This is a genomic window from Amycolatopsis sp. 505, from assembly GCF_031625235.1.
In the GTDB taxonomy this organism is placed as follows: domain Bacteria; phylum Actinomycetota; class Actinomycetes; order Mycobacteriales; family Pseudonocardiaceae; genus Amycolatopsis.
Map to the genome: position 1 here is coordinate 509,196 of NZ_JACKQP010000008.1, position 41,328 is coordinate 550,523.

The 41,328-nt window shown below is 70.1% G+C and carries 24 protein-coding genes and 1 pseudogene; 17 read left to right on the forward strand and 8 right to left on the reverse strand.

Features of this window, described 5'->3' with window-relative positions; translation table 11 throughout:
• The first annotated feature begins 152 nt into the window (after positions 1-152).
• The 10 genes and pseudogenes from H5965_RS30300 to H5965_RS30345 all read left to right on the forward strand — a co-directional run bounded on the left by H5965_RS30300 (position 153) and on the right by H5965_RS30345 (position 25,437).
• Entirely contained in the window at positions 153-479 is a 327-nt protein-coding gene (locus H5965_RS30300; RefSeq protein WP_310973986.1) for a 4-hydroxyphenylacetate 3-hydroxylase C-terminal domain-containing protein, read from the forward strand.
• Between the two features lie 141 nt (positions 480-620).
• Entirely contained in the window at positions 621-6,446 is a 5,826-nt protein-coding gene (locus H5965_RS30305; RefSeq protein WP_310973988.1) for an SDR family NAD(P)-dependent oxidoreductase, read from the forward strand.
• Between the two features lie 2 nt (positions 6,447-6,448).
• Positions 6,449-6,683, forward strand: a pseudogene (locus tag H5965_RS30310) (hypothetical protein).
• 100 nt (positions 6,684-6,783) lie between these two features.
• Positions 6,784-7,269, forward strand: a complete 486-nt coding sequence (locus H5965_RS30315; RefSeq protein ID WP_310973990.1) for a flavin reductase family protein — start codon at positions 6,784-6,786, stop codon at positions 7,267-7,269.
• 328 nt (positions 7,270-7,597) lie between these two features.
• Positions 7,598-9,415 (forward strand): amino acid adenylation domain-containing protein, encoded by a 1,818-nt coding sequence (locus H5965_RS30320; protein ID WP_310973992.1) that lies wholly within the window; start codon positions 7,598-7,600, stop codon positions 9,413-9,415.
• A complete protein-coding gene (locus H5965_RS30325) occupies positions 9,412-16,878 on the forward strand; it encodes a non-ribosomal peptide synthetase (protein WP_310973993.1) in 7,467 nt (2,488 codons plus the stop codon). The genes H5965_RS30320 and H5965_RS30325 overlap by 4 nt, the downstream gene beginning before the upstream one ends.
• On the forward strand, positions 16,862-18,118 hold the full coding sequence (locus H5965_RS30330; protein ID WP_310973995.1) for an MFS transporter: 1,257 nt from the start codon (positions 16,862-16,864) through the stop codon (positions 18,116-18,118). The genes H5965_RS30325 and H5965_RS30330 overlap by 17 nt, the downstream gene beginning before the upstream one ends.
• Positions 18,115-19,071: a pyridoxal-phosphate dependent enzyme gene (locus tag H5965_RS30335; protein ID WP_310973996.1), complete on the forward strand. Its 957-nt coding sequence runs from the start codon at positions 18,115-18,117 to the stop codon at positions 19,069-19,071. Before H5965_RS30330 ends, H5965_RS30335 begins: the two co-directional genes overlap by 4 nt.
• A gap of 1 nt (position 19,072) precedes the next feature.
• Entirely contained in the window at positions 19,073-25,213 is a 6,141-nt protein-coding gene (locus H5965_RS30340; RefSeq protein WP_310973998.1) for a non-ribosomal peptide synthetase, read from the forward strand.
• On the forward strand, positions 25,210-25,437 hold the full coding sequence (locus tag H5965_RS30345; protein ID WP_310974000.1) for an MbtH family NRPS accessory protein: 228 nt from the start codon (positions 25,210-25,212) through the stop codon (positions 25,435-25,437). Before H5965_RS30340 ends, H5965_RS30345 begins: the two co-directional genes overlap by 4 nt.
• A gap of 454 nt (positions 25,438-25,891) precedes the next feature.
• Here the strand turns inward: H5965_RS30345 and H5965_RS30350 are convergent, their stop codons facing one another.
• The 8 genes from H5965_RS30350 to H5965_RS30385 all read right to left on the reverse strand — a co-directional run bounded on the left by H5965_RS30350 (position 25,892) and on the right by H5965_RS30385 (position 35,598).
• Complete coding sequence (locus H5965_RS30350; protein WP_310974001.1) at positions 25,892-27,265, reverse strand: condensation domain-containing protein; 1,374 nt, start codon at positions 27,263-27,265, stop codon at positions 25,892-25,894.
• A 201-nt stretch (positions 27,266-27,466) separates the two neighbouring features.
• Complete coding sequence (gene hppD / locus H5965_RS30355) at positions 27,467-28,522, reverse strand: 4-hydroxyphenylpyruvate dioxygenase (protein WP_310974003.1); 1,056 nt, start codon at positions 28,520-28,522, stop codon at positions 27,467-27,469.
• Positions 28,522-28,734 (reverse strand): MbtH family protein, encoded by a 213-nt coding sequence (locus H5965_RS30360; protein WP_310974005.1) that lies wholly within the window; start codon positions 28,732-28,734, stop codon positions 28,522-28,524. Before H5965_RS30360 ends, hppD begins: the two co-directional genes overlap by 1 nt.
• A 17-nt stretch (positions 28,735-28,751) precedes the next feature.
• On the reverse strand, positions 28,752-30,506 hold the full coding sequence (locus H5965_RS30365; protein WP_310974007.1) for a non-ribosomal peptide synthetase: 1,755 nt from the start codon (positions 30,504-30,506) through the stop codon (positions 28,752-28,754).
• 478 nt (positions 30,507-30,984) lie between these two features.
• A complete protein-coding gene (locus tag H5965_RS30370) occupies positions 30,985-32,349 on the reverse strand; it encodes a nucleotide disphospho-sugar-binding domain-containing protein (protein ID WP_310974009.1) in 1,365 nt (454 codons plus the stop codon).
• Between the two features lie 11 nt (positions 32,350-32,360).
• On the reverse strand, positions 32,361-33,203 hold the full coding sequence (locus H5965_RS30375) for an alpha/beta fold hydrolase (protein ID WP_310974011.1): 843 nt from the start codon (positions 33,201-33,203) through the stop codon (positions 32,361-32,363).
• On the reverse strand, positions 33,200-33,946 hold the full coding sequence (locus H5965_RS30380) for a class I SAM-dependent methyltransferase (protein WP_310974013.1): 747 nt from the start codon (positions 33,944-33,946) through the stop codon (positions 33,200-33,202). Before H5965_RS30380 ends, H5965_RS30375 begins: the two co-directional genes overlap by 4 nt.
• Complete coding sequence (locus H5965_RS30385; protein WP_310974015.1) at positions 33,943-35,598, reverse strand: MFS transporter; 1,656 nt, start codon at positions 35,596-35,598, stop codon at positions 33,943-33,945. The genes H5965_RS30380 and H5965_RS30385 overlap by 4 nt, the downstream gene beginning before the upstream one ends.
• Positions 35,599-35,879: 281 nt before the next feature.
• Here H5965_RS30385 and H5965_RS30390 point away from each other — a divergent pair, with 281 nt between their 5' ends.
• From H5965_RS30390 to H5965_RS30420, 7 genes are all read left to right on the forward strand, one after another.
• On the forward strand, positions 35,880-37,028 hold the full coding sequence (locus H5965_RS30390; protein WP_310974017.1) for a DegT/DnrJ/EryC1/StrS family aminotransferase: 1,149 nt from the start codon (positions 35,880-35,882) through the stop codon (positions 37,026-37,028).
• A 36-nt stretch (positions 37,029-37,064) separates the two neighbouring features.
• Positions 37,065-38,174, forward strand: coding sequence for a DegT/DnrJ/EryC1/StrS family aminotransferase (locus H5965_RS30395; RefSeq protein WP_310974018.1), 1,110 nt, complete (start codon positions 37,065-37,067; stop codon positions 38,172-38,174).
• A gap of 27 nt (positions 38,175-38,201) precedes the next feature.
• Positions 38,202-38,834, forward strand: coding sequence for a dTDP-4-dehydrorhamnose 3,5-epimerase family protein (locus tag H5965_RS30400; RefSeq protein ID WP_310974020.1), 633 nt, complete (start codon positions 38,202-38,204; stop codon positions 38,832-38,834).
• A gap of 373 nt (positions 38,835-39,207) precedes the next feature.
• Positions 39,208-39,669, forward strand: a complete 462-nt coding sequence (locus tag H5965_RS30405; protein WP_310974022.1) for a hypothetical protein — start codon at positions 39,208-39,210, stop codon at positions 39,667-39,669.
• Positions 39,670-39,775: 106 nt separating this feature from the next.
• Complete coding sequence (locus H5965_RS30410; protein ID WP_310974024.1) at positions 39,776-40,369, forward strand: PadR family transcriptional regulator; 594 nt, start codon at positions 39,776-39,778, stop codon at positions 40,367-40,369.
• Between the two features lie 97 nt (positions 40,370-40,466).
• Positions 40,467-40,886, forward strand: coding sequence for a DoxX family protein (locus tag H5965_RS30415; protein ID WP_310974026.1), 420 nt, complete (start codon positions 40,467-40,469; stop codon positions 40,884-40,886).
• Between the two features lie 89 nt (positions 40,887-40,975).
• The coding region (locus H5965_RS30420) for a PadR family transcriptional regulator (RefSeq protein WP_310974028.1) at positions 40,976-41,328 on the forward strand (353 nt) is incomplete at its 3' end.

The window sequence follows — 41,328 nt, forward strand, 5'->3', positions numbered from 1 at the left end:
ACCACATGAATGGGCCACTGACCGGCGACGAGTACGGCCCGGCGCGAGTGTTCGTCCACGTGGACAAGGAACCGACGCGGGGCTGGTGGTGAGCGGCGCCGAGGTGGTCGCGACCGGCTCGGCGCTGACCCACTACAACTTCATCGCCCACTATGGACCGACACCATCCTGGTGCCGGACAAGCCTGGCGAAGGGCGCTGGATATCACCGGTGTCAGCGACTTCCGTGGGGTGCAGGTACGGCTCGGTGAGGTCCTGGCGTGGCGCAAACTGCTCCAGGGCCTTTCCGATTCCGCCGCGCGTACCCCGGTGCCGTGGGTCGACGGCGCGGAGGACTTCGCCAACTACTGTACGGCCGCCTCTTCTCGATTGCTGCCCGCGACAACAGCGATTCTCGCACGATTCCCGCGCGCCACGGCCGGGGCACTATCAGAGAAGACGTTTCTTACGGTTACTGGGCATGCTGTCAACAGCGAGTGATCACAAAGCGTCGCGCTCGAGGTTTCAGCTGCCACGAATCGTGCGTCGCCGACAGGCCGTGCGTTTCGAACGATGTGGAAGGCAGTCCATGAGCAGCTTTGACGTTTCGCGCATTCTTGCGGCGGGAATGTGGTGGTCCTGATGGGTGTCGAGCGGGTCGCGATCGTCGGTGTCGGTCTGTGCTACCCGGACGCCGATTCGCCAGGTGAGCTGTGGGAGAACGTGCTGGCGGGGCGCCGGGCTTTCCGGCGGTTGCCGGACGAACGGATGAACAGCCAGGACTACTGGTCACCCGATCCCGAAGCCCCGGACCGGTTCTACTCGCAGCAGGCGGCCGTGCTGCGCGACTTCGAGTTCGACCGGGTGCGGTACAAGGTCGCGGGGAGCACGTACCGCTCCACCGACCTGACCCACTGGCTGGCGCTCGAGGTGGCGTCGAGGGCGCTGGCCGACGCCGGGCTGCCCGGCGGCGAAGGACTGCCGAGGGAGTCGACCGGTGTCGTGCTGGGCAACAGCCTCACCGGCGAGTTCTCCAGGGCCAACCTCATGCGGCTGCGCTGGCCCTACGTCCGGCGGACCGTGGCCGCCGAGCTGGTCGAGAAGGGCTGGGGTGAGGACGAGACGGCGACGTTCCTCGGCAAGCTGGAGCAGCGGTACAAGGCGCCGTTCCCCGGGATCGACGAGGACACGCTCGCCGGTGGGCTCGCCAACACGATCGCGGGCCGGATCTGCAACCACTTCGACTTCAAGGGCGGCGGGTTCACCGTCGACGGCGCGTGCTCGTCGTCGCTGCTGTCCGTCGCGACGGCGGCGAACGCGCTGGCCGACGGTGAGCTGGACGTGGCGCTCGCCGGTGGCGTCGACCTTTCGATCGACCCGTTCGAGGTGATCGGCTTCGCCAAGACCGGCGCGCTGGCCACCGGCGAGATGAAGGTCTACGACCGGGGCTCGAACGGCTTCTGGCCTGGCGAGGGTTCCGGGATCCTGGTGCTGATGCGGGAGAGCGACGCGCTCGCCAGGGGCGCGCGGATCTACGCCTCGATCACCGGCTGGGGAATCTCCTCGGACGGCAAGGGCGGCATCACCCGGCCGGAGGTCGGCGGCCACCGGCTCGCGCTGGCGCGGGCCTACGGCCGCGCGGGCTACGGCGTGGAAACGGTGTCCTATTTCGAGGGGCACGGCACCGGGACCGCGGTCGGCGACGCCACCGAGATCGAGGCGCTCTCGTCGGCCCGCCGGGACGCGGACGCGAGCGCCGAACCGGCCGCGCTCAGCACCATCAAGGGAAACTTCGGGCACACCAAGGCAGCGGCGGGGGTCGCCGGGTTGATCAAGGCGGCCCTCGCCGTCTACCACCAGGTGATCCCACCGGCCACCGGCCACGTCGACCCGCACCCGCAGCTGCTGGCGGAGTCGGCGGCGATGTACGTGCCGCACGAGGCGGGGCTGTGGCCCGCCGAGCGGCCGGTCCGGGCCGGGGTCTCCGCGATGGGCTTCGGCGGGATCAACTCGCACATCGCCGTCGAGCAGGCCCCCGGCGTGCCGCGGCGCGTGGAACTGGACGACACCACGAGGAACCTGGTCACCGGAAGGCAGGACGCGGAGCTGCTCCTGCTCGACGCGGGCGACCTCGCCGAGCTGCGCGAGCGGATCGAAAAGGTGGCGGGGTTCGTCGGCAAGCTGGCGATGGCCGAGCTGACCGACCTGGCCGGGGCGCTGGCGGGCACGCTGACCGGCGGGGCCGCGCGGGCCGCGGTCGTGGCGAGCACGCCGGACGAGGCCGAGCGCAAGCTGACCCGCTTGCTCAGCACGCTCGAAGGAGGGGCGACCAGTGTGTTCGCCGCCGGTGAGGGCGTCTTCGCCGCAACCAGGACGAGTGCCCCGCGCATCGCGTACCTGTTCCCCGGGCAGGGCTCTGGCCGGGGTGCCGCCGGCGCGCTGCGGCGCCGGTTCGTCTCGGCCGACGACATCTTCCGGATCGCGAACCTGCCCGAGGGCGGCGACCAGGTGGCGACCGAGGTGGCCCAGCCCCGCATCGTCACCGGCTCGCTCGCGGCGTTGCGGGTGCTCGGCGAGCTCGGTATCGAGGCGGCCATCGCGGCCGGGCACAGCCTCGGCGAGCTGAGTGCGCTGCACTGGGGCGGGGCGATGGACGAGGCGCAGGTGCTCCGGCTCGCCGCGATCCGCGGCAAGGTGATGGCCGGCGCCGGCCACGGCGACGGGGCGATGGCCGGGCTGGCCACCGACCCGAACGGCGTGGAGCATTTCGCCGACGGCGAAGACGTGGTGATCGCCGGGTACAACGCGCCGAGGCAGACCGTGATCTCCGGCCCCGCCGAGGCGGTGGAAAGGGTGTGCGCGAAGGCGCGGGCCGCCGGCGTGACCGCGACGAGGATCAACGTCTCGCACGCGTTCCACTCGCCCGCCGTCGAACCGGCCGCCGAGGCGCTGACCGAGCATCTGGCCGGGTTCGGGTTCGACCGGCTCAGCGGGGCGGTGGTGTCCACCGTGACCGGTGAGGTCCTGCACGGCGCCGAGGACCTCGGCGAGCTGCTGCGCGACCAGGTCGTGCTGCCGGTGCGGTTCCGCGAGGCCGCGGCGAAGGCGGCCGAGGGCTGCGACCTCGTGCTCGAGGTCGGTCCTGGCCGGGTACTCGCCGGGCTGCTCGAGTCGATCGCGCCGGGCACCCCGGTGCTGTCGGTGGACACCGACAGCGGCTCGTTGTCGTCGTTGCTTTCCGTCGCGGGCGCGGCGTTCAGCCTCGGCGCGCCCGTGCGGACCGAGGCCCTGTTCGAGGGCAGGGTTGTGCGGCCGATTTCGCTCGAAGGCGATATGACCTTCCTGGCCAGCCCATGTGAGTCGGCTCCGGCGATCGACGCCGAGCTGGTGTCCGCCGAACCCGCCGAGCGGCCGAGGCAGGCAGCGGCCGAACCGGCCGGTGGCGGCGGCAGCACGCTGGATCTGCTGCGCAAGCTGGCCGCGGAGCGCGTCGAGCTGCCGCTGGAGACCGTCACCGCGGACAGCCACCCGCTGGACGACCTGCACCTGAGTTCCATCACGGTCGGCCAGCTGGTCAACGAGGTGACCAGGGCGCTCGGCCGCCCGCCGCTGGAAGGCATGCCCAACTTCGCCACCGCGTGCCTCGGTGAGCTGGCCGAGATGATCGACGAGCTGGCCGAGACCGAGCAGGCCAAGGACGAGACGTCCGGGGCCGGCGAGGTGCCGGGCGTCGAGCCGTGGGTGCGCTCGTTCGCCGTGGACTACGTCGAGCGGCCGCGCCCGGGCGCCGATCTCGGCCCGGCGGGGGGCGCGACGCACGAGTGGACCGTGTTCGCCCCGGACGGCCACCCGCTGGCCGAACCGCTGCGAGCCGCGCTGGCCGGGGCGGGGGTCGGCGACGGCGTGCTGCTGTGCCTGCCCGCCGACTGCGGTGCCGGCCACCTCGGCTTGTTCCTCGACGCGGGCAGGGCGGCGCTGGCCGCACCGACCGGTACCCGGTTCGTCGTGGTGCAGCGCGGGCTCGGGGCCGCCGGGCTGGCCAGGACGCTGCGGCTGGAGGACCCTTCGACGCGAACCACGATCGTTGACCTCGACGACATCGTGCCCTCGGGCGACGCGCTCGCCGACGCGGTGTCCACCGTGGTCGCCGAGGTGGCGGCCACGACGGACTTCGCCGAGGTGCGGTACACCGCCGACGGCAGGCGGACCGTGCCGATGCTGGAGGCGAGGCAGGCGAGGGCGGTCGAACCCGGCACGTCGCCGCTCGGCGAGGGCGACGTACTGCTGGTCACCGGAGGCGGCAAGGGCATCACGGCCGAGTGCGCGCTGGCGATCGCGAAGGATTCGGGCGCGAAACTGGCCCTGCTCGGCAGGGCCGACCCGGCCGAGGACACCGAGCTGGCGGCCAACCTGTCCAGATTGGACGCGGCGGGTGTGCGGTACCGCTACGTGCGGGCCGACGTGACGTCGGCCGGGCAGGTGGGCGAGGCGGTCGAGCAGGTGCAGGCCAGCCTCGGCCAGGTCACCGCGGTGCTGCACGGGGCGGGGCGGAACGAACCCGCGGCCGTGTTCTCCCTTACCGAGCAGGGATTCCGTTCGACGGTGGCGCCCAAGGTGGACGGCCTGAAAGCGGTGCTGTCCGCTGTGGACGCCGACCGGATCAAGCTGCTGGTGACCTTCGGCAGCATCATCGGCAGGGCGGGCCTGCGCGGAGAGGCGCACTACGCCACCGCCAACGACTGGATGTCCGAGCTGACCTTGCGGTTCGGCCAGGAACACCCAGGGGCCCGGGTGCTGGCGATGGAGTGGTCGGTGTGGTCCGGCGCCGGGATGGGCGAGAAGCTGGGCGTGGTCGAGGCGTTGCAGCGCGACGGCATCACCCCGATCTCCACCGAGAAGGGCATCGACGTGCTGCGCCAGGTGCTCGCCGACCCAGGGGCGCCGCCGGTGCTCGTCGTCGGTGGCCGCACGGGCGGGCTGGCCACGCTGCCCATCGAGCGGCCCGAGCTGCCGCTGACCAGGTTCGTGGACCGGGCCGTCGTGCACTACCCCGGGATCGAGCTGATCACCGAGGCCGACCTCGCCGACGGCAGCGATCCCTATCTCGGCGACCATCTGCTCGACGGCGACCTGCTCTTCCCCGCGGTGCTGGGCATGGAGGCGATGACCCAGGTGGCCGCGGCGGTGAGCGGGCGGACGGGCTCGCCGCGGCTGGACGGCGTCGAGTTCCTCCGGCCGATCGTGGTGCCCCGCACGGGCTCGACCACGATCAGGGTGGCCGCACTGGTCCGCGACCAGGACACGGTCGACGTCGTGATCCGCAGCGGGGAGACCGGGTTCGGCGCGGACCACTTCCGGGCCAGGCTGCGGTACTCCGGCCCCGAGCCGGAACGGGGCGAGGTCACCGGGGCGCACGAGCTGCCGGCGGTTCCGGTGGACCCGGTGACCGAGCTCTACGGCAGCGTGCTGTTCCAGGGCAAGCGGTTCCAGCGGCTGCTGGCCTACCGCAGGGCGAGCGCGCGGCAGGCGGTGGCCGAGATCTCCACCAGGTCCGAGGCCGCGTGGTTCGCGCCGTTCCTTCCGCAGGAACGGATCCTGGCCGACCCGGGTACGCGGGACGCGATGATGCACGCGATCCAGTGCTGCGTCCCGGACGCGACGCTGCTGCCGCAGGGCATCGAGCGGCTGTACCTCGCCGACCGCGAGCGGCAGCAGGCCCTGGAGTACGTGGTGCTGGACGCGGTGGAGCGTTCGCAGGACGGCGACACCTACGTCTACGACCTCGACGTGCGGGCCCAGGACGGCGAGCTGGTGGAGCGCTGGGAGGGGCTGACCCTGCGGGCGGTCCGCAAGCGGGACGGCGCCGGACCGTGGGTTCCGGCCGTGCTCGGATCCTCTGTGGAGCGTGCGCTGGAGCGGGTGCTCGGTGGCCACCGGGCGGTGGTGGTCGAGCCCGACCCCGCCGACGGCGACGTCGGCACGACCGCGCAGCGCAGGGCACAGACCGAACTGGCCGCGAGCAGGGCGGCGGGCAGGCTGGTGCGGCTGCGCTACCGCCCGGACGGCAAGCCGGAGGCGGACGGGTTCGAGGTCTCGGCCTCGCACACCGCGGGCCTGACGTTCGTGGTGGCCGGTTCCGGCAAGCTCACCTGCGATGCCGAGGCCGCCACCGAGCGCGGCGAACAGGACTGGGCCGGCCTGCTCGGCGCCGAGCTGCTCGCGGTGAGCGACCTGCTCGCCGCCGAGTCGGGCGAGCCGGCGACGGTGTCGCGCACGAGGGTGTGGACCGCGCTGGAGTGCGTCCGCAAGACCGGTGAGCTGACCCAGTCGCTGGCCGTGCACCGGGTGCACCAGGACGGCTGGGCCGTGCTGTCCGCCGGCGGGGCGAAGATCGCGACCTGGGCGACGACGGTGCACGACCGGCCCGCCCCGGTGGTGTTCGCGGTACTCGCGGGAGAGGAAGCCTGAGCATGACGGACTACCACGAGCTCCGGCACACCGTCGGGTTCGAGGAGACCAACCTGGTCGGCAACGAAGGTCGAGTGTGAGTTCTTCGCCGAGATCCTGGTCGCCCGCGGCAGGCAGCGGATCGCGTGCATGCGCGGCCCGAACACGAACACCATCCCGGCCAGGGTTCCCGAGCAGCTGCGTGCCGCGCTCGCTCCGTACTCGGCGAACACGGCCATGCTGACCGCGGGAGGATGACTTGGCCGACAACGGTTCCGCGGGTGGCCATCGGCCGATAGCCAGGTTGCCGCGCCGGCCAAAGCAACGGTTGTCGAGGCAGGCATCGCAGCGCGAGGTGATGGCGCAGTTCGCCACCGGGGTCACCGTGCTCACCGCGGGCGGCCGGGACGGCCACGGGATGACGGCGAACGCGTTCACGTCGGTGTCGCTGGAGCCGCCGCTCGTGCTGTGCTGCGTGGCCAAGGCGGCGCGGATGCACGAGGTGATCACGTCCGCGCGGTCGTTCGCGGTTTCCGTGCTCGCCGGGGACCAGCAGGAGGTGGCGCGGCACTTCGCCGACTCGCGGCGGCCGCGCGGCCGGGCCCAGTTCGACGCCATCGAGTGGGTGCGCGGCCCGCGTACCGGTACCCCGCTGGTCGCCGGTGCCCTTGCCTGGCTGGAATGCGAGCTGGTCAAGGTGTACGACGGGGGCGACCACTCGATCTTCGTCGGCGAGGTGCTCGAAGCCACTCGCGGCGTGGGTGATTCGGCGCTGCTCTTTCACGGCAGCCGGTTCGGGCACACCAGCACCGGGCCGGCCCACGGCAAAAAGGCCATCTCGTGACTACCGACCAGGCCGCGGTGCCCGTCCCGATCGAGCCGAGAACCCCCGAACCGGATTGCCGGCTCGGCCGGGGCATCGAGTTCCGACCCGGCCGAGCGAAATTCGGCATACCACTTCCATTCTATCGACAATCCAGCGACACACCATGTTGGGCGCGTATATTCCGATCGGCGGAACCGGTAAACCGATAATGCCGAAGGTGGGGGCGTTTGTCTTGACACGGAAACCTTTGGGACAGTTGGCCAATTTTTCGCTGTTGCCGGCGGACGACAACGACCTGATTGCAGAATCGAACGATACGGCCACGGAATTCGCCGATTCCGAACGGTTGCTGCACGAATTGTTCCACCGCGCCGCGTTGCGGCACTCCGAAGAGCCGGCGGTCATCCACCCGGGCGGGCAGCTGACCTACCGGCAGCTCGGCGACCGGGTGAACAGGCTCGCCGCCCGGCTGCTCGCGACGGGTCTGCGGCCCGGTGACGCCGTCGCGATCGTCATGGACAAGGGGTGGGAGCAGGTCGTCGCCTCGCTCGCGGTGCCCGCGGCGGGCGGGTTCTTCGTTCCGGTGGATCCGCGGGTGCCGCGGGATCGGTTGCACCACCTGCTCGACCACGCGGGCGCCGCCGTCGTGGTGACCCAGCCCTGTCTGGTCGAAGGGGTGGACTGGCCGGACGGCGCCGTCGTGCTGGACGTCCCGGACGCCGACCCGGGCACGCGGGAGCCGGTGAGCACGCCGGACCGGGGCCCGGACGACCTCGCCTACGTGATCTACACCTCCGGTTCGACCGGTGCCCCCAAGGGCGTGATGATCAACCACCGCGGTGCGGTGAACACCTGCCTGGACATCAACGAGCGGTTCGGGATCACCGCCGGGGACCGCGTGCTCGCCTTGTCGGCGCTGACGTTCGACCTCGCCGTGTACGACGTGTTCGGCGTGCTGGCCGCGGGCGCGACGATCGTCGTCCCGGCGCCCTCCCCGGCACCGGATCCGGACTACTGGGCGGAGTTGACCCACCGGACCGGGGTGACCGTGTGGAACTCCGTGCCCGCGCTGATGGAACTCGCGGTCGCCGCGGCGCGGCCAGGGGCATTGGCGAGCCTTCGCCTCGTCATGCTGAGCGGGGACTGGATCCGCGTCGGGCTCCCGGCCGACATCGCACGCGCCTGCCCGGACGCCAAGGTCATCAGCCTCGGTGGTGCCACGGAGGCGTCGATCTGGTCGATCCTCCACGAGATCGGCGACGTCGACCCCGCATGGACGAGCATTCCTTACGGGCGGCCGATGGCGAACCAGACCTTCCACGTCCTCGACAAGGCGATGTCCCCCTGTCCGATCGGTGTGCCCGGTGATCTCCACATCGGCGGCGTCGGCGTGGCGATGGGCTACTGGAATGCCCCGGAGCTGACCGCGGCGAGCTTTGTCGACCACCCGGAGACCGGCGCTCGGATCTACCGCACCGGTGACCTCGGGCGGTACTTGCCGGACGGGACGATCGAGTTCCTCGGCCGGGACGACTTCCAGGTGAAGATCCAGGGTTTCCGAATCGAGCTCGGCGAGGTCGAGGCCGCGCTGCGGCAGTCCACGGGTGTGGCGGACGCGGTCGCGGCGGCCGAGGTCGGCGACGGTGGTGCGCGGCTGGTGGCCTTCGTCCGGGGCGCCGACGGGCTGGATCCCGAGCAGCTGCGTGCGGATATGGGGCGGACGCTGCCCGCGTACATGGTCCCGTCGAGTGTGGCCGTCGTCGGCAGCTGGCCGCTGACGGGGAACGGGAAGGTGGACCGGGCCGCCCTGGTGCGCGGGCACCTCCCGGTCGCGGAGGGCGGTGGGGAGCCGCGGGACGCACTCGACGAGCTGCTGGCCGAGCTGTGGGCCGACACGCTCGACCGGGACGCGGTCGGCACCCGCGACAGCTTCTTCACGCTCGGTGGCCAGTCACTGCTCGCCGCCCGGCTCGTGCTGGCCATCAACGCGGTTCTCGACCTCGAGGTGCCGGTCCGGGCGCTGTTCGAGGCGCCCACGGTCGTCGCCTTCCGGGACTGGCTCGAGGTCAAGCCGGAGGTCGACGCAGACGCGCTGCTCGGCACCGCGGAGGCGTTGCTCGCCGACGGGTACGAGATGGACGAAGACGAGAGCACGGTTCGATGACCGCCTCGCCCAGGAGGCGTCCCGCCGCCGTGCGCGCGGCCTTGCGCAAGGCCGCCGCCGGGACCGGCGCCTACCCCGACGAGCAGCGTCTCGTGCCGTCCGCCGGCCAGGAGCGGCTGTGGTTCCTCGACCAGCTCTCCCCTGGCAGTCCGGCCTACAACGTGCCGCTCGCGTTCCGGCTGAGCGGCCCGCTCGACGTCGCCGCACTGGGCCAGGCCCTCGCCGCGGTCGTCACGCGGCACGACTCACTCCGCTCGAACATCGTCGCCGCGGATGGCACACCGGTGCTCACGATCACCCCGGACCACCGGGTCATCATCGCCGTCGACGACATCGGCAGCGACGCCGCCGGCGAGCAAGCCTGGCTCGGCAGGCACATCCGGGCGCCCTTCGACCTGGGCCACGACCCGCTCGTGCGTGCCCGGCTCGCCAGGTTCGGCGCGGATCACCACCTGCTGCTGGTGGTGATCCACCACGCCGTGTGCGACGGATGGTCCCAGGACGTCCTGGTTCGCGAACTGTCCACTGCGTACGATCAACTCGTCCGAACTGGACAGACGAACCTGCCGCCGGTGCCGGCACAGTACCCGGACTTCGCCGCGTGGCAGCGGGAGCGGCTCGCCGAGCGCAGCGCGGCCGAGCTGGCTCACTGGCGCGAGCACCTCGCGGGTGCGCCGGAGTCGCTCGAGCTGCCGACCGACTTCCCGCGCCCGTCCGCCGCCACCCTGCGCGGAGACGACCTGCCGGTCACCGTGTCTCCGGAGACCTCGCACGGGCTGCGAGCCCTCGCCCGGGCCGAGGGCACGACGATGTTCCCGGTGCTGCTCGCCGCGTTCCAGACGCTGCTCGCCCGCTACACCGGCAGCCGCGACGTGGTCGCGGGCACGCCCATGGCGGGCCGGGTCCGAGGTGGCACCGAGGATGTGATCGGGTTCTTCGTCAACACGGTGCCCTTGCGGGTCGACGTCGGCGACGCGTCGGTACGCGAGCTGGTGACCCGCTGCCGGGAAGCGACGCTCACCGCCTACGAACACCAGGAACTGCCACTCGAACTGCTCGCCGGCCGCGTGCGCGGCACCGGGCACGACACCCTCGTCCGCGCGCTCGTCCAGCTCGACGACGCACCACGCGTGCTCGCGGCGGGTGGCGCGGAGTGGACGCCGGTGGCGGTCACCAACGGCGCCGCCCGCTTCGACCTCGACTTCATGGCGGTCGACGGCGGGGAGCTGACCGGGCGGCTGCGCTACGCCCGTGACCTGTTCACCCGGGCGACCGCGGAGCGCATGGCGGGTCACCTCGGTCTGGTGCTCGCGGCGTTCGCCGAGGACCCCGACCAGCAGGCGCTGGATATTCCGCTGTGGACGGACGAGGAGCGGGCGCTGGTCCGCGCCGCCAACGACACCTCGGTGCCGGAATCCGGCGCGTGCCTGCACGAGCTGGTCTCCGCGCAGGTGGCGAAAACTCCGGACCTGATCGCCGTCGCCGACGAGCACACCGGGCTGACCTTCCGCGAGCTCGATCGGCGGGCCAACCGGCTCGCTCACCGGTTGCGCGAGCTCGGTGCCGGACCGGACATCCTGGTCGGGGTCTGCCTCCCGCGATCGACAGAGCTCGTCGTGGCCCTGCTCGCGGTCCTCAAGGCAGGTGCGGGCTACCTGCCGCTCGAACCCGACCTCCCCCCGGTACGGCTCGGACGCATGGTCGCCGATGCGCGCCCGGTCGCGGTCGTGACCGAGGCCGAGGCGACCCGCGCACTGCGGAGCACCGACCTGCCCCCGGTCGTCCTCCTCGACCGCGACGACCTCACGAGCTTCCCGGACGGAGCACCCGGCACCGGCGTGACACCGGATGCCACCGCATACGTGATCTACACCTCCGGCTCGACCGGGTCGCCGAAGGGAGTCGCGATCCCGCACCGGGCCGTGGTCAACCACCACCTCTGGCTCGCCGGCGAGCTGGGCCTCGACCGCGCCGACGTCGTCCTGCAGAAGACACCGTTCGGGTTCGACGTCTCCGTCTGGGAGCTGTTCCTGCCGCTGATGACGGGAGCGCGCATGGTGCTGGCCCGTCCCGGAGGCCACCGCGACCCGCGCTACCTCGCCGAGCTGATCGACCAAGCGGGCGTGACCGCGGCACACTTCGTGCCGTCGATGCTGCGGACCTTCGTCGACGCCACCGGAGTCCCCGCCGGCACGAGCCTGCGCGTGATCATCTGCAGCGGTGAGGCGCTACCCGGCGACCTGCGCGACCGGGTGCTCGCCGAGTTCGACGGCTCCCTGCTCAACCTGTACGGCCCGACCGAGACCACGATCCACAGTACCGGCGCCTGGGCGTCCACAACGGACCACGGCGCGGTCGCGTCGATCGGCCGTCCGATGTGGAACACCACGGCGCACGTGCTCGATCCCGACGGCCGGGAGGCGGGGTTCGGGCTGCCGGGCGAGCTGTACCACGGCGGGACCGCGGTCGGCCGGGGGTACCTGAACAAGCCGGGGCTGACCGCGGAGCGATTCGTGCCCGATCCCACCGTGCTCGGAGGCCGGCGCTACGCGACCGGCGACGTGGTCCGCTGGCGGCCGGACGGCACGCTCGAGTTCCTCGGCCGCACCGACCACCAGGTCAAGGTCAACGGGCAGCGGATCGAACCGGCCGAGATCGCGGCCGCCCTCGCCGCGCACCCGGCGGTGGGCGAGGTCGCGGTGCGCCCGGTCGCCGACCGGGCGGGCACCACCACACTCGCCGCGTACCTCACCGTCGCCGGTCCGGCGCCCGGACCGGCGGAGCTGCGTGCCCACCTCCGGGAACACCTGCCGGCAGGCTGGGTACCGCAGCACTTCGTCGTGCTGGACGCACTGCCGCGCACAGCCAACGGCAAGCTCGACCGGGACGCGCTCCCCGCACCCGAACCGGCACCGGCGAGCAGCACGCCCCTCCGGACCGATGGCGAGCGTGCGCTGGCCGGAATCTGGGCCGAGGTGCTCGGCAGGGCGGACATCGGCGCCGACGCCCGCTTCTTCGACCTCGGCGGCCACTCACTCCAGTTGATCCAGATGGTGGTGCGGCTCGAGCGCGCGACCGGGGTGCGGGTTCCGGTGCAAACCGCGTTCGAGGCGGCCACGCTCGCCGACCTCGCCCAGTACGTCGAGGAACAGGCCGGTGGTGAGAGCACGCCGCCGGTCCGCGTGTCGCGTCGAAGCGGCCCCGACGCGCTGTCATACGGCCAGGAACGGCTGTGGTTCCTCGACCGGCTGGTGCCCGGCTCCCCGGCCTACAACGTGCAGCTGGTGCTCGCGCTGCCCGAACTGCTGGACGTGCCCGCACTGCGGGCGGCACTCACCGAGGTCGTGCGCCGCCACGAGATCCTCCGCACCGTCTACGACGACACCGGCAGTGGCCCGGCCGGCCGGTTGCTGCCCGCCGAGCCGGTGCCACTTCCGGAGGTGGACCTGACGGCGCACGCGGACCAGGACGGCGCGGTCCGCGCCGCGGCCGACACCCAGGCGCGGCTCCCGTTCGATCTCGCCACCGGACCGTTGCTGCGGGCCGAGTTGCTGCTGCGGGCCGGTCGGCCGGTGCTGGTGCTGACGATGCACCACATCGTCACCGACGGCTGGTCGCTCGGGCTGCTCGTCGACGAGTTGGCCGCGCTGTACCACGGGCGCACGCTCGCCGAGCCGGCGCTCCAGTACGCCGACTACGCCGCGTGGCAGCGGGACTGGATGGCGGGCGAGCGGCTGGACCGCGAGCTCGACCACTGGCGGTCCGTGCTGGACGGGGCACCCGCGATCCTCGACCTGCCGGGCACCGGCGTCCGGCCACCCGTGCCGACCTACCGCGGCGGCATCCGGCGGTTCACGCTCGACGCCGGCCTCACCTCGGCGGTGCGTGCGGTGGCCATGGCGCACGGCGCGACGCCGTTCATGGTGCTGCTGACCGGGTTCACGCTGCTGCTCGCCCGGTTCGGCGGCACGGACGACCTCGTGGTCGGCACGCCGGTGGCCGGGCGTGCGACCTCGGAACTGGAGGACGTGCCCGGCTTCTTCGTCAACACCGTCGCGCTGCGCGCCGATCTGTCCGGCGCCACGACCTTCGCGGACGCGCTGACGGTCGTGCTGGACGCGGCAGTCGCCGCCTACGAGCACCAGGACGTGCCGTTCGAGAAGGTCGTCGAGGCGGTGGCGCCGCACCGGGACCTCGCCCACCAGCCGTTCCACCAGGTCATGTTCGAGCTGCACGCGCCCCGCCCGGCCGGCGGGACGTGGGCCGAGGTGTTGCCGGTCGGCGTATCCAACGACACGGTCAAGAACGACCTGACCCTGGTCGCCACCGACTCGGGCGACCGGTTCGACTGCGGGCTTCGGTTCGCCACCGACGTGTTCGCCGGTGCGGAGGCGGACGTCCTCGTCGAGGGATGGCGCACCATCCTGGCCGCCATGGTCGCCGACCCGTCCGCACCGCACGCCGACGTGTCGCTGCTGACCGCGGCGGGACAGGCCCTGCTCGACCGCGCGGGCGACACCGCCACACCGGTCCCCGACACCGGAGTGGCCGCGCTGGTCGCCGCACGGGCGGCGCTGCACCCGGACGCGGACGCGGTGGTGTGCGGGGACGAGGTCGTGACGTACCGGGATCTGGACCGCCGGGCCGCCCGGCTGGCCGGCCGGCTCACGGCATTGGGCGCCGGACCCGAACGGCTCATCGCGGTGCGGCTGCCGCGCGGCGTCGACCTCGTCGTCGCCCTCCTCGCCGTCTGGCGCACCGGAGCGGGCTTCGTCGCATTGGATCCGGAGCTGCCGCCGCGGCGGGCCGCGGACGTGCTCGCCGACGCACGACCCGACCTCGAGCTCACCGAACTGCCCCCACTCGAGGACGGGCCCGAGCCGCCGCCGCGGCTCGTCCACCCGGACGGCCGCGCGTACGTCGTCTACACCTCCGGTACGACCGGCACCCCGAAGGGCATCTCCGGCACCCACCGCGGAGTCGCCAACTACCTGGCCGATCTGAGCCGGGCCGGTCTCGTCACCGCTGCCGACACGGTGACGGCGTTGACCACCGTGTCCTTCGACGCGTCGCTGCGCGACCTGCTGCTCCCGCTCGCCGTCGGCGCACGCGTCGTCCTCGTGCCGGGCGGTGCGGCCGACCTCGACGCGGTTGCCGGCGCCATCGCCGAGACGACCGTCGTACCCGCCGTCGTGCCGTCGCTGCTGCGCATGCTCACCACACGCGGGAGGCAGTGGCCGGATCTGCGGACCGTGCTGGTCTCCGGTGAGCCGCTGCACCCCGAGGACGTGGCCGCGGTGGCGGCCGTCGCGCCGAATGCGGCCGTCTACAACATGTACGGGCCCAGCGAAACGACCATGACCACCACCCGCCACCGCGTACGGCCCGGCGCGACCGACCGGATCCCGGTGGGCACGGCGATCGGCAACACTCGTGTCGAGGTGCTCGACGAACGGTTGCGCCCGGTGGGGATCGGCATGCCGGGCCGCGTCTTCATCGGTGGCGCGGGCCTCGCACGCGGCTACCACCGGCAGCCGGGGCGCACCGCCGAGCGGTTCGTCCCCCACCCCACCAGGGCCGGGGAACGGATGTACGACACCGGTGACCGCGCCAGGTACCTGCCCGACGGGACTCTGCAGTACCTCGGGCGCACCGACCACCAGCTCAAGGTCAACGGGGTGCGCATCGACCCGAGCGAGATCGAGGCAGCGCTGTGCGCGCACCCCGCGATCGCCGAGGCCGCGGTGCACGCGCCCGGCGGCAGGCTGGTGGCGTGCGTGGTGCCGGCGGGCACTTTGCCCACGCCCCAGCGCATCCGCGCCGATCTGGCCGACCGGCTGCCCACCACCCACCTCCCGGCCGGTTTCGTCCCGCTCGACCGGCTCCCGCGCACCACGACCGGGAAGATCCGCCGCGATGCGCTCCCCGTACCCGCGGCGGAGGCGGTGACCGACCAGCACCCGCGCGACGGTGTCGAGGAGCTGATAGCCCGCGTTTGGTGCGACGTCCTCGACGTGCCGGAAGTCGGGGTGCACCAGGACTTCTTCACCCTCGGCGGACATTCGCTGCTCGCCGCACGGACCGTCGCCGGGCTACGGGAGTCGCTGGGCGTACTGCTGCCGGTGCGTGCGTTGTTCGAGAGCCCGACTGTCGCGGAGCTCGCGACGCGGGTCCGTGACGCGGAAGCCGACCCGCTGCCCGACCTCGTGCCGGCTTCGGGCGAGCCGGTGCTGACCGCCGCGCAGCGTCGGTTGTGGTCCCTGGAACGGAGTTCCGGGCGGTATGCGTGCTACAACGTGCCGATTGTCCGGCGGCTGCGCGGCGAGCTCGACCACGACGCGCTGGCGACGGCCCTCACCGGGCTCGTCGCACGGCACGACGCGCTGCGGACGGTCTTCCCCGCGCACGGCCCGCAGCTCCGGCCGCCCGCGCCGGTGCCGCTCGAGGTGGTCGACGTGGCTCCCGCCGACCTGGCCGGTGCGGTCGCGGCGCGGACCGGGCAGCCGTTCGACCTGGCGGCCGGGCCATTGCTGCGTGCGACGCTGCTGCGGCAGGGCCCGCGGGACCACGTCCTGTGCGTGGTCATCCATCACCTCGTCGCCGACGGGTGGTCGGTCGGCCTGGTTCTCCGCGACCTCACCGCGCTGTACCAGTCCACTGTGGAGCTTCCGCCGGTCGCGCGGTACGCGGACTTCGCCGCGTGGCAGCGGGCGTATCTCACCCACGAGTTCGTCGCGGCCGAAGTCGACCACTGGCGTCGCGAACTCGCCGGGGCCGGCTCGCTGTTCGAGCTGCCACCGGACTACCCGCGGCTCACCGGGGCCGCCCGGCCGGCCCGTGGCAGGGTGACCCGCACCCTCACCGCCGGGCAGAGCGCCCGGGTCCACGAGCTGTGCCGCCGGCTGCGGGCGACACCGTTCATGGTGCTCATGGCGGCGTTCCAGGCCGCGCTCGGCACCCGGTTCGGCCGGGACGACTTCACGGTCGCGGTGCCCATGGCCAATCGCGACCGCCCGGAGCTCGACGCGATGGTGGGGTACGTCGCGAACATGGTGGTGCTGCGGGCCGATCTGACCGGCCGGCCGGACTTCGCCACGCTGGTCGACCGCACGCGGGGCCGGGTGCTCGACGCCCATTCCCACCGCCACCTGCCGTTGGAACTCCTGCTCGACGAGTTGGCGCCCGACCAGGCCGCGAGCCACGCGCCGCTCGCGCAGGCGCTGTTCAACATGCAGGACTTCCCGCACCGGGCCGTCGAGGTTGCCGGACTGGAGATCGAGCACACCGGCCTGAACGAGGTCTGGGCCCGCTACCCGATCACGCTGTTCGCGCACGACCGGCCGGGAGGTGTGTTCCTCGACCTGATCTACGACCAGGAGCTGTTCGACCCGGGCCGGGCTGGGTCGCTCCTGGACACGATGGTGACCGCGACCGAGGCGGATGGCGATGACCTTGCTGCGTAACGGCCCGTTCGTGCGTCTGTGGACGGGACAGACGATCTCCGAGTTCGGCTATCACCTCTCGCTGGTGGCGTTGCCACTGGTCGCGGTGATCCAGCTCGACGCGACGGCCACCGAGATGGGGCTGTTCGTCGGCGTCGGCATGGCACCCATGGCGTTCGCATGGCCGTTCTTCGGGGTGCTCGCCGACCGGGTCGACCGCCGCCGGATGCTGGTCGCGACCTACACCGGCCGCGCGGTGCTGCTCGGTTCGCTGCCGGTCGCGGCGCTATTCGGCCTGCTCTCCATGCCGTGGCTGATAGTCGTGTACTTCCTGGTCAGCACGCTGCACGTGGCGTTCAGTGTGGTGTCGCCCTCGCTGCTGCCCGCGCTGGTGAGCGGGCGCGAGCTGGTGGACGCCAACAGCAAGCTGGAACTCACCCGTTCCGCCGCGATGATCGTCGGTCCGTCGATCGCCGGGTTCCTCGCGGAGTTGCTCGGCGCCGCCAACACCGTCGCCATCGACGCGGTCTGCTACCTGGCGGCAGCCGGGTTGATCGTCACCCTCACCGTGCCGAAGCGGGCGGGGGCGGCGGAAACGACCGCGGCGCCCCCGGCGGCCTCGGTCTGGCGGGACATCCGCGAAGGCCTGTCGACCGTGTTCGGCGACCGGCTGCTGCGCCCGATGGCGATCTCGTCCGGGATCATGAACGCCTTCTTCTACATCCGCACCCCGATCCTCGCCCTGTTCGTGCTGGAGGACCTCGGTTTCTCGGCCGGGAGCCTCGGGCTGATCCTGGCCGCGGCCGGGCCGGGCGCGCTGGTCGGCTCGTTCGTCGTGCGCAGGGTCAACGGCCGAGCCGGCCTCGGCACCACGGTGACCTGGGCGGCGTTCGTCGCGGGCGGGCCGGTGCTGATCGTCCCACTGGTGCCGGACAACAGCTGGTGGAGCCTGGGGTTGCTGATCCTGTCGACCTTCACGGTGAGCGCGGGGGTGCAGACCTACAGCATCAGCCTGGTCAGCGCGCGGCAGATCATGACACCCGACCACCTGCTGGGGCGGGTGAACGCGACGTTCCGCTGGGTCGCCTGGGCGGCCACCCCGGTCACCGCGGTGGTGAGCGGGCTGCTCGCGGAGCTCTTCGGGCTGCGCGGGGCGATTGCGGTCGCGGGCGCCGGACTCCTGCTCCCCGCCCTGTTCCTGGCGTTCTCACCAGTCCGCGGCACCCGGATCGTCCCAGGCCTGGCGGGACAGCCGTCATGACGCTCGCCCACGACGACATGATGCCGCCGGCGGAGTACCTGGGCGCCCACCGCACGGCCATCGAGGAGGCGGCCCGGCGGGTGCGGTCCCGCATCCGGCACACGCCGCTGCGCGCGCTGCCCTGCGGGACCTGGCTCAAGCTCGAGTCGATGCAGGTGTCGGGGTCGTTCAAGATGCGCGGTGCGTACAACGCCCTGCTGCGGCTGCCCGGTCACCCCGCGGGTGTGGTCGCCGCCAGCTCTGGCAACCACGCCAAGGCGGTGGCCACCGCCGGGCGGGCGCTGGGCATCGCGGTGACGGTCGTGGCACCGGAGAACGTGCTGCCCACGAAGCTCGCTGCCGTCCGCGACCTCGGCGCCGAGGTGATCACCCACGGCGTCACCTTCGGCAACCGCGACGGGCTGGCCCGCGCGATCGCCGCCGAACGCGGCTGGCCGTTCGTGCACTCCTCCGACGACTGGGACGTCATCCATGGTCAGGCCACAGTCGCCGAGGAGGTCATGGCCGCGGTCCGGGATCTCGCGACCGTCGTGGTGCCGGTCGGCGGTGGCGGCCTGCTCGGCGGTACCGCTCTCGCGGTCAAATCCCGCGCCCCGCACGTCGCGGTCATCGGGGTGGAGCCGGAACGGGCCGCGGACGCCGCGGCCAGCCTGCGCACCGGCAGGCTGCACCGGCTCCACGGCGAGGCCGACACCATCGCCGACGGGGCCCGGGTGGCGAACCTCGGCGAACGGCCTTTCGAGGTCGTCGTCGGCAGGGGGCTGGTCGACGACATCGTCACCGTCTCCGAGGACAGCATCCGCACCGCGTGGCACGCCATGGCAGACGTGCCGGCCGAACCGACCGCGGCGCTGCCGCTCGCCGCGCTGCTCGACAGAGCGGTTCCCGCCGGCACCGGCACGGTGCTGGTCATCAGTGGCGGCAACGTCAAACGCCCCGCATCGGAGACGTGAGATGGACCTTCGCCCGACCCCGGATCTCATCGAGGAACAGTGCCACCGCGCACCGGACGCGACGGCGGTGACGTTCGAAGGCACCCACCTCACCTTTGCCGAGCTCGATGACCGGGCCGCGCGGTTCGCGGCCCGGCTGCGCGAGCTCGGCGTCGGCGCGGAGACGGTGGTCGGCGTGTGCCTGCCGCGCGGCATCGACCTGATCGTCACGCTCGTCGCGATCTGGCAGGCGGGTGGGGCGTACGTGCCGCTCGACCCGGACTACCCGAGGGAGCGGCTGCGGTACATGGTCGCCGACGCCGCCCCGGCGGTGCTGGTCACCGACAACACCGACCGGGCGGGAGCGCTGCTCGACGACAACGAGCACCGGCCCGAGCTGGTGTGCCTCGACCGGGACCGCGGCACGGTCCTGGCCGGGCCCCGGATCGACCTGCGCGTCCGTACCGCGCCGGACAACCTCGCTTACGTCATCTACACGTCGGGCTCGACCGGGCGGCCGAAGGGCACGATGCTCGACCACCGGTCGGTGGCCAACTACCTTGCGTGGACCAGGGATCTGCTGCCGGTCGGCGCCGGCGATGCCGTGCTGCTGCGCACCGCGATCAGCTTCGACCCGTCCGTGTGGGAGCTGTTCCTCCCGTTGACCACCGGCGCCCGGCTCGTCGTGCCGAAGCAGGACGGGCACCGCGAGCCCGACTACCTGTCCGCGTTGATCGCCAGGGAACGAGTCACGGTCGCGCAGTTCGTGCCGTCGCTGCTGCACCTGTTCCTCGACGAGGCCGACCCGGCCTCGTGCGCGAGCCTGCGCTGGCTGGTGGCGGGCGGCGAGGCACTGCCCGCCGCCCTGGCCGACCGGGTGGCGGCGGCGCTCGACGTCGAGTTCTACAACTTCTACGGGCCGACCGAGACCACGATCTCCTCGACGTTCGCCCGGTGCCGGGGCGGCGAGTCACCCGTGCCGATCGGGGTCGCTGTGCCCGGCAACACGCTGCACGTGCTCGACGAGCACCTGCGCCCGGTCCCGCCCGGCACACCGGGTGAGCTGCACATCGGGGGCGTCGCGGTGTGCCGGGGCTACTTCCGCAGACCTGGCCTGACCGCCGACCGGTTCGTGCCCGATCCGACCGTGCCCGGCGGACGCCTGTACCGGACCGGTGACCTGGTCCGCGAGCGTCCGGACGGGCAGCTCGACTACCTCGGGAGGCTGGACAACCAGATCAAGGTCAACGGAGTCCGGGTCGAGGCGGGCGAGATCGAGGCGGTGCTCACCGGCCACCCGGGGGTCGCGGCCGCCGTGGTCCACCAGCGCGACGGACGGCTCGTCGCCTACGTGGTGCCCCGTCCCGGCACGCCGGGGCCGGGCGCGCGGGAGCTGCGCGAGCACCTCGCGGACTCGCTGCCCGCCATGGTCGTGCCGCGGTACTACGTGACGTTGCCGCGTTTTCCGCTCAACCCCGCGGGAAAGGTCGACCGAGCCGCGCTCCCCGCGCCCGGCCCGGAGCGGGCCGAGGAGCACGTCGCGCCGTCGAACGACCTCGAACGGCGGCTCGCCGGGATCTGGTCGGCGGTACTGGGTGCCGACGGGGTCGGCGTGACCGACCACTTCCTCGACGTCGGCGGGCACTCGCTCGCGGGGATCCGGATCGTCACCAGGATCGCGCGGCAGCTGGGCGTCCGGCTCACGCTCGCCGACCTGTTGCGTGCCGGCACGGTCGCGGGTCTCGCCGACCTGATCTCCACCCGGGGGCGGGACGCGGCGGACGAACCGCGGCCGCTGCCGCGTGACGGACGGCCGCTGCCGCTGTCGTTCGCGCAGCAGCAGCTGTGGTTCGTCGAGCAGGTGGGAGACCAGGCAGGCACCTACAACCTGGCGCTGGCCCTGCACCTGTCCGGGCCCCTCGATGTCGACGTGCTGCGCGAGGCGGTCACCGGGTTGCTCGCCCGCCACGAGACGCTGCGAACGACCTTCCACGCCGAGAACGGTGTGCCGTACGCCCAGGTGCACCCGCCCGAGGCGGTGAGGATGGCGGTCGAGGACGTCGCACCGGACGAGGTGGCCGCCGTGCTGGCCGAGGAGACCGCGCGGCCGTTCGACCTGGCGACGTATCCGCTGGTGCGGGCCCGGGTCCTGCGGGTCGGCGCGGACGAGCACGTTCTGGTCGTCGTGGTGCACCACATCGTCGCCGACGGAATGTCGTTGGACGTGCTCGCTCGCGACCTCGGCTCGATCTACGCGGGTGCGGAACTGCCCGTGCCCGCCATGCAGTACGCCGACTTCGCCGCCTGGCAACGAGAGCGGCTCACCGGCGCTCGCCTCGACGCCGGGCTCTCGTACTGGAAGTCCGCTTTGGATGGTGCGGAGCTCGTGCTCGACCTGCCGAGTGACCTGGTGCGCCCGGCGGTGCAGAACTTCCGCGGCGGCCGGGTCTCGTTCACCGTCGACGGCATCTTGTGTGCCCGGCTGCGCGAGCTCGCCAGGGCCGGGCAGGCCACGCTGTTCATGGTGCTGCTGGCCGGCTACCAGGCACTGCTCGCCCGGTACACCGGCCGGGACGACGTGCTGGTCGGTTCCCCCGTCTCCGGGCGGGACCACGTCGACTTCGAGCCGCTGGCCGGGCTGTTCGTCAACACGGTCGTGTTTCGCACCTCGGTGTCCGGCGACCCGAGTTTCCGGCAGCTGCTCGATCGGGTGGCCGCGACCGCGCTCGGCGCCTACGCGCACCAGGACGTGCCGTTCGAGCGTCTCGTCGAGGCGCTGGCACCGGACCGCGACCTCACCCGGCATCCCCTCGTGCAGGCGCAGTTCGTCGTGGAGAGCGATCCAGCGGCCGGCTTCGCCGTACCCGACCTCGCCGCGCGCTCGGTGCCGGTCCCGGTGGGCGGGGTCAAGTGTGACTTGCGGCTCGCGGTGACCGTGCACGCCGGCGGCCTGGCCGGGACGCTCGAGTTCGACAGAGACGTCGTCGACCAGGCTTGGGCGGAGACGTTCGTGGCGCACTGGCTGCGGCTGCTCGACCTCGTCGCCGCCGAACCGGACCGCCCGGTAACGCGCGTGCCGCTCACCCCGGCACCGGTCCCGCGACGGGTCACCCCCGCGGTGGCCGACCCGTGGGAGCCGGTGGCCCGGCAGATCGCCGCCCGGCCGGACCGGGTCGCGGTGCGTGCCGCCGGGACCGACGTCACGTACGCCGAGCTCGGCGCCCGCGTCGACCGCCTCGCCACCCGGCTCGTGGCGGCCGGTGCGGGACCGGAGACGCTCGTCGCCGTCCACCTCGGCCGGGACGCGGAGCTGGTCGTCGCCCTGATGGCGGTGTGGCGGGCCGGAGCGGGGTTCGTGCCCCTCGACCCGGAGCACCCGCCCGCTCGGCTGGCCGGAATCCTCGACGACACCCGCCCCGGCGTGTTGCTGACGAAGAAACCTCTGCCGGGGTTCGCGGGCCCGGTGGTCCAGGCGGGCGACCTGCCGGTCGACCGGATCGCGGAGTTCCCCCGGGCCGAGCCGGACAGCCTGGCCTACGTCGTGCACACGTCCGGCTCGACCGGGGCGGCCAAGGGGATCGCGGGCACGCGCCGCGGCGTGGCGAACTATTTCGCGGATATGCGGCGGCGCGAGTACGCGGGCCCTGGTGACACCGTGGCGGCGATGACGACCGTCTCGTTCGACGCGAGCCTGCGCGACCTCGTGTTCCCGCTGACGGTCGGCGCGCGGATCGCGCTGCTGACCGACGGGGTGGCCGATCTGGACACGGCCGTCGACGTGCTCGCAGCCGAACCGGTGAGCGTGGTCGCGTCCGTCGTCCCGTCGGTCCTGCGGGTGCTCACCGGCCACCTCGCCCGGCGCAGGGTCACACTGCCGGCGCTGCGCACCGTCCTGGTCAGCGGCGAGCCGCTGCACGCCGGTGACGTACTCGACCTCGCCGTGGTCGCGCCCTCGGCGCGCGTGGTCAACATGTACGGCCCCAGCGAGACGACGATGACGACCACCGCACACGAGGTCCGGGCGCCCGCGGTGCACCGCCACGTGCCCGTCGGCCGGCCGATCGACGGCACGTGGGTCGAGTTGCTCGACGACGGGATGATCCCGGTGGGCGCGGGCCTGCCCGGCCACGTCTACGTCGGTGGCGCCGGCCTGGCCCGCGGCTACCACGGCAACCCGTCGCTGACCGCGGACCGGTTCGTGCCCCACCCGACGCTGCCGGGGCAACGCCTCTACCGCACCGGCGACCGGGCCAGGTACCTGCCCGACGGCAACCTGCAGTACCTCGGGCGGTCCGACGACCAGCTCAAGGTCAACGGCGTCCGCTTCGACCCGGCTGACGTGGAGGCAGCGCTGCGGGCGCACCCGACCGTCGGCCGGGCGGCCGTCGCGGTGCACGGGGTGCTGGTGGCGTACGTGGTCGCGGACCCCGCCGTGGCGGCGGTCGCGGAACCGGTCGTGCTGCGCGCGTTCCTCGCCGAGTCGCTGCCGCACGCGCTCGTGCCGTCGGCATACGTGCCGCTGACCGAGCTGCCCACGACACCGACGGGGAAGCTCGCCCGGCGCGCGCTGCCGGCCCCACCGGAGCCCGCGATGGCAGGCGGGCGGGCGCCGGAAACGGAGGCGGAACGGGTCCTGGCGGCCGTCTGGGCGCAGGTGCTCGACGTGCCGGCACCGGCGGCGGACGCCAACTACTTCGCGCTCGGCGGCGACTCGATCCGCGCCATCCAGATCGTCGCGCGGGCGGCGAGCGCCGGGCTGCACCTGACCCCGCGGCAGTTCTTCGCCCACCAGACGATCGCCGAGCTCGCCGCGGTCGCCACACCGGTCGAGGCACCGGTCGCCACACCGCCGGAGTGGGCCGCCCGGCGTGCGGCGATCCTGCGCCGCGACCCGGCCGCGGCGGACGCGTACCCGCTGGCACCGACCCAGGAAGGCATGCTCTTCCACGTACTCGCCGAACCGGGCAGCGGTCTGTACGTCAGCCAGACGGTGTGGCCGCAGGAGGGTCTCGACCCGGACACGTGCACCGCGGCGTGGGCGGAGCTGGCGCGCCGCCACCCGGTGCTGCGCACCCGTTTCCTGCTCGACGACCGGCAAGAACCGTGGCAGGTGGTGGACCGGCACGCCACATCGGCCGCCGACGTCGTCCTCGGCACCGCCTGGCCGCCGGACACCCACCGCAAACGGCTCGAGGAACTGTTGATGGCCGACCGCATCCGGGGCTTCGACCTGTTCGAGGCGCCGCTGGTCCGGCTGACCATGGTCGACCTCGCAGACGGGGACTGGGTGGTCGCGTTGACCAGCCATCACCTCGTGCTGGACGGCTGGAGCCTCGTCGCGCTGGTCGACGAGTACCTCACCGTGTACGACGCGCTCCGCGCCGGGGCACCCCCACCGCACGACCCGGCGCCGTCCTGGTCGGCGCACATCGCGTGGCTCCGTGCGCAGGACCACGAGCGGGCCCGCCCGTTCTGGCAGCGGTACCTGGCGGGCTTCCGCGAGCCGACCCCACTGCCGTCGCACGCGTCCGGCGGGCCGGGGCACGCGCAGTGCGAGCGCCTGCTCGACCTCGGTGACCGGCTGACCGGGTTCACGAGGGCACACCGAGTCACCGCGAGCACGGTGCTGCAGGCGGCGTGGGGTCTGGTGTTGTCCCGGTACGCGGGCACCCCGGACGTCGTCTTCGGCGTGACGCGCAGCGGCCGGTCAACGGAACCGGACAACACCCGCATGCTCGGGATGTTCATCAACACGCTGCCGGTGCGGGTCACCATCCCGGCGGACGGGGACCTGGTGACGTGGCTGCAGGACAACCAGCGCCACCAGGCGGAGCTGCCGTCGGACCACACACCGCTGGTGCGGGTGCACGGCTGGAGCGAGGTGCCGGGCAATGTGCCGCTGTTCGAGACCATCCTGGTGTTCGAGAACTATCCGGTGCGCGAGTCGGCCCGCGAACGACTCGCGCCGGCGGGCGCCACCGCGGTATCCGCGAAGACGTGGACGAACTACCCGTTCACCCTGGTGGTCACACCGGGCGACCGGATGCGCCTCGAAGCCGTGTTCGACCGAGGGCGGTACGACGACCGCTTCGTGGCGCACGTGCTCGCCAACTTCGAAGCCGTGCTGGACAACATCATCACCGACACCGAGGAGCCGCAGTGACGTACCGGGTGGTCGTCAACGACGAGGAGCAGTACTCGATCTGGCCGGCGGACCGCGAAGGCCCGCCCGGCTGGACCGCGACCGGGTTCACCGGCGCGAAGGAGGAGTGCCTGTCCCACATCGACGAGGTATGGACCGACATGCGCCCGGCAAGCCTACGGCGCGCCATGTCTACTTCGGACGGACCGGTCACGGGACAACGTGTCTCGAAGCACCCGGGCTAGCTGGACAGCCGGGTGTAGGCGCGGAGTTAGCCAATGCTCGGGGCGCAGGAGGATGCGGACCACGCGTCCGGTGGCGCCGGTGCGCTTTCGATGTGGGCGCCGGCGCCATCGGGGCCGAGGTAGCGGCTGGCGAGACCCAGCGTTGCTCGACGGCGACGGGGTCCTCGATCGCGATGATCGAGCCCTCGCTGAGGCGTGCTGCAGCTCAACCAGCTCGGTATGCTCCGGCACCCGGTTGGACGCTGAATTTGCGGCAACGGTGACCGCTATTGGGGTGAGCTCAGCCCCGCTGATGGCGTCCGCACTGCAGATCAGCACTGTCGCTCACCCTGGCCCAGCGGCCGTCGAACCCCTCAACTCGTCCACAACTGACGACGCCGAATGAGAGGCTGGGTCAGATCCTTGTCGTCGAATGGGCTCGTCACCGCTGCGCCAATCGCTCGACCAAATCACGTCACGCACTTCGCAGAAGCAGCACCACGTCGTCGGGGCCGGTCACCAAGTTCTTCAGTTCAGCACGGAATCGGCTCACCCACTGCGCGATACTGCTTCGGTCAACGAGCCCGTCCTTGTACGCGATGTTACCGATGAGCTCGCCCGTCGTGTCAATGGTGAGTGTCCACAATACGCCGTCCGGGATATCCGACGTGCGTGATTGTGAGCCGATCCGCCGCCGGATCTCGCTGTACTCCAGGTCCCCCACTCGGGTGCCGTCGAGCGGGAAGGGGAAGGGAAAGACTTGGAAGATGATCGGCACCTCATTGTCCACCGCCATCGGCCGCATGAACTCGGGTGCTTCGCCCGGGATCGCCGGAATGTCGTGGACGTATGCCTCCAGACAGGTGTTTCGAGTGAGCTGCAGCACGTCCCGATACTTGGCGCATGCCGTGACATCCACGCGGATCGGTACGAAGTTGAAGAACAGACCGACCGCCTCGTCGAAACGGCCATATTCGCGGCCAGGCGTCAATGTCGGGGTGGCGATGTCCGTCGCCCCGGACAGCCGGTTGACCGCGATCGTGAAAGCGGCGAGGAGCACCATAAAGGAGGACCCGCGCACTTCCCTGGCCAGCGCGGACACGCCGGCCATCAGCTCAGCGTCCACTTCGAACCGGTACATGGCTGTTGTCTGCGGCAAGCCCATCGATCGCGGCCGGTCCGCGGGCATGGTCAGGGTTTCCCCACCTCGCAGCTTATCCTGCCAGTAACGACGCGACGAATGCTCGGCGGGACCGCCCAATCTCGCAAGCTGCCACGTCGTGAAGTCGCGATACTGCTGCGGCTCTGCGAGCTCATGGCCCCCGTGTCCGGTCCGGGTCGCATACCGGGCCGCGAGATCGCGAAAGATGACCTGCACGGACCACCCGTCCGCGGCCGCATGGTGCACGACGAGCACGAGCAGGGCGTCGTGGTCGTCGAACCGGTTGAGGACCGCGCGAAGTTTCGGTACCGAGGATGCGTCGAAGTCGGCCGTCTCCTCCTCGACGAGCAAGGCGTCGATTCGGCGTCCCCGCTCTTCCGGCTCGATCCCCGGAAGATCCCGAACGGTCAGCTCCGCGGGAGCCGGCTGATGGACGACCTGGCACCGCGCTTCCGGATCGCGGATGATCACAGAGCGCAACGCATCGTGGCGCACGACGATGTCATCGAGCGCGCTCTGCAATGCCTGCACGTCGACCTGTCCATGGATGCGCCACCCGTGGACGATGTGGTGACGAGGACCGAACGGCCCCTCGGCGTCGCCCTGATCGAGGGCACAGAGGAACTCTTGATTCGCTGACAGCGGCCACCGCTCGCCGGCGCCGGTCGAAGTGTCCATGGTCGTCATGGTTTCTTACCTTCTTGCCAGGTGTTTCAGGCCGGTCGTGGGGTTCGCGGCACTCAGGGGTGCCGGGTATGACTTTCCTGCCTCTGCCGCTGATGGCCCAGGAGGATTGGCCGCCCGGCGCCCCCGAAGACTTGACCGCTGATGGGGAGGTGCGAGGACCTCAACGCCGATGGCGCGGCGCTGGCGGAAACGTGTCATCGATCATGCTGCGTCCTCGACGGCACCGTGGCTTTGCTCGACCGCCTCATAGAGCGCCTTGATGTTTCCGCTCCCGAAGGTTGTCGCGCCAAGGCGTTCGATCAGCTCGACGAAGAAGGTATTGCGCGGGGTGACCGGCTTGGCGAAGATCTGGAACAGCTGCCCGTCATGGTCCTCATCAGCCAGAATGCCACGTACGCGCAGATCTTCTACCGAATGCCTTTCCAGCTCGATCCGTTCATCCAAACGGTCGTAGTACCGTCCGGGCGTTGAAAGGAACTGAACACCAGCCGCCTGGACCTGGTCGACCGCCCGCACGATGTCCGGCACCCGGAGCGCCACATGCTGGATCCCGGCACCGGCGTGGTCACGCAGGAAGGTGTCTATCTGGCCTGGCGACTTGGTCAAGTCCGGCTCGATCAGAGTGAAGGTGACGGCGCCGGAGGTACTTTGCACAACCTTGGAATTCATCGATTGTCTACCGACGAATATCTTCTCCTCGTACACGACGCGGAAGTCGAGTACCTCTTCGTAGAACGCCACGGTGGAATCGAGCTGCCCGCCGGGCAGGCAGACAGCGAAGTGGTCGATAGCAGCAGCGCCGATGTCACGCGCGGAAGGCGAACCGGCCGGGGGAAGCGGTCCGCTCGCGGCGCGCTGCACGAAGGTATGGGCGACATCCGCAAAGGCCAAGATACTCGCCGTCACCACCCCGTCATCTTCGGTCGGCCCGTGTAGCGGTACAGCGCCACGACTTACCGCCTCGTGGAACGCAGTCCGAGCGTCGGCCACGCCGAGCCCGATGTCGGCGACTCCGTCTCCGTGCCGGGAGACGTAGATGGCGGCCTGATGGTCAGGTACACGCGGCTCGGTGAGCAGCAACCGGATGTCATCGCGCCCAACTCCGACGGTGCGGCTTCGGCCGTCTTCGATCCGCTGGAACTCCGAGAAGGCATAGCCTCGGGTCCACAGGTCCGCCGCTGATGCGGAATCCTCGACGAAGAACCGAACGTGGTCGACCTTCATGCCCGTGTAGACAGAGTTCTGCTCGACCGCCATCACGCCACACCCTGGTTACGGCCGGCACCACGTGGGCGGAGGTCGGTCCAGTTCATCGCGACGTAACGCAGACAGGACGTGCGATCTGTCGCAGCGAGGGCCACCCGCCAGCCCGCGGGCGCCACCACGAACTCGGGCCAGAGAGAGTGTTGACCGGCTTCGTTGACCAGCACGACGAACTGGCCGTCCTCGCGGTCGAACGGATTCGACATATCCGGAATCCTTCCTGTTAGCTCGCCCTGGCGACCTGGTCGCCGTGAATCGCGGTGATGTGCTGGTCAATGAGCGCGACGGTGGGGACATCGAATATCTCCACTACGCTGAGCTTCACGCCCAGCTCAGCCTCGATGCGCAACACGAGCCGCGCCGCCTGGAGCGATTGACCGCCCAGATCGAAGAAGCTGTCGTCGAGGCCGACTTGGTCGACATTCAAGGTCTTGCTGAAGATGGCGCACAGCGTTTCCTGACGTGGGCTGAGCGGCGCGCGATGTTGCTTGGCCCGGTCGAACTCCGACTCCGGCAGAGCATCTCGATCCACCTTCCCGTTGACGGTCACCGGTATCGCGTCGATGGCGGTGAACGCGGCGGGCACCATGTAATCGGGCAGAGCCCTGGCCAGGTGGGTGCGCAGCTCGCCGAAGTCGACGCCGCCCGCACAGGGGACGACGTAGGCGGCCAACCGCTGATCCTCGTCGCTCGAGGTGCCGACGACCACCGCATCCGCCACGGCCGGATGCGTTCGAAGGGCGGCCTCGACCTCTCCCAGCTCGACCCGGAAGCCACGGACCTTGATCTGCTGGTCAGCCCGCCCGAGGAACTCGAGCGAGCCGCCGGCGGTCTGCCGGACCAGATCACCGGTACGAAACATCCGCTCGCCTGGAGCGCCGAACGGGTCCGCAACGAACCGCTCCGCAGTGAGATCAGGGCGGTCGACATACCCCCGCGCCAGGCAGCCGCCCGCAACGTACAGTTCGCCGACCCCACCTTCGGCTACTCGGTTCAAGCTCTCATCGAGCACGTAAAGTCGCTTGTCATCGAGAGCCTGACCGAGCGGGACGAAAGCACCGACCTGCGCGTGCTGCGTCAACGACAGCTGGGTGGCGAACAGAGTGGTCTCAGTCTGTCCGTACATCACTCTGACCCGGATATCCGGATTTGCGGAAAGGATCCGACGCACCGCCTCTGGCGAGACGACGTCACCACCGGTCATGACTTCACGCACGGATGAAAGACAGGTGGGATCCTCCTCGGCAACGAGCCTGAAGAGCCCCGATGTCAAGTGAACTGCGGTCGCTTCGCCCCGCCTGAGATCGTCGCGCAGCGCATCGATGTCGAACTCGCCCGGGTGTGCCAGGACAATTTGTCCACCGCGCAATAACGGTGCCCACAATTCAAACGTTGACATTCCGAACGCATACGGCGCGATCATCAGGATCCGACTGAACACCGAATCGTTCCAGGTCTGGTCTTCGATCAGCCCGATCACACTGCGGTGAGAAACTCCGACACCTTTGGGCGCGCCGGCCGATCCTGAAGTGAAGAGAACGTAGGCAAGCTGGTCCTCGGCTACCGAAACCAGCGGTTCGGACTCTTGCGCTTGTTCCGCGTCGCTGGTCGTGATCACCTCGCCGAAGCTGGACAGCGTGGCCGCGGGCGTCGAGCCGTCGGTGATTACCATCCGCACCTTGAGCTGGTCGCTGATCGACCGCAGTCGCTCCGTCGGCATCGTTGTGGCCAGGGGCACATACGTGGCGCCCGCCTTGATCACCGCGAGGGTCGCAACGACCAGGTCGAACGACCGGCCGAGACATACCGCTACGGGCTGCTCCGCTTCCACTCCACGCTCGATCAGAAGGTTGGCCAAGCGATTGGCCCGGCGGTTCAGTTCATCGAAGGTCAGAAACCCGTCGGCCGACCGCACGGCAACCGCTTCGGGCCGCCGGCGAACCTGATTCAAAAAGGTCTCTGGCAGTGTAGAGGCCATATCGAAGCTCCCATCGGCATATTTCCCGGCGCGGCAGGACCGCCGGTCTGCACAAGTCCATGCCGCTCCGGCCTGCCCTACTCTCTGAGTCTTCCAGCCGCCATCGAAGGCTGCGTCTTCGATATTGCGACCAGGCCAACACACCCAGCGTGAGTTGTTCGCGGCGATCCGGCGAGACTCGAGGGCTTGTCGGTTCGGGCTCTGGCGCGCAAGTATCAGGTGCATCGCCGAACGGTGCGCGAAGCGTTGACCTCGGCGTTTTCGAAGCCGCGGGGGAAGCAGCCGCCGCGTCGGTCTCGGCTGGATCCAGACCGACTCGACCCCGAGCTTCTCCCCCTCGACAACCCGCTCGCGGTGGCCGTCGACACAGTCGACGACCACCGCGAGCGGAACCTCCCGCCCAGGCGGGGAATCGTCAGACGCTACTTGATTTTGCGGCCGAGCTCCGCGGCGGCGAAAACGCCGAGGCCGTCCACAATCAGCGTTCCTGGGCGAGTTTCTCGAGCCACGGCACGAGTTGTGCGGGAGTCGGTGTCGACGCCCACTCCTCTTCTCGGAGTCGGAGCGCAGCGTCGCGCACTTCGGGGTCCTCGACAACGCGACGCAGCATCGAGCGGATCTCGGAGACTGACTGCTTCTGGTGGTCGAGCCGGGCGCCCGCACCCCGGTCGGCCAGGTAGTTCGATGTGAGGGTCGAGTAGCCTTGTTTGGGCGACGTTCGATCCCACTCGACGCCGTCCGGGGTCGCGCGGCCGAAGAACCTCGTCGGCTCGTCGGTGTCGCACACTATCTGCGGTACGGCATTGGCGAGACCAGCTATGACGGTCCCGAAGCTCCCGTGGTTGACCAGCGCGGAGCAGGTCGGCAGCAGTTGTGACAAGGGGACGTAGTCCATGGCGCGAACGTTGTCCGGCAGCGTCCCGACCTGGTCGGAGAGCTGGTCCTTGTTGAGGGTTGCGATCACCTCGACGTCCAGCCCGTCCACCGCCTCGAGCAGCGCCGGGATCCGGCCCGTGCTGTCGCCCTTGTCGACGGCCCGGGCGGAGACCCCGAGACTGATCGCCATTCGCGGTCGCGTTGGTTCGTCCCGCAACCAGCGCTCGGACACGCTCCCGCCGCTGTAGGGCAGGTACCGGACGGGAACGGTGGGAGTCCGGGTGGGCAGCCGCATGCCCGCGGGGATCGGATCGAGCGTCGCCTGCCCCAGCAACAGCTCGTCGTCGACCGTCACGCCGTGGTGGTCGGCCAGCGGTTGCATCGCCTCCGCCAGCATGCTCGGCAGTCCCCTGCTCACGAACCGCTCGTGAGCCCACGCTGTGTAGTCGGGAGAGATGAGGGTACGGACATGGGCCGCTCCGCTCGCCTTGGCTGCGACCGCGCCGCAGGGGAACCACGGCTCCCACAGCACGAGATCCGGGCGCCAGTTTTTCGCGAAAGCGACGATGTCGTCGATGTCCTCGCGCGGCCGCGGCGGTTGGTAGTTCCGGATGGCGAGGATCGCGTAGTGGTAGAAGACGTCCCACATGTCACGCTCGACGCGCTCGTGCACGGACAACGCCCGCACGTATCGCTCGGTCTCGTCCGGGTTCGGGAGCACGTCGGCGTAGTCCGGGTCGTCGCAATCGTGTACCGCCAGCGGTGTCTGCGGCCCACAGGGTACAGCGACGATGCCGGACTCGGTCACGCGCTGCGCGAAGTCCGTGGATATGATGCCGGAGGGGGAGGGGAACCCGGACGGCGCCACCACCCGCACGTCGTGACCCGCGCTCTGCAACGCCCACGCGTAGGGTACGAGCGGCCAGAAGTGAGCGGGCGCCGGAAAGCACGTGATCATGACACGCATGGCTTCTCCATTCACACAGTTGTGCGGGCAGGGGACTCGTCGAGCAGGAAGTCGCCGACCGGGCCCTTCAGCTTCTCGGCGTCGATGACGTGCGGTCCTTCGGCGACGACGCCGCGCTGTGCCGAGGGGACACAGGCGACGACGGCGTCGGCCGCCTCACCGAAGAAGTTCGGTCGGAGCTCGCTCATCGTCGGGTGGTCCTGCGACGCGCTGCCGTTGAGCACGAGCGTGGGCACGCGGATCCGTGAGAACCGCTCGGCCGGTGGCTGATTGGTGGTCCCCATGCAGGCGGCGTCGTAAGGCAGCGTATGGGCCAGACTGATCAGGTGTGACCACTTCGGATGCTTCCTTGCTCGCCGCACCGACTCCTCCGGCGAGCCCCAAGCGCGCATCGAGAGCTCGAACGCCTCGGACCGCCGGCCCTCGTCGAGCAGGGCGCGTACGCGCTGTATGTACTGACCGTGCAGAACCTCCGCGTCCGCACCCATGTCGTAGGGCAAGTCGTAGACGACCAGCCTGTTCATCGCGACACCAGCCGCCGCTGCCTCCAACGCCAGCGCCCCACCTGAGCACGCCCCGAAGACATGGGGCGACCCGCCGGCTTCGTCGATCACCGCGGCCAAGTCCTCGATCTCGCGGCGAACGGCGTACGGTGCGACGTCCCCGCTGTCGCCCCGGCCGCGCCGCGCGTAGTTGTAGACGGTGAACCGCGACGCGAGTTCGAGACCGAGCGGAGCGTTCTCGGTGCCGTCATCCATCGCCCCACACACGAGTACCACGGCGGGACCACTGCCGAAGCGCTCGTACGCGATCCGCGTCCCGTCCGGGGAGCGCACTGTACCGAAGGTGCTCATGACGGCTCCCCCTCGCCTTGGGTTTCGGTGCTGGAACCCTTGACTGCGACGAAGATGCCCCGCCCGTTGATGCCTTCGGCGGAGTACGTTGCGGGGCAGCCGGCTTCCTCGAAGGCCTGCAGGTACTCATCCTGGGTGAAGAGCATGAGTTCGTGGACCTGGGTGACCTCCCGGATCCCTTCGGCGCGGGCGATGAGGTACCGGGTCTCGAGCCGCGAGTGACGACCTTGACTCGAGGTGTGCGATACCCGAGCGATGGCACTTCCCTCGACATGCGCCGAGTCGGCGGCGAGGTACCCGTCGAGGAAATTCTCGGGGAACCACCAGGGCTCGACGACGAGCACGCCGCCGGGAACCAGGTGTTCGGCCATCGCCTGGATCGCCGCATGGAGTTCCTCGCGGCTCTCGACGTACCCGATGGCATGGAACAGGCAGGTGACGGCGTCGAACCGGCGCGGCAGCCGGAAGTTGCGCATGTCGCCGCGGTGCACCTGGGACGGGAAGCGGTCCCATGCGCGCCGCAACATCGGCTCCGAGAGCTCGACCCCCTCGACGTCGCCCACCAGCTCTGCGAACGTCTCCAGGTGGGCTCCGGTCCCGCAGGCCACGTCGAGCAACGATCCGGCGTGCGGATACCGCTCGCGCACGAGCGCGACGACCGCCTCGGCCTCACGCACCCAGTCCTTGCCACGAGCCTTGTAGACCGTCTCGTAGATGTCGACGAAATCGGCTCCGTACGTCATCGGCTCGTCCGCGAACGCTCGGTGTCTTCGGCGCCGTCGATGCCCTGCTCGTCCACGAGGTCGCGAACAGTGCCGCGGTCGTCGGTCGACGCATCCGTATCCGTGGGCGAGGCGGTGCCGGCATCGTCGGCCCCATCCTTGCCGTCCCCGTGGGCTGGGACGTGGCGCAGCGAGATGCCCGCGACGACTGCGAGAACGAGCGCGACTACACCCCCGAAGGCGGCGGCCACGTTGAGCCCATCGGTGAATGCCTCGGCCGCCTTGCGCGCCAGCTCCTCGCCGGCCGGCCCTGGAGTACCCTGGGCCACCGACATCGCGCCGGCGACGCTCTCCCGTGCGGTCGCGGCGTCGACGCCCGGAACCGGGTCACTGAAGGCGCTGCGGTAAATGGCCGCGGCGATGCTGCCTGTCAAGGCAATGCCGAGGGAGACACCGAAGTCACCGCTGGTCTCCGAGACAGCAGCCGCCGAGCCCGCCTTCTCCGGCGGAGCCGAAGTCATGATGAGCCCGGCTCCCAATGCGCCCGCCGGACCGGACCCCAGCGACGCCACCACGAACCCGGACATGAGCAGGGCCACGCCGCTCTCCGGGCCGACCTGGGTCACCGCGACGAGCCCGAGCACCGAGATGATCATGCCCGCAACGATCACTTTGCCCGGCGGGATGCGGCGCGTGAACGCCGGGGCCAGCATGGACCCGACCATGCCCGCGAACGTGGGGGCGATCAGCCACAAGCCCGTCGAGAGCGGGGAGTAACCGGCCACCGATTGGAGGTACAGCGCGACGAGGAAGGCGTACCCGGACATGATCCCCATCAGCAACATGAGGGTCGCTGCCGAGGCGAAGACCCGGTTGCGGAACAGCGAGACGTCGAGGAGCGGCTCGGCGAGACGACTCTGCCGCCGCACGAATATCACGCCCGCGAGTACCCCGACGACGAGGGCAACGACGGCGATGACCGTGAGGCCGTTCTTGGCGATCTCCTTCACGCCGTAGACGAACGGGAGGATCGCGACGAGCGAGAGTACGACGCTGAGCAGGTCAATGCGGCCGCGGATCTCGCCGCCCCGCGCCTCGGGCAGCAGGAACGGAGCGGCCACCACCAGCAGGACCATCACAGGTACTGGAAGGAGGAGCGTTGAGCCCCACCAGAAGTGCTCGAGCAGGACGCCGCCGACGACCGGGCCGAGCGCGATACCGCCCATGAAGCAGCTCATATAGGCGCCGATGGCCATGGCATGATGCCGCTTGTCGGTGAACAGGCTGTTGAGGAGCGCCAGCGTCGAAGGCATGAGAGTCGCTCCGGCGATGCCGAGTACACCACGCGCCGCGATCAGCACCTCGATGCTCGGCGAGTACGCGGCCACCGCCGACACCACGGCGAACGCGCCCGCCCCGATCAGAAGCAGGCGCCGACGTCCGATGCGATCACCGAGATTCCCCATGGTGATCAGGAGTGCGGCGACCACGAAACCGTAGATGTCCAGAGCCCACAACTGCTCCGTCGAGTTTGCACCGAGATCTACCGACAGAGCCGGCACCGCCACGTACAGAATGCTGAGATCCATGGCCATCATCAGCGTCGGCAGCGCCAGGATGACGAGCCCGAATACCGCTCGTTTCCCGTGCTCGCTTGGGGTTAATTCGGCCACGAGTACTCCTCCGATAGTGTCGGACGTTGGTCGATTCGCATCGCGCCGCGCCGAAAGGCCGTTCCCTCAAATATTTATTAAAAAGAGTAACACGGTCCATCGGACGGCGAAACGGAGAATTCCACGAACCGAACCTGGACCTATCCCACCGGTTTCGTGAGATTCTCATAGTCGGCGAGTGCACGGCAGCCTGGTCACCGGCAACGGTGATCTGCATACTCATTATCACAGACGAAAAGGACCAGCCACCGGCTGGAGACGTCGGAGTACAGGAGGCCTCGGTGATCAGAATCTTCCAGCCGACAGTGGGTGAGGACGAACTTGCCGCGCTCGCAGAGGTCTTCGACTCGGCCTGGTTGGGCAAGGGTCCTCGGGCGGATGCTTTCGAGCAGGCGTTCGCTGGGCACCTCGATGTCGACGCCGAACAGGTGACCTCGATCAGTTCGTGCACGGCAGGCCTGTTCATCGCTGCGAAGCTCGCCGACCTCGGCCCGGACTGTGAGGCAGTGCTGCCGACCGTCAGCTACGTCGCCGCGGGCAATGCGGTGGCCGCGACGGGTGCGCGTCCTGTCTTCTGCGATGTCGACGAGCGGACGCTGAACCCGACCGTGGACGACGTCGAGGCAGCACTGACCCCGCGGACCCGGGCAGTGGTCCTCCTGCATTACGGAGGCTACCCGGGCAATGTCGTCGAGATCGCCCGTCTGTGCCGGGAGCGCGGCATCCTGCTCATCGAGGATTCGGCCTGCTCGGTCGCGTCGCGCGCAGGCGAGCAGGCGTGTGGAACCGTGGGCGATATCGGGCTGTGGAGCTTCGACAGCATGAAGATTCTGGTCACCGGCGACGGTGGCATGCTGTATGCCCGCGACCCCGAGATGGTCGAGCGCGCCAGGAAGCTGGCGTACCTGGGGCTGGAACAGTTCAGCGGGCTGTCGCAAGCACCCCTGGTCGACTCGCGCTGGTGGGAGTTCGAGGTCTCGTCGTTCTCCGGCCGCACGGTCATGAATGACATGCAGGCGGCGATGGGGCTGGTGCAGCTCCCCAAGGTGGAGGCATTCGTCAAGCGCCGCAGGGCGGTCGCCGAATTCTACGACCGCGAACTCGTCGACTTGACCGGTGTTCGCACTCCCCCGCCGCTCCCCGCCGACCACCAGTCGTCCTATTACCTGTATTGGGTCCAGATGGAGACCGAGGTGCGCGACCGGGTGGCGAAAACGCTCCTCGAACGCGGCATCTACACCACCTTCCGCTACCCGGCACTGCACCGTGTCCGGGCTTACGGATCGACGGCGAGCCTGCCCCGCGCCGAGCGCGCTGTCGACCAGACGCTCTGCCTGCCCCTGCACCAGGCGCTGACCGACGCTGACGTGGAACGCATTGCCGCGGAGTTCCGCAATGCGGTGTCGTCGGCCACCGCGAACTCGCGATAAGACGCCCCGCGACCGATAGCAGAAATGGAGTTGACGATGACGGTCCACGTATGGGGCTATCTCGACGAGTACCAGCAGGAGCGCGAGGAGATACTCGAGTGTGTCGACACGGTCTTCAGCTCCGGAAAGCTCATCCTCGGCAAGAGCGTGCACATGTTCGAGCAGGAGTTCGCCGATTACCATAGCGTCGCGCACTGCGTAGGCGTCGACAACGGCACGAACGCCATCAAGCTTGCGCTGGAGGCGTTGGGCATCGGTCCGGGAGACGAAGTCATCACCGTGTCCAATACCGCGGCTCCCACCGTTGTCGCAATCGTGTCGACAGGTGCGACACCGGTCTTCGTCGACGTCCGCGAGGACGACTTCCTGATGGACACGACCCTCATCAGTGCTGCGATCACGGCTCGGACCAAGGCGATCGTCCCGGTCCATCTCTACGGACAGTGCGTCGACATGGCCGCTGTGGGCGCGATCGCCCGTGAGCACGGACTGGCCGTGGTCGAGGACTGCGCCCAGGCCCACGGCGCCCGCCAGCATGGACATCTTGCCGGTACTTGGGGGGATGCCTCCAGCTTCTCGTTCTACCCGACCAAGGTCCTCGGTGCGTACGGCGACGGCGGTGCGGTGCTGACGCCGAACGAGGAGACCGACCGTGCACTGCGCCGCTTGCGCTTCTACGGCATGGAGTCCGACTACCACACCGTCGCGACGCCGGCGCACAACAGCCGGCTCGACGAAGTGCACGCCGAGATCTTGCGGAAGAAGCTCACCCGGCTGGATCGCTACATCGAGCAACGACGCGCGGTCGCAGCGCGCTACGAGCGCGATCTCGGCGATACCGCGCTGACGCTGCCGTCGACCGTGAAGGGAAACGAGCACGTCTACTACGTCTACGTGGTGAGGCACCCGGCACGCGATTCGATCATCGCGGCGATGCAGGAGCATGGTGTTCAGCTGAACGTCAGCTACCGGTGGCCGGTTCACCTGATGACGGGGTTCGCCTATCTCGGGTACCGAGAGGGCTCGCTACCGGTGACGGAGAAACTCGCGGGCGAGATCTTTTCCCTGCCGATGTTTGCTTCGCTGCGGCGCGACGATCAGGACCACACCGTCGAAGCCCTTCGTGACGTGCTGGGAAGAATCTGAGACGGCTCGACGAAAGGGAGTAGACACGTGGAGATCCGAGAACTGGCTGTCGAGGGTGCGCTCGAGTTCACGCCCTCGGCGTACCCCGACGAGCGGGGGCTCTTCGTGGCACCGTTCCAGGGACCCGCACTCGCCCAGGCGCGGGGCCAGGGCACGTTTCCCGTGCGACAGGCCAACCAGAGCCGGTCCCGGCGCGGGGCGCTCCGCGGGGTCCACTACACCCGAACGCCGCCCGGAGTCGCGAAGTATGTGAGCTGCGCCCACGGCAGGGCCCTGGACATCGTCGTCGATCTGCGCGTGGGCTCACCGACCTACGGACGGTGGGAGTGCGTCGAGATGAACCAGGAATCGTTCCGGTCGGTGTACTTCCCTGTGGGGGTCGGGCACGCCTTCATCGCCCTCGAGGACGATACGGTGATGTCCTACATGCTGAATGGCAGCTACGTCGCCGAGAACGAACTCGCAGTCTCGGCGCTGGACCCTCGATTGGCGCTGCCGATCCCGGACGGGCTGGAGATGATCCTCTCGCCCCGGGACCGGGCCGCCATCTCGCTCGAGGAAGCCGCCCGGCAGGGACTGTTGCCCGAGTACGACCGGTGCGTCCAGCTCGACGCCGAGCTGCGGCGACAGGGCGACGGCGAGGCTCTCACATCCCTGTGAGCCTCAGCGGCTCACGGCCCGCCCGCACCTGGGCGAGCACCGACGCGGGCCGGTCCCGCCTGCTGGATATTCTGGAGTTTCGCAGCGCCAACGCCTCGATCACCGGCCGGTGATCGAGGCGTTGGCGCTGAGGCGTGGCGCAACCCTGAACAGGATCTGCCGGCCGACTTCGCCCAGCGCCGCCAGGAGCACCAGCTCGACGATGCGTTGCCCGGACTGGACTGGGTGGAGGTCACCGACCGGGCGTCCGGGCCGATCACCTTGTCCGAGCACGAGGCGGCACCGGAGCCGGTGAGTCCGCGCCGGCTGAAGGCCGAGGTCGGCCGGAGAGGGGGCACCGTCGCGCTGATCGACGTGGTGAAAGAGACGGTGCTTGCGCACCGGTTGCCTGGACCAGGTCAGCGCCGTCGCCGTCGGCGGCGCGCTGCCGGTCGACGCGCTCGGCGAGCGGCTGATGCTGGCGATCTACGCCTACGGCACCGACACAGGCATCCGCGCGGTCGCCGCCGGAGGCGGGCATGCCCACAGCGAGGGAACAGCTGCGCTACGCCCGGCGCCGCTACGTGACCCGCGAGGCCGCCGCTCGGGTCGCCGTCGCGATCGCGAACGCCACCTTCGCGTCGCGGCGGTGGACGCGATGGTCGAGGGTGCGGTCCGGCACGGCAACACCATGAGCGTGGAGAGCAGCTACGTCGGCTCCCACGGCCAGTCCGAGATCGTCTTCGGCATCACCCGGCTGTTGGCCAGATCGCGCAATGTCGCCGCCTCCGGCACGGTCAGCCCGCATCGGTTCGGCGTGCTCATCACGGTCAGTACCGGGATGCTCATATGCTAGAGCCTGCAAGTGAGTGAACCGAGCGCAGGCAGCGCCGGCTGCCGAGGCGATTGAACTTGTCGAGCAGCGCGGAGCGAGTCCGAGCAGATTGAGCGGAGGTGGGCGCATGTCGGCGACGAAGCTCCTGGTACTCGGTATCGTGCAGCTCTCCGGCGGCGCGCACGGCTACCAGGTCCGGTCCGAACTGCAGAGCTGGCATGCGGAAACCTGGGCCAAGATCAAGCCCGGCTCGATCTATCACGCACTGAAGAAAGCGGCGGCCGATGGCCTCCTCACCGAACACGCCGAGCCGGGCAACTCCGGTCCCGAGCGCGTTCTCTACCGCGCAACAGCTCGAGGACGTGACGAGATCGTCGAACTGGTCCGCGACGGCCTGCAGCGCACCCACGACCCGGACATGCTCAACGCGTCCATCGCCATGTTGCCCATGCTGACCAGGTCAGATGCCATCGCGCACGTCAACGAGCGGGTCGCGCGCCTGGAAGCGGAGCTCGTCGTGCAGGCCAAGGGGTGGGAGAGCCCGAACCCCGGCATCCCCGAGCACGTCCGCGAGCAGGCCGAACTGTGGGCGGGACACGCACGCACCGAACTGGAGTGGGCGAAGAGCCTGAGCAAACGACTGTCCGAGGGCGCCTACACCATGGCCGATGACCCGGGCTCGTGGCGAACGGTCCACGATCCCCTCAAGATGCACTTCTAATCAAACTTGACTAGACGCTCCTCCCGTGGCACTCTGACTAAGTACTCAAATTTGACTAGCTCGAGCAATCCGTTCGCAGATAGAAGGAGACAGTGCGATGAGCACCACAGTGCACACCGACGCTCCAGCGATCACCCGCAAGCCAGGTCGCGCAACCAACGTCGGGTTGTGGGTACTGCAGGCAGGGCTGGCCGTCCAGTTCGCCGGGGGCGGCATCATGAAGGTCACCGGCGCACCCGTCATGGTTGAAATGTTCACCGAGATCGGAGCGGGTCAGTGGCTGCGCTACGTGGTCGGCGTCCTGGAGATCGCCGGCGCGGTCGGGCTGCTGATCCCGCTGCTCTCGAGCCTCGCCGCTCTCGGGCTGGCCGCCGTGCTGGTCGGCGCGGCCAGCACCAACGTGTTCCTTCTGGAGGAGAGCCCGTGGCTGCCACTGGCCCTCCTGGTCGGGGCTGCGGTGATCGCCTGGGCTCGCAGATCCAGGACCTCAAACCTGGTCGACATGCTCCGACGGTGACGGACACGCATCGAGAAGTGGCGCGAAGCCAGGAACGAGATGACACTCCGCGTGACGTCCGCCGACGGCACATTCAGCAGAGTGGGCGCGTGTCGGCGACGAAGCTGCTGGTGCTCGGTATCGTGCACATCTCCGGCGGCGCGCACGGCTACCAGGTGCGGTCCGAACTGCAGAGCTGGCGTGCGGAAACCTGGGCCAAGATCAAGCCCGGCTCGATCTATCACGCACTGAAGAAAGCGGCGGCCGATGGCCTCCTCACCGAACACGCCGAGCCGGGCAACTCCGGCCCGGAACGCGTTCTGTACCGCACGACAGCTCGAGGACGTGACGAGATCGTCGAACTGGTCCGCGACGGCCTGCAGCGCACCCACGACCCGGACATGCTCAACGCGTCCATCGCCATGTTGCCCATGCTGACCAGGTCAGATGCCATCGCGCACGT

What these genes read in the sequence shown, in the direction of transcription:
- H5965_RS30300 (WP_310973986.1), top strand. Translation starts at nt 153, where the DNA reads ATGGACCGACACCATCCTGGTGCCGGACAAGCCTGGCGAAGGGCGCTG.
- H5965_RS30395 (WP_310974018.1), top strand. Translation starts at nt 37,065, where the DNA reads ATGACGGTCCACGTATGGGGCTATCTCGACGAGTACCAGCAGGAGCGC.
- H5965_RS30365 (WP_310974007.1), bottom strand. Translation starts at nt 30,506, where the DNA reads ATGGCCTCTACACTGCCAGAGACCTTTTTGAATCAGGTTCGCCGGCGG.
- H5965_RS30325 (WP_310973993.1), top strand. Translation starts at nt 9,412, where the DNA reads ATGACCGCCTCGCCCAGGAGGCGTCCCGCCGCCGTGCGCGCGGCCTTG.
- H5965_RS30375 (WP_310974011.1), bottom strand. Translation starts at nt 33,203, where the DNA reads ATGAGCACCTTCGGTACAGTGCGCTCCCCGGACGGGACGCGGATCGCG.
- H5965_RS30360 (WP_310974005.1), bottom strand. Translation starts at nt 28,734, where the DNA reads ATGTCGAATCCGTTCGACCGCGAGGACGGCCAGTTCGTCGTGCTGGTC.
- H5965_RS30335 (WP_310973996.1), top strand. Translation starts at nt 18,115, where the DNA reads ATGACGCTCGCCCACGACGACATGATGCCGCCGGCGGAGTACCTGGGC.
- H5965_RS30315 (WP_310973990.1), top strand. Translation starts at nt 6,784, where the DNA reads ATGGCGCAGTTCGCCACCGGGGTCACCGTGCTCACCGCGGGCGGCCGG.
- H5965_RS30380 (WP_310974013.1), bottom strand. Translation starts at nt 33,946, where the DNA reads ATGACGTACGGAGCCGATTTCGTCGACATCTACGAGACGGTCTACAAG.
- hppD (WP_310974003.1), bottom strand. Translation starts at nt 28,522, where the DNA reads ATGGCGGTCGAGCAGAACTCTGTCTACACGGGCATGAAGGTCGACCAC.
- H5965_RS30410 (WP_310974024.1), top strand. Translation starts at nt 39,776, where the DNA reads ATGTCGGCGACGAAGCTCCTGGTACTCGGTATCGTGCAGCTCTCCGGC.
- H5965_RS30370 (WP_310974009.1), bottom strand. Translation starts at nt 32,349, where the DNA reads ATGCGTGTCATGATCACGTGCTTTCCGGCGCCCGCTCACTTCTGGCCG.
- H5965_RS30330 (WP_310973995.1), top strand. Translation starts at nt 16,862, where the DNA reads ATGACCTTGCTGCGTAACGGCCCGTTCGTGCGTCTGTGGACGGGACAG.
- H5965_RS30340 (WP_310973998.1), top strand. Translation starts at nt 19,073, where the DNA reads ATGGACCTTCGCCCGACCCCGGATCTCATCGAGGAACAGTGCCACCGC.
- H5965_RS30415 (WP_310974026.1), top strand. Translation starts at nt 40,467, where the DNA reads ATGAGCACCACAGTGCACACCGACGCTCCAGCGATCACCCGCAAGCCA.
- H5965_RS30350 (WP_310974001.1), bottom strand. Translation starts at nt 27,265, where the DNA reads ATGACGACCATGGACACTTCGACCGGCGCCGGCGAGCGGTGGCCGCTG.
- H5965_RS30305 (WP_310973988.1), top strand. Translation starts at nt 621, where the DNA reads ATGGGTGTCGAGCGGGTCGCGATCGTCGGTGTCGGTCTGTGCTACCCG.